53 protein-coding genes and 1 tRNA gene (2 of these 54 only partly in view) are annotated in these 55307 nt (G+C 67.9%); 30 read left to right on the top strand and 24 right to left on the bottom strand.

The features are described from left to right. Positions 1-532, bottom strand: partial view of a pyridoxal-phosphate dependent enzyme gene (locus AC5P65_RS00755; RefSeq protein WP_058979056.1) — the 5' portion only. The gene continues 431 nt to the left of window position 1, outside the view; 532 of the gene's 963 nt are visible here — the first part of the coding sequence; its start codon is at positions 530-532; the stop codon falls past the left edge of the window. Between the two features lie 159 nt (positions 533-691). Here AC5P65_RS00755 and AC5P65_RS00750 point away from each other — a divergent pair, with 159 nt between their 5' ends. The 9 genes from AC5P65_RS00750 to AC5P65_RS00710 all read left to right on the top strand — a co-directional run bounded on the left by AC5P65_RS00750 (position 692) and on the right by AC5P65_RS00710 (position 11181). Then, a complete protein-coding gene (locus AC5P65_RS00750) occupies positions 692-1171 on the top strand; it encodes a hypothetical protein (protein WP_019661648.1) in 480 nt (159 codons plus the stop codon). A 548-nt stretch (positions 1172-1719) separates the two neighbouring features. Further along, positions 1720-3609 carry a tRNA uridine-5-carboxymethylaminomethyl(34) synthesis enzyme MnmG gene (mnmG, locus tag AC5P65_RS00745; RefSeq protein ID WP_021203344.1) on the top strand — a complete coding sequence of 630 codons (1890 nt, stop codon included), beginning with the start codon at positions 1720-1722 and terminating at the stop codon, positions 3607-3609. Positions 3610-3777: 168 nt separating this feature from the next. After that, entirely contained in the window at positions 3778-4308 is a 531-nt protein-coding gene (locus tag AC5P65_RS00740; protein WP_019661650.1) for a gamma carbonic anhydrase family protein, read from the top strand. Positions 4309-4431: 123 nt separating this feature from the next. Further along, on the top strand, positions 4432-5121 hold the full coding sequence (locus AC5P65_RS00735) for an RDD family protein (protein ID WP_019661651.1): 690 nt from the start codon (positions 4432-4434) through the stop codon (positions 5119-5121). Further along, positions 5118-6110: a stage II sporulation protein M gene (locus tag AC5P65_RS00730; protein ID WP_021203337.1), complete on the top strand. Its 993-nt coding sequence runs from the start codon at positions 5118-5120 to the stop codon at positions 6108-6110. The genes AC5P65_RS00735 and AC5P65_RS00730 overlap by 4 nt, the downstream gene beginning before the upstream one ends. Next, a complete protein-coding gene (locus tag AC5P65_RS00725) occupies positions 6100-7722 on the top strand; it encodes a DUF4129 domain-containing protein (protein ID WP_031270172.1) in 1623 nt (540 codons plus the stop codon). Before AC5P65_RS00730 ends, AC5P65_RS00725 begins: the two co-directional genes overlap by 11 nt. After that, positions 7719-8903 (top strand): DUF4350 domain-containing protein, encoded by a 1185-nt coding sequence (locus AC5P65_RS00720; RefSeq protein ID WP_111103928.1) that lies wholly within the window; start codon positions 7719-7721, stop codon positions 8901-8903. The genes AC5P65_RS00725 and AC5P65_RS00720 overlap by 4 nt, the downstream gene beginning before the upstream one ends. Beyond that, positions 8900-9886, top strand: coding sequence for an AAA family ATPase (locus AC5P65_RS00715; RefSeq protein WP_014648782.1), 987 nt, complete (start codon positions 8900-8902; stop codon positions 9884-9886). The genes AC5P65_RS00720 and AC5P65_RS00715 overlap by 4 nt, the downstream gene beginning before the upstream one ends. Beyond that, complete coding sequence (locus AC5P65_RS00710; protein WP_111103932.1) at positions 9883-11181, top strand: DUF58 domain-containing protein; 1299 nt, start codon at positions 9883-9885, stop codon at positions 11179-11181. The genes AC5P65_RS00715 and AC5P65_RS00710 overlap by 4 nt, the downstream gene beginning before the upstream one ends. An 82-nt stretch (positions 11182-11263) precedes the next feature. Here the strand turns inward: AC5P65_RS00710 and AC5P65_RS00705 are convergent, their stop codons facing one another. From AC5P65_RS00705 to AC5P65_RS00695, 3 genes are read right to left on the bottom strand one after another with little or no spacing between them, the layout of a single operon-like run. Continuing rightward, positions 11264-11914 carry a hypothetical protein gene (locus AC5P65_RS00705; RefSeq protein ID WP_031270168.1) on the bottom strand — a complete coding sequence of 217 codons (651 nt, stop codon included), beginning with the start codon at positions 11912-11914 and terminating at the stop codon, positions 11264-11266. Continuing rightward, complete coding sequence (locus AC5P65_RS00700) at positions 11914-13092, bottom strand: glutathionylspermidine synthase family protein (RefSeq protein ID WP_021203332.1); 1179 nt, start codon at positions 13090-13092, stop codon at positions 11914-11916. Before AC5P65_RS00700 ends, AC5P65_RS00705 begins: the two co-directional genes overlap by 1 nt. A gap of 7 nt (positions 13093-13099) precedes the next feature. Then, positions 13100-13672: a DUF1190 domain-containing protein gene (locus tag AC5P65_RS00695; RefSeq protein ID WP_021203331.1), complete on the bottom strand. Its 573-nt coding sequence runs from the start codon at positions 13670-13672 to the stop codon at positions 13100-13102. 458 nt (positions 13673-14130) lie between these two features. Here AC5P65_RS00695 and ilvD point away from each other — a divergent pair, with 458 nt between their 5' ends. After that, positions 14131-15969, top strand: a complete 1839-nt coding sequence (ilvD, locus tag AC5P65_RS00690) for a dihydroxy-acid dehydratase (protein ID WP_111099153.1) — start codon at positions 14131-14133, stop codon at positions 15967-15969. A gap of 61 nt (positions 15970-16030) precedes the next feature. Continuing rightward, the gene (locus AC5P65_RS00685; RefSeq protein WP_021203329.1) at positions 16031-16639 is read left to right on the top strand and encodes a hypothetical protein; all 609 of its coding nucleotides are present in this window, start codon (positions 16031-16033) and stop codon (positions 16637-16639) included. Positions 16640-16678: 39 nt separating this feature from the next. On the opposite strand, the gene dinG is transcribed toward AC5P65_RS00685, so the two are convergent. The 3 genes from dinG to aroE form a co-directional block, all read right to left on the bottom strand. Next, positions 16679-18754 (bottom strand): ATP-dependent DNA helicase DinG, encoded by a 2076-nt coding sequence (dinG, locus tag AC5P65_RS00680; RefSeq protein WP_495215413.1) that lies wholly within the window; start codon positions 18752-18754, stop codon positions 16679-16681. Positions 18755-18936: 182 nt separating this feature from the next. Further along, complete coding sequence (locus tag AC5P65_RS00675; RefSeq protein WP_134730918.1) at positions 18937-19290, bottom strand: hypothetical protein; 354 nt, start codon at positions 19288-19290, stop codon at positions 18937-18939. Between the two features lie 3 nt (positions 19291-19293). Continuing rightward, the gene (gene aroE / locus AC5P65_RS00670; protein WP_111099155.1) at positions 19294-20139 is read right to left on the bottom strand and encodes a shikimate dehydrogenase; all 846 of its coding nucleotides are present in this window, start codon (positions 20137-20139) and stop codon (positions 19294-19296) included. 48 nt (positions 20140-20187) lie between these two features. Here aroE and AC5P65_RS00665 point away from each other — a divergent pair, with 48 nt between their 5' ends. After that, positions 20188-21060, top strand: coding sequence for a PD40 domain-containing protein (locus AC5P65_RS00665; RefSeq protein WP_180832717.1), 873 nt, complete (start codon positions 20188-20190; stop codon positions 21058-21060). 148 nt (positions 21061-21208) lie between these two features. Here the strand turns inward: AC5P65_RS00665 and AC5P65_RS00660 are convergent, their stop codons facing one another. From AC5P65_RS00660 to AC5P65_RS00645, 4 genes are all read right to left on the bottom strand, one after another. Beyond that, on the bottom strand, positions 21209-21478 hold the full coding sequence (locus AC5P65_RS00660; RefSeq protein WP_019661663.1) for a hypothetical protein: 270 nt from the start codon (positions 21476-21478) through the stop codon (positions 21209-21211). Between the two features lie 30 nt (positions 21479-21508). Continuing rightward, positions 21509-22498 (bottom strand): porphobilinogen synthase, encoded by a 990-nt coding sequence (gene hemB, locus AC5P65_RS00655; RefSeq protein ID WP_006400669.1) that lies wholly within the window; start codon positions 22496-22498, stop codon positions 21509-21511. A 19-nt stretch (positions 22499-22517) separates the two neighbouring features. Continuing rightward, positions 22518-23435: a bestrophin family protein gene (locus tag AC5P65_RS00650; RefSeq protein ID WP_019661664.1), complete on the bottom strand. Its 918-nt coding sequence runs from the start codon at positions 23433-23435 to the stop codon at positions 22518-22520. A gap of 122 nt (positions 23436-23557) precedes the next feature. Next, the gene (locus tag AC5P65_RS00645; RefSeq protein ID WP_006475755.1) at positions 23558-23806 is read right to left on the bottom strand and encodes a hypothetical protein; all 249 of its coding nucleotides are present in this window, start codon (positions 23804-23806) and stop codon (positions 23558-23560) included. A 184-nt stretch (positions 23807-23990) separates the two neighbouring features. Here AC5P65_RS00645 and AC5P65_RS00640 point away from each other — a divergent pair, with 184 nt between their 5' ends. Continuing rightward, the gene (locus AC5P65_RS00640) at positions 23991-24449 is read left to right on the top strand and encodes a hypothetical protein (protein WP_010482223.1); all 459 of its coding nucleotides are present in this window, start codon (positions 23991-23993) and stop codon (positions 24447-24449) included. Between the two features lie 84 nt (positions 24450-24533). Here the strand turns inward: AC5P65_RS00640 and AC5P65_RS00635 are convergent, their stop codons facing one another. The 4 genes from AC5P65_RS00635 to AC5P65_RS00620 form a co-directional block, all read right to left on the bottom strand. Beyond that, on the bottom strand, positions 24534-26336 hold the full coding sequence (locus tag AC5P65_RS00635; RefSeq protein ID WP_111099156.1) for a DUF885 domain-containing protein: 1803 nt from the start codon (positions 26334-26336) through the stop codon (positions 24534-24536). A gap of 236 nt (positions 26337-26572) precedes the next feature. Beyond that, the gene (locus AC5P65_RS00630; protein ID WP_019661666.1) at positions 26573-27088 is read right to left on the bottom strand and encodes a cytochrome c oxidase assembly factor Coa1 family protein; all 516 of its coding nucleotides are present in this window, start codon (positions 27086-27088) and stop codon (positions 26573-26575) included. A 25-nt stretch (positions 27089-27113) separates the two neighbouring features. After that, a complete protein-coding gene (locus tag AC5P65_RS00625; RefSeq protein ID WP_111099157.1) occupies positions 27114-29339 on the bottom strand; it encodes a S9 family peptidase in 2226 nt (741 codons plus the stop codon). Positions 29340-29525: 186 nt separating this feature from the next. After that, a complete protein-coding gene (locus AC5P65_RS00620) occupies positions 29526-30215 on the bottom strand; it encodes a glutathione binding-like protein (protein WP_019661668.1) in 690 nt (229 codons plus the stop codon). Between the two features lie 110 nt (positions 30216-30325). Between AC5P65_RS00620 and AC5P65_RS00615 the strand changes: the two genes are divergently transcribed. Both AC5P65_RS00615 and AC5P65_RS00610 read left to right on the top strand, forming a co-directional pair. After that, complete coding sequence (locus AC5P65_RS00615) at positions 30326-30967, top strand: TIGR00645 family protein (RefSeq protein WP_111099158.1); 642 nt, start codon at positions 30326-30328, stop codon at positions 30965-30967. Between the two features lie 201 nt (positions 30968-31168). After that, positions 31169-32170, top strand: a complete 1002-nt coding sequence (locus tag AC5P65_RS00610; protein ID WP_019661670.1) for an energy transducer TonB — start codon at positions 31169-31171, stop codon at positions 32168-32170. Between the two features lie 83 nt (positions 32171-32253). Here AC5P65_RS00610 and AC5P65_RS00605 read toward each other — a convergent pair whose 3' ends face one another. Further along, on the bottom strand, positions 32254-32508 hold the full coding sequence (locus AC5P65_RS00605) for a hypothetical protein (protein ID WP_021203321.1): 255 nt from the start codon (positions 32506-32508) through the stop codon (positions 32254-32256). A 78-nt stretch (positions 32509-32586) separates the two neighbouring features. Between AC5P65_RS00605 and AC5P65_RS00600 the strand changes: the two genes are divergently transcribed. Both AC5P65_RS00600 and AC5P65_RS00595 read left to right on the top strand, forming a co-directional pair. Then, positions 32587-33372 (top strand): helix-turn-helix domain-containing protein, encoded by a 786-nt coding sequence (locus AC5P65_RS00600; RefSeq protein ID WP_111099159.1) that lies wholly within the window; start codon positions 32587-32589, stop codon positions 33370-33372. Between the two features lie 67 nt (positions 33373-33439). Continuing rightward, the gene (locus AC5P65_RS00595) at positions 33440-33868 is read left to right on the top strand and encodes a DUF7832 domain-containing protein (protein WP_111099160.1); all 429 of its coding nucleotides are present in this window, start codon (positions 33440-33442) and stop codon (positions 33866-33868) included. Between the two features lie 72 nt (positions 33869-33940). On the opposite strand, the gene AC5P65_RS00590 is transcribed toward AC5P65_RS00595, so the two are convergent. Genes AC5P65_RS00590 through AC5P65_RS00580 form a run of 3 tightly spaced genes read right to left on the bottom strand, consistent with a single transcriptional unit; the run spans position 33941 to position 37391 of the window. Further along, the gene (locus AC5P65_RS00590; RefSeq protein ID WP_019661674.1) at positions 33941-35125 is read right to left on the bottom strand and encodes an ABC transporter permease; all 1185 of its coding nucleotides are present in this window, start codon (positions 35123-35125) and stop codon (positions 33941-33943) included. Beyond that, positions 35122-35868: an ABC transporter ATP-binding protein gene (locus AC5P65_RS00585; RefSeq protein ID WP_111099161.1), complete on the bottom strand. Its 747-nt coding sequence runs from the start codon at positions 35866-35868 to the stop codon at positions 35122-35124. The genes AC5P65_RS00590 and AC5P65_RS00585 overlap by 4 nt, the downstream gene beginning before the upstream one ends. Beyond that, entirely contained in the window at positions 35865-37391 is a 1527-nt protein-coding gene (locus AC5P65_RS00580) for an alpha/beta hydrolase (protein ID WP_111099162.1), read from the bottom strand. Before AC5P65_RS00580 ends, AC5P65_RS00585 begins: the two co-directional genes overlap by 4 nt. Positions 37392-37687: 296 nt before the next feature. Here AC5P65_RS00580 and AC5P65_RS00575 point away from each other — a divergent pair, with 296 nt between their 5' ends. The 3 genes from AC5P65_RS00575 (at position 37688) to AC5P65_RS00565 (ending at position 40930) form a co-directional block, all read left to right on the top strand. Then, a complete protein-coding gene (locus tag AC5P65_RS00575; RefSeq protein WP_111099163.1) occupies positions 37688-38215 on the top strand; it encodes a DUF1203 domain-containing protein in 528 nt (175 codons plus the stop codon). Between the two features lie 191 nt (positions 38216-38406). Next, positions 38407-39579 (top strand): lytic polysaccharide monooxygenase auxiliary activity family 9 protein, encoded by a 1173-nt coding sequence (locus tag AC5P65_RS00570; RefSeq protein ID WP_111099164.1) that lies wholly within the window; start codon positions 38407-38409, stop codon positions 39577-39579. A gap of 178 nt (positions 39580-39757) precedes the next feature. Then, the gene (locus AC5P65_RS00565) at positions 39758-40930 is read left to right on the top strand and encodes a lytic polysaccharide monooxygenase (RefSeq protein WP_111099165.1); all 1173 of its coding nucleotides are present in this window, start codon (positions 39758-39760) and stop codon (positions 40928-40930) included. Between the two features lie 113 nt (positions 40931-41043). Here AC5P65_RS00565 and AC5P65_RS00560 read toward each other — a convergent pair whose 3' ends face one another. Further along, positions 41044-41793, bottom strand: coding sequence for a ferredoxin--NADP reductase (locus AC5P65_RS00560; protein WP_019661680.1), 750 nt, complete (start codon positions 41791-41793; stop codon positions 41044-41046). Between the two features lie 84 nt (positions 41794-41877). Here AC5P65_RS00560 and AC5P65_RS00555 point away from each other — a divergent pair, with 84 nt between their 5' ends. From AC5P65_RS00555 to AC5P65_RS00540, 4 genes are all read left to right on the top strand, one after another. Beyond that, a complete protein-coding gene (locus tag AC5P65_RS00555) occupies positions 41878-42846 on the top strand; it encodes an ABC transporter ATP-binding protein (protein WP_019661681.1) in 969 nt (322 codons plus the stop codon). Next, positions 42843-43634: an ABC transporter permease gene (locus AC5P65_RS00550; protein WP_005411568.1), complete on the top strand. Its 792-nt coding sequence runs from the start codon at positions 42843-42845 to the stop codon at positions 43632-43634. The genes AC5P65_RS00555 and AC5P65_RS00550 overlap by 4 nt, the downstream gene beginning before the upstream one ends. A gap of 386 nt (positions 43635-44020) precedes the next feature. Then, a complete protein-coding gene (panE, locus tag AC5P65_RS00545) occupies positions 44021-44959 on the top strand; it encodes a 2-dehydropantoate 2-reductase (protein ID WP_021202554.1) in 939 nt (312 codons plus the stop codon). 29 nt (positions 44960-44988) lie between these two features. Beyond that, a complete protein-coding gene (locus AC5P65_RS00540) occupies positions 44989-45882 on the top strand; it encodes a Rossmann-fold NAD(P)-binding domain-containing protein (RefSeq protein ID WP_180832799.1) in 894 nt (297 codons plus the stop codon). Positions 45883-45960: 78 nt separating this feature from the next. On the opposite strand, the gene AC5P65_RS00535 is transcribed toward AC5P65_RS00540, so the two are convergent. Beyond that, positions 45961-46758 carry a TatD family hydrolase gene (locus AC5P65_RS00535; RefSeq protein ID WP_111098846.1) on the bottom strand — a complete coding sequence of 266 codons (798 nt, stop codon included), beginning with the start codon at positions 46756-46758 and terminating at the stop codon, positions 45961-45963. A 67-nt stretch (positions 46759-46825) separates the two neighbouring features. Between AC5P65_RS00535 and hrpB the strand changes: the two genes are divergently transcribed. Together hrpB and AC5P65_RS00525 are read left to right on the top strand one after the other, a co-directional pair. Then, complete coding sequence (gene hrpB / locus AC5P65_RS00530; RefSeq protein ID WP_111098810.1) at positions 46826-49330, top strand: ATP-dependent helicase HrpB; 2505 nt, start codon at positions 46826-46828, stop codon at positions 49328-49330. Between the two features lie 120 nt (positions 49331-49450). After that, on the top strand, positions 49451-49840 hold the full coding sequence (locus AC5P65_RS00525) for a hypothetical protein (RefSeq protein WP_019661686.1): 390 nt from the start codon (positions 49451-49453) through the stop codon (positions 49838-49840). Positions 49841-49930: 90 nt separating this feature from the next. Here the strand turns inward: AC5P65_RS00525 and AC5P65_RS00520 are convergent, their stop codons facing one another. The 3 genes from AC5P65_RS00520 to AC5P65_RS00510 form a co-directional block, all read right to left on the bottom strand. Then, entirely contained in the window at positions 49931-50470 is a 540-nt protein-coding gene (locus tag AC5P65_RS00520) for a pseudouridine synthase (RefSeq protein ID WP_026347220.1), read from the bottom strand. Positions 50471-50558: 88 nt separating this feature from the next. Continuing rightward, a complete protein-coding gene (locus AC5P65_RS00515) occupies positions 50559-50810 on the bottom strand; it encodes a hypothetical protein (protein WP_224329425.1) in 252 nt (83 codons plus the stop codon). 111 nt (positions 50811-50921) lie between these two features. After that, entirely contained in the window at positions 50922-51779 is an 858-nt protein-coding gene (locus AC5P65_RS00510) for a class I SAM-dependent methyltransferase (RefSeq protein ID WP_019661688.1), read from the bottom strand. 169 nt (positions 51780-51948) lie between these two features. On the opposite strand from AC5P65_RS00510, the gene AC5P65_RS00505 reads away from it, so the two are divergent. From AC5P65_RS00505 to AC5P65_RS00490, 4 genes are all read left to right on the top strand, one after another. After that, entirely contained in the window at positions 51949-52905 is a 957-nt protein-coding gene (locus AC5P65_RS00505; RefSeq protein WP_021203477.1) for an aldo/keto reductase, read from the top strand. Between the two features lie 649 nt (positions 52906-53554). Continuing rightward, a tRNA-Gln gene (locus tag AC5P65_RS00500) sits at positions 53555-53628 on the top strand. A gap of 356 nt (positions 53629-53984) precedes the next feature. Next, positions 53985-55103, top strand: coding sequence for a slipin family protein (locus AC5P65_RS00495; protein ID WP_111098811.1), 1119 nt, complete (start codon positions 53985-53987; stop codon positions 55101-55103). 56 nt (positions 55104-55159) lie between these two features. Next, a protein-coding gene (locus AC5P65_RS00490; RefSeq protein WP_019661691.1) for an RtcB family protein crosses the window boundary here: on the top strand, positions 55160-55307 show its 5' end (the start). Its footprint extends 1073 nt past the window's final position; the window shows 148 of its 1221 coding nt (coding positions 1-148); it begins with the start codon at positions 55160-55162; its stop codon lies beyond the right edge, outside the window.

Below are 55307 nucleotides of genomic sequence, written 5' to 3'. Positions count from 1 at the left end.
CCAGCACGTCGAACGGGCCGTCGCTGTGCAGCAGCTCCAGCGCGGCGGTGCCCTGCCCCGCCATCACCGCCGGGTCGGTGTATGGATGGACGAGAGTCGCGCCGGTATCGGCCTGCACTTTGGCGCAGGCGGCCTCACGATCGGCGGTGGTCGGCGGGCAGCGCCAGAGGGTGGCGCCATGGCGCGCGATGTTGGCCAGCTTGGCCGCCACCGCGCCTTCCGGCACCACCACGTGACAGGGAATGCCACGCGTGCGCGCGGCCAGCGCCAAGGCGGCGCCATGATTGCCGGAGGAGTGCGTGACCACGCCGGCACTGGCGCGATCGGCCTCCAGCGACCACACCGCGTTGCAGGCACCACGGAACTTGAATGCGCCGCCGCGCTGCAGGTGCTCGGCCTTGAACGCGAGCTGCGCGCCGGCCAGCGCATCAAGCATGCGCGAGCGCAGTACCGGGGTCACGCTGGCATGCGGGGCAATCCTCGCCGCAGCAAGCAGGACGTCATCGGCGCGGGGCAACAGTGAATCGCTCATGACGCAAGATTAACGTATGGCTTCGCGCTGGCGACCGGGGCGCAGGTCATGCCAGCATGCAGGCCTACGCCTCCATTCATCCTGGCCGGCGGAATTAAGGGCCGATTCAACGCTGGCGCCCGAAGCTGACTGCACACCCGTCCTCTGGGGGGACCCACCATGAAAATGCGCCTGATGCTTGCCGGTGGCCTGCTGCTGGCCCTGACCGGCTGCACCACCTACGACTATGTCGGCGGCGGCCGCAGCGGCAGCTACTACCACGGTGCGCCGTCGGTGGAGTACCGCTACCCGGCCGGCTATCCCTACAACTACGGCCCCTACTACGGTGGCTATGGCGGCTACTACGGCGGCTACGGCAATCCGTATTACTCGCGCCCGATCTACCGCCCGCCGCACAACCATCGCCCGCCGCCGCGCCCGGGCAATGGTGGCGAGCACCGTCCGCCGCCGCCGTCGCGACCGTCGTACAACGGTGGTTCGCCGTGGCGGAACATGGACTCGATGCGCCGCCCGCCGCAGTCGAACGCACAGCCGCCGGCGCCCCAGGCCCGTCCGGCACCGGCACCGAGTGCGCCGAGGATGAACGGTTCCCCCTGGCGCAACATGGATCGTGCGACGCAGCGCACAGTTGAGCGCTGAACCGTCTTGCATTTCACACGGTCCAAGCCTCACTCTACGCGGACAGTGACGGCCCACGTCACAAAGTGACAAAAACGACAGGGGCCGCCGCACAAAGCTCGACGTCGATATCCGACAGGAACATCTGGATCCCCCCTGTTCCGGCCCTGTCGGATGTCGGCACCTCTGAAGGCAGACGGCCCCGCAATGCGGGGCCGTTTGTTTTATCGGGTCACCAACCGGCGAGAGCCTGGGTTTCGGTAGATCCACGCCATGCGTGGATGGCGCCTTCCTGACAGCCGCAAAAAAACAGGGCCGGACAGTCCCCCGACTGCCGGCCCTCTGCTCCCCCATCGTGCGCCTGTACCGGCCCCTGTTCCAATTCCGGTCACGGGCGCCTGCGGCGCCAGCCACGATGGGTGCTATTGGGTTATCTGCAAAAATCCTGCCAACTTTAGGGCCGATTTCGCCGCCAACTGGCCGGCGCCGGCGTCCGGACCCCGAATGGCGCTAAAATCGCCACCCCGGCGCCGCCCCCGGCCGCGCCTGCCCCAAGCTGAACAGCCCCCATGAACCCGTCCTTCCATCGTTACGACGTCATCGTCATCGGCGGTGGCCACGCCGGCACTGAAGCCGCGCTGGCCGCGGCCCGCACCGGCGTGCGCACCCTGCTGCTGACCCACAACATCGAAACCGTGGGTGCGATGAGCTGCAACCCGGCCATCGGCGGCATCGGCAAGGGCCACCTGGTCAAGGAAATCGACGCGCTCGGCGGTGCGATGGCGCATGCCGCCGACCGCGCCGGCATCCAGTGGCGCACCCTCAACGCCTCCAAGGGCCCGGCCGTGCGCGCCACCCGCTGCCAGGCCGACCGCAACCTGTACCGCATGGCGATCCGCGCCATCGTCGAAGGCCAGGCCAACCTGACCGTGTTCCAGGCGGCCGTCGATGACCTGGTCATCGAAGGCGACGCCGTGCGCGGGGTCATCACCCAGACCGGCCTGCGCTTCGACGCCGAGGCCGTGGTGCTGACCGCCGGCACCTTCCTGGCCGGCAAGATCCATGTCGGCCCGACCCAGTACGCCGCCGGCCGCATGGGCGACCCGCCGGCCACCACGCTGGCCGCGCGCCTGCGCGAGCGCCCGTTCCAGGTGGACCGCCTGAAGACCGGCACGCCGCCGCGCATCGACGGCCGCTCGCTGGACTACAGCGTGATGGATGAGCAGCCCGGCGACTCGCCGCGCCCGGTGATGTCCTTCCTGGGTTCGGTGGACGAGCATCCGCAGCAGGTCAGCTGCTGGATCACCCACACCACCGAACAGACCCACCAGATCATCCGCGACGCACTGCACCGCTCACCGCTGTACAGCGGCCAGATCGAGGGCATCGGCCCGCGCTACTGCCCGTCCATCGAGGACAAGGTGGTGCGCTTTGCCGAGAAGGCCAGCCACCAGATCTTCGTCGAACCCGAAGGCCTGGGCATCGTCGAGATCTACCCCAACGGCATCTCCACCTCGCTGCCGTTCGACGTGCAGCTGGAGATGGTGCGCAGCATCCGCGGTTTCGGCAACGCGCATATCACCCGCCCGGGCTACGCGATCGAGTACGACTTCTTTGATCCACGCGGGTTGAAGGCTTCGCTGGAAACCAAGCTGGTCAACGGCCTGTTCTTCGCCGGCCAGATCAACGGCACCACCGGCTATGAAGAAGCCGCCGCGCAAGGCCTGTTGGCCGGCCTCAACGCTGCACGCCAGGTGCGCGGGCTGGACGGCTGGTGCCCGCGCCGCGACGAGGCGTACCTGGGCGTGCTGGTGGATGACCTGATCACTCACGGTACCAACGAGCCCTACCGCATGTTCACCAGCCGCGCCGAGTACCGCCTGCAGCTGCGCGAGGACAATGCCGACCAGCGCCTGACGCCGGCCGGCCGCGAGATGGGCTTGGTGGATGACCGCCGCTGGAACGCGTTCGAGACCAAACAGGCCGCTGTTGCTGCCGAACGCGCACGCCTGGGCGCGCTGTGGGCAACCCCGGCCAATGCGCTGGGCCGCGAAGTGCAGGACACGCTGGGTGTGGCGGTCAGCCGCGAGACCAGCGTGCTGGACCTGATCAAGCGCCCCGAGCTGGACTACGCGCAGCTTATGCAGGTGCCGTCGCTGGGCCCGGCGGTGGCCGACGCCAAGGTGGCCGAACAGGTGGAGATCGGCGTGAAGTACGCCGGCTACCTGGACCGCCAGCGCGAGGAGATCGAGCGCCAGCAGCGGCATGAAGCCACGCCAATCGCCGAAGCCTTCGATTACGCGGCGGTGCGCGGGCTGTCGGCCGAAGCGCTGCAGAAGCTGGAGCGCGTGCGCCCGCAGACCATCGGCCAGGCGCAGCGCATTCCGGGCATGACCCCCGCGGCAATCTCGCTGCTGCTGGTGCACCTGGAGCGTGCACGCCGCGGCCGCGTGGCGTAACGCGGGATCGGTGGATGCCATCCACCAATGCGGCGCGCGATCCGTTCTGGCAGGTGTCGACCTTGGTCGACACGGATGCATGAGGCATTCCGGCAGTTGCGGGTGGCGGGGTCGCCATTGGCCGAGCGCGTATCATCGTCGCGGACGCCCTGATTTCCGGAGACATCGATGAACCCGCTGCGCCCCTTCCGCGACAAGATGCCCGTCCTCGGCGAGCGCGTGTACATCGACCCGTCGTGCACGATCATCGGTGACGTGGAGCTGGGCGAGGACGTCTCGGTGTGGCCGGGCACGATCATCCGCGGTGACGTCAACTACGTGCGCATCGGCGCACGCACCAACGTGCAGGACGGCACCATCATCCACGTCAGCCACCACAGCCCCTACAACAAGGCCGGCTACCCGACCCTGATCGGCGAAGGCGTGACCGTCGGCCACGGCTGCATCATCCACGCCTGCACCATCGGTGATTACAGCCTGATCGGCATGGGTGCCTGCATCCTCGACGGCGCGCGGGTCGAGCGCCATGGCTTCGTCGGCGCCGGTGCCGTGGTCGGCCCGGGCAAGGTGGTCGGCGAAGGCGAGCTGTGGGTGGGCAACCCGGCCCGCCCGGCACGCACGCTGAGCGACAAGGAAATCGAGGCGCTGCATTACTCGGCCGACCACTACGTGCGGCTGAAGGACGAATACCTGGGCTGAGCGGCCAACGCCGCCATGCGGCTCTGCTAAAGTCTGGGCCCGACCAGGACCTGTCGAGACCCCCATGCCTGTGGCTGCCTGCCGGAGAGGACTCCGGCGCCCACAACGAAGGCCATCACGCTGATGGCCGCACCGATGCTCGATACCTACCGCGAGGTGGTAACGCCGGAGGGTGTGCCGCTGCAGTTGCCTGCAGCCGGCCCGGTACCGAGGGCGATGGCCTGGCTGGTCGATCTCGGCGTGCGCATCGCGGCACTGGTGCTGATGTCGATTCCGCTGGCACTGCTGGACCAGTTCGGTTCCGGCCTCTACCTGGTGCTGATGTTCCTGGTCTACTGGGCCTACCCGATCGTCTGCGAAGCAGTGTGGGGACGCACCCTGGGCAAGCGTGCGCTGGGGCTGCGCGTGCTGTCCCGCGATGGCGCGCCGGCAGGCTGGATGGCGGCGATCACCCGCAACCTGCTGCGCACGGTGGACATGCTGCCCTTCGGCTATGCGCTGGGCCTGATCAGCAGCCTGTTCGATCCGCATGGCCGCCGTCTGGGCGACCTGGTGGCAGGCACTGTGGTGGTGCATGCACCCGCGCTGTACCTGCCACCGCCGCCGACCATCGGCAGCGTGCTGGCCCCGCCGCAGCCCCTGCGACCAGAGGAACAGGCCGCGCTGATGGCATTCGCCGAGCGCGCGCCACGCTTGTCGGCGGCGCGCCAGCAGGAGCTGGCCGGTATTGCCGAGCCACTGACCGGCACCCACGGCCAGGTCGGCGTGTTGCGCCTGTATGCGATGGCCAACTGGCTGCTGGGGCGGCGATGAAACAGGAGCAGTTCGTCGCCCGCTACCAGCAGGAATGGCAGGATCTGGAGCAGTGGCTGCTGCTGCGTGCCGGCGCCTCACGCCGCACGCGCCGCAAGGCCAGCGGCCTGGCACTGGACGACACTACCTTCCCGCAGCGCTACCGGCGGCTGTGCCAGCAGCTGGCGCTGGCCCGCGAGCGCGGCTACAGCCCGCAGCTGGTGCAACGCCTGCAGCAGCTGATGCAGCAGGGCCACAGCGTGCTGTATCGCACGCCGCCAACGCGCTGGCGGCGTGCCCTGGAGTTCCTGGTGGCCGATTTTCCGCTGCTGGTGCGCAGCCAGGCGCGCAGCATGTGGGCGGCGCTGGCGATGTTCGCGCTGCCGGCGGTGGCCTGCTTCGTGCTGGTGCAGGTCTATCCGGACCTGATCCACATGCTGATGGACAACCGCCAGATCGCCGAGATGGAGCGCATGTACGATCCCGCCGCCGAGCGCCTGGGGCGTGACAGCGGCACCGACTGGATGATGTTCGGCCACTACATCATGAACAACATCAGCATCGCCCTGCGCGCCTTCGCCAGCGGGCTGCTGGCCGGGCTGGGCACGCTGCTGGTGCTGCTGTTCAACGGCGTGATCATCGGTTCAGTGGCAGGCCACCTGCAGCACATCGGCCATGGCGACCCGTTCTGGCGCTTCGTGGTCGGCCACGGCGCCTTCGAGCTGACTGCGATCGTGATCGCCGGCGGTGCCGGCCTGCAGCTGGGCATGAAGCTGCTGGCGCCGGGCCGGCGCAGCCGCCTGGATGCACTCGTCGACGGCGGCCGCATCGGCGCGCGGCTGTGCCTCGGCGTCGCCTTCATGCTGTTGGTGGCCGCCTTCATCGAAGCCTTCTGGTCATCGATCGCCGAAGTACCTGCATGGGGCAAGTTCAGCGTGGCCGGTGTGTTGTGGGCCGGCGTGCTGCTGTGGCTGTGGCGCGGCGGACGTGGAGCTGGCCATGCGCATTGACCACCTGGACGTGGCGCTGCGTGCCCGCAGTGGCTGGGAAGCGATGGAGCTGGGCACCGCGCTGTCCCGCCGTCACGCGCGCGCGCTGTGGGGCAGCTGGCTGCTGGCCAGTGCACCGCTGTTCGTGATCTTCAACGCGCTGGGCTGGTGGCTGGATGCCTTCGGCTGGGCCTGGCTGGCGATGTGGTGGTGCAAACCGCTGTTCGAACGTGCGCCGCTGTATGTGCTGTCGCGCGGCATCTTCGGTGAACCAGTCGGCACGCTGGCCGCGCTGCGTGCGCAACGTCACTGGGGCAACAGCGGCTTCTGGGGCTACCTGGGCTGGCGCCGCTTCAGCGTACTGCGCAGCCTGTGCCTGCCGGTGAACCTGCTGGAAGGCAACACACCGGACCAGCGCGGCCCACGCCGCCGTGCGGTGGCCGCCGGGGCTGCAGGCGCGGCACTGGTGCTGACCGTGAGCTGCATGGCCTTCGAAGTGGTACTGGTATCCGGCGCGATCGGTGCGGTGTTCATGTTCATGCCACTGGAGCTGATGTCCGAATCATGGCGCGCCGCATGGGACATGATCGGCCAGGACACACCCGCATGGGCACGGCTGGGCTTCAACCTGGCGTGCTGGCTGGCCTCGGTGCTGATCGGCCCGTTCTTCGTCGGTGCGGGCTTTGGCCTGTACTTGAACCGGCGCACGCAGATGGAAGCCTGGGATGTGGAGATCGCTCTGCGCCGCCTGCGCGAGCGGCTGCTGCCGGCGGCATCGACGCTGGCCCTGCTGCTGTGCCTGGCACTGCCGCTGGTCTCCGCACCGGTGCATGCGCAGGACACAGACGCCGAGCCCGAACGAGCCATGGGCAAGCCCAACGACCGTGGCATCGACGCCGAGGAAAGCGACGAAGCACCGACCATCGACCCGGCCAACACCCCGGCAGCGATCTTCGGCGGTACGCCGGTGGACACCGCCGGTTTCCGTCAGGCAGTGAACCGCGCCTATGAAGACCCGCTGCAGCGCCCGACCCGCCAGGTCACCCGCTGGAAGCCGATCGAACAGGCCGAGGAAGAGAAGAAGGAAGACAAGCAGCTGCAGCGTGGCACCAACAGCAACGGTGAACGCAAAGCGCGCAAGGACGGCATCGCCTGGCTGGCGCGGCTGGCCGAATGGGGCCTGTGGGGGCTGCTCGGCGTCCTGCTGCTGGTGCTGCTGCTGACCGCACGGCTGTGGCTGCCGTGGCTGCGGGGCAGTGGCCGACGCAAGGCCGAGGCCGCACCGCCGGTGGTGGAGGAACAGGTGGAGTTGCCGGTGGTGCTGCCGCCGGACGTGGCCACCCAGGCCGGCCTGCTCTGGGACCAGGGCCGGCCGCGGCAGGCGCTGGCCCTTCTGTACCGCGCCAGCGTGCGCACGGTGGGCGAGCGCAGCGGTATCGCGCTTCCACCCGGTGCCACCGAAGCGCAATGCCTGCGCGCGTCGCGGCGCATGCCCGAGGCCAGCGACCGTGACCTGTTCGCGCGCATCGTGCGCATGTGGCAGTACGCCGCCTACGGTGGCCGCCTGCCCAGCCGCGCCGATTTCGATGCGATGGCCGATGCCCTGCGCCAGCAGTACGGGTGGCAGGCATGAGTCCGCGCCTGTTCTGGTCGCTGCTGCTCGGTGCATTGGTGCTGCTCGGCGTACCGCTGGCGATCCTCTACCTGCGCACGCACGAGCGGGTAACCGAGACCATCCGGCTGCCGCCACGGGGCGAGGCGGCCTACAACCCGCTGTACGTGCTCGGCCAGGCCCTGCGCGCTGATGGCATCGCCGTGCACTCGCGGCCGCGGCTGGACCTGCAGCAGATGGCGCTGGGTCCGCACGACACGCTGGTGGTGCTGCAGGACAGCAGCGAACTGCCGGCGCCCGTTGCCAGCGCGCTGCTGGACTGGGTCGACCGTGGCGGCCACCTGCTTGTACGTACACCGCCGCCGGTCGAGGACGATGCCGGCAGCACGCAGGGCCCCCTGCTGGACCGGCTGGGCGTGGACAGCCTGTTCCAGCGCAGCGATTGCCAGCCGTTCCATGTCGACGACGATCCTGGCCACGTTGAATTCTGTGCTGGCCGCCGCTTCACCCTGGGTTTTGCCGCCAATGCGCAGGCCGAACGCCGCTGGGGCGGTGACCGTGACCTGGTGTTCGCGCGCCTGCGCCATGGCCAGGGCAAGGTGAGCGTGCTGGCGGACATGGAGTTCCTGCGCGGTGATGTCGACTCGCCTGCCGCGCGCCTGGCCGCGGCTGCCGGCGGTGCCAGCGATGGCCTGCACGACAAGGCTCACCGCGACCTGACCCGCTATCTGCTCGATCCGAACTACGGCAAGGGTGCGGTCTGGCTGATCTATGCCAGCCGTCCACCGTCGCTGTGGGCGCGCCTGTTCTACCAGGGCTGGCCGCTGTGGGCGCCGCTGCTGCTGGCCCTGCTGGGCTGGTTGTGGGCCCGCTCGCAACGCTTCGGCAGCCTGCTGCCGTCACCGGTACTGGAACGCCGTTCGCTGCTGGAACACGTGCACGCCAGTGGTGAATTGCTGCTGCGTTTCGGCCACGGTACGCGCCTGTACGAGGCCGTTCTCGCCCTGTTCCTGCACCGCCTGCGCCTGCGCGCACCGGTGGCTGCCGCACTGGATGGTGCGCCACGCGAACAGGCCATCGCCGAACTGCTGAAGTGGCCGCAAGGCCGTGTTGCCGCCGCACTGACGCCACCTCCGCCGCACGATTCCTCCGCCCTGCGCGAGCGTATCCGCTTGCTGCTCCAGATGAGATCCCTGCTATGACCGAAGTCCCCGAGCTGCCGGCGGCCGCCAACGCCCGCCTGATCGAACGCGTCGATGCCATCCGCACCGCCGTTGGACACGCCTTCATCGGCCAGGCCGATGTACTGGACCAGATCCTGGTGGCGCTGCTGGCCGGTGGCCACGTGCTGATCGAGGGCGTGCCCGGGCTGGGCAAGACCCTGCTGGTGCGTGCACTGGCACAGGCCCTGGAGCTGGACTACGGGCGCGTGCAGTTCACCCCCGACCTGATGCCCAGCGACGTCAGTGGCCACGCGGTGTACGACCCGAAGAGCGAGAGCTTCAAGATCCGCCGCGGCCCGGTGTTCACCAACCTGCTGCTGGCCGACGAGATCAACCGTGCACCGGCCAAGACCCAGTCGGCGCTGCTGGAAGTAATGCAGGAAGGCCAGGTGACCATTGAGGGCAAGGCCTTCACCCTGGCGCCGCCGTTCATGGCGCTGGCCACGCAGAACCCGCTGGAGCAGGAAGGCACCTACCCGCTGCCGGAAGCACAGCTGGACCGCTTCCTGCTGAAGGTGCTGATCGACTACCCCCAGCTGGAGGACGAGAAGCGCATGGTGACCGCGATCACCAGCGGCCGCGCTGCCAGCGATTTCGACCTGAGCCAGGTGCCGCGTGTGCTCGGTGCCGGCGAGCTGCTGGAACTGCAGCGTGCCACTGCGGCGATCACCGTCGATGACGAGGTGATCGACTACGCGGTGCGCATCGTCGCCGCCACCCGGCAGTGGCCGGGCATCGCCGTCGGCGCCGGTCCGCGCGGCAGCATCGCGCTGGTGCGTGCCTCGCGCGCACAGGCGGTGCTGGCCGGCCGCGACTTCGTCACGCCGGACGACGTGCGCGACATCGCCCGCCCGGCGCTGCGGCACCGCATCGCGCTGGCCCCGGAACTGCAGATTGAGGGCCAGGACGCCGACGACGTGCTGGGCGCGCTGCTGGCCAAGGTGGAAGCGCCGCGCCGATGAGGCCGGCCCCGCTGCTGCTGGCGCTGCTGCTGGCCTGGGCCGCCCTGGGCGGGCTGGTGCTGGGCGGATGGCTGCCGCGCTGGAGCTGGGCACTGGCGGCCGTGGCCATCGCGTTGCCCGCGCTGTGGGACCTGTGGCGGCAGTGGCGGCGTGCATCGCCGCAGGTGCAGCGCGAGCTGCCCGAAGCGCTGGCACTGGGCGTGCGCCGCGAGGCGGCGTTGCGTGTGCAGGCCGAGCAATCGATGACGGTGCAGGTGTTCGACCTGGTGCCCGGCGGCTGGCCGCTGGAAGCGCTGCCGCAGCGCGTGAGCCTGCAGGCCGGTACGGCGTCCACCCTGCACTACCACCTGCAGCCGCTGCAGCGTGGGCACTTCCGCTTCGAGGGGGTGCACCTGCGCATGCGCTCGCCGTGGCGCCTGTGGTGGCAGCAACGCACGCTGCCGCCGGCGCTGGAGGTGCGGGTCTATCCGAACTTCGTGCCGCTCACCCGCTTCGCATTGTTCAGTGCCGACCAGGCCTCGCGGCTGGTCGGTGCGCACGTCAAGCGCCGCCGTGGCGAAGGCACCGACTTCCACCAGATGCGCGAGTACCGCATCGGCGACAGCCTGCGCCAGCTGGACTGGAAGGCCACCGCACGTGCGCGCAAGCTGATCTCGCGCGAGTACCAGGACGAGAAGAACCAGCAGTTGCTGCTGATGCTCGACAGTGGCCGGCGCATGCTGGCCAGCGAAGGCGGGCTCTCGCACTTCGACCATGCCTTGAATGCCTCGCTGGTGGTGGCCTACCTGGCGCTGCGCCAGGGCGATGCCGCCGGCCTGTACGCTGCCGGGGGCGAACGCCGCTGGGTGGCACCACAGCGCGGCATGGGCACCGTCGAGCACCTGCTGCGCGCCAGCTACGACCTGCAGCCGCGCGCGGTGGCCACCGACTACCTGGCTGCGGCCACCGAAGTATCGCTGCGCCAGCGCCGGCGTGCGCTGGTGATGCTGGTCAGCAATGTGCGCGACGAGGACATCGAAGACCTGCTGGCCGCGGTGCGCCTGCTGCAGCAACGCCACCTGGTATGCGTGGCCAGCCTGCGCGAGCGCGAGCTGGACGGCGCGCTGGAGGGTGACGTGCAGACCCTGGAAGACGCCACCCAGGCCGGTGCCGCCGCGCTGTACCTGCAGCAGCGCGCGAAGGCGCACGAGGCACTGCGCAGCGAGAAGGTGATGGTGCTGGACGTGACCGCCGACGCCCTGCCCGGCGCGCTGGTGGAGCGCTACCTGGCGGTGAAGCGCGAAGGGTTGTTGTAGCCCTGCGCTTGACCGGAGCCGAGCATGGGCTCGGCTCTACACGTGTTGTTCCGTAGAGCCGAGCCCACGCTCGGCTGCCGTATCAGCGCTCACCCAACAACCGCCGCTGCAACCGCTCCACCGCACGCTGCAGCAGCACCCGGTTGCGGGCCAGCTTCATCCACTGCGGCAGGCGCGAGAACATGGATCGGTGATGGCCGCGGCTTTCGCGCAACGTCGCGCCCGCGTATTCGTGCAGTGCCTGCAGATGTTCAGCGTTATAGGCCCAGAGCAGGCCCGCGCGGGTCGGTTCGACCAGGCGCAGCGGCAATCCGAAGTGCGGATCGGCAGGCTCGGCGTCACGCAACGGACGCACCGCGACCGAAACATCGGTACTGCGATCACATTGCGCACATCGAGCAGCGAAGCACGCCGGTGCAGGCACTCCGGCGGGAGCCCGGCGACGCACATGCAGCCACTGATACCCACAGAATCCACAAGGTTGGCGGCCCAGCATGTAGACCGCACCGACCCAGTCACCACTATCCAACGCAGAACTGCAGCCGGTGCAGCGGAAACGCGCGGTCCATCGATAGGGTTTCCAGCTGGCGATAACCCAACCGGAGGTGTCGCAGCGATGGCAACGCACCGCGACGCGGTCCGCGAATGCCTGCAGGCTGCGCCCGTCATCGAAATGCCGACCCGGCACGGGCGTGGCACGCCCATGCCGGCCAGGCCAGCGCTGCACCGTCATCAGACGTAGATCCGCGTCGGTGCCTCATCTACGATCGCGTGCGGCACGAAGCGCGCACTGTCGCGGGTGATCGCGCTGTCGTCCTCGCGGATGCCGATGCCGCAGGCGTGGTCACCGATCACCCAGCTGCCGATCAGCGGGTAGCCGCCTTCGAAGCGGGTCAGCGGATGTGCGCGCTGGATGATCGCCGGGCCATCGTAGGGACCGTCGCTGCGCTGGGTGCTGCCATCGGCCAGATGCATCTCGATGTTGGCGCCCTCGCGCGAGAACAGCGGCTTGCGCACCCAGCCCGACGGCAGCGTGCTGCCGTCATCGAAGTGAGCCTCCAGCAGGTTCGGATGGCCCACGTTGCGCTGCCACAGCAGCGGCAGGATGCCCTTGTTGCTCAGCACCGCCTTCCAGGCCGGTTCCAGCAGCTGCACGCCGGAACCGGGCAGCGCGCGGCCAAACTCTTCAGCCATCAGGTCTTCCAACGGGTACAGCTTGAACAGCGTGCCGATCACCGAATCATCCAGCGCGGTGAAGCGGCCGTCCTCGGACAGGCCGATATCCTCGATGGCGATGGCCTGGCCATGCAGACCGGCCTGCGAGGCGCAGTCGCGCAGGTAATCGACAGTGCCACGGTCTTCTTCGGAGCTGCCCACCGCGCTGAAGAACAGCGGCGGCGGCAGCTGCGTGGCCAGTTCGCCGAAGCGCTCGACCAGCGCCTCATGGATCGCATTGAACTGGTCGGCATGCTGCGGCAGGCGGCCGGCGTTGCGCTGGTCTTCCAGCCACTGCCACTGGAAGAAGCTGGCCTCGAACAGCGAGGTCGGCGTGTCGTAATTCAGCTCGTACAGCTTGGCCGGGCCGGTGCCGTCGTAGGCCAGGTCCAGGCGGCCGTAGAGGTGCGGCTGGCGCTGGCGCCAGCTGTCGGCGATCCAGTCGCGGTAATGCGACGGAATCGCCAGCTGGTCCATCAGGCGCTCGCTGGCGATGACATCACCGACCAGGTCCAGCGCCATCTGGTGCAGCTCGGCGCTGGGGTCTTCGATGTCCTGTTCGATCTGGCGCAGGGTGAACGCGTAGTACGCGCGTTCATCCCAGTACGGCTGGCCATCGATGGTATGGAAACGGAAACCCGCTTCCTCCGCGCGTGCCCGCCACTGGGCACGCTCGGCAATCCGGATCCGCTGCATGGGTCGATCAGCCGCCGTAGCTGCCGCTGCTGCTGCGGCGCGCGCTGGTGTTGCCGAAGCCACCACGGCTGGCAGTGACCGCACGGTTCGGCTCGCTGGTGACCGGCGCCAGGCCGGCCTTGCCGGCACCGATGCCGCTGGCGGTGTTCAGGCCGCCGGTGCCGCCCGGTGCCGGGCGCGCCCAGCCAGCGTTCTTGTCCTGGTAAGCCGGTGACGACGCCGGCGCCTGCGGGGCGAGGCCGCCGCGGTTGCTCAGCATCTGCGACATGAAGAAGCCCATCATCATCGGGCCGATGAACGAGGTGCCGGCCGAGGTGTGCTGCTGCACGCACTGTTCCGGCTTGTAGTCCTTCTCGCAGGCTTCCTTGCTGGCGTACTTCGGTGCCGCATCGGCGGCCTGCTTCTGCGCTTCGGCAAAGGCATTGCGGCACGACGACGGATCACCGGTGGCCTCGGTGCAGGCCTCCACCGAGGTGTACAGGCCTTCCTGCACCTTCACCTCCGGCTCCTTCTGGCAGGCGGTGAACAGCAGCGGCGCGGCGCTCATCAGCAGCAGCGCGGTGGTGCGGGAACGTTTCATGGCCTCATGCCCTGTCGACGGATCAATGCCCCAATGATGCCAAATCCGGGCCAGCAACCGGAATCGGCAAAGTGGGAAAGATGAACGGCCTTTCATTTTCGTCGTTCCCCATCAGCCACGCATGACGTGGATCCATCGTGTCGACCAGGATCGACACCTACCAACAGCCACAGGAAACGTCGAAGGCGGGGTGGGTCCGGTGGCAGGGGTGTGAGCCGCATGGATGCGGCGACCAAGCCCCCATGGACGGGTTAACGGCGTCCCCTGCCACCGGACCCACCCCGCCATCCCACGGATAGGCCAGCTGTTGCTGTTGAGGTTGCCGGCCAGCGGCCGGCACTACCGCGGGTGCCGGGCGCAGTCCGGCCGGACCACCTCCGGTGGTTGCAGCAGCAACCGAAAAAATTGGCCATGATCGGCTGCCCCCCACGTCGTACGGCCCGCCCGTTCCGCCCGCCATGCCCGAATACCGTTCCCGCACTTCCACCGCCGGCCGCAACATGGCCGGCGCCCGCGCCCTGTGGCGTGCCACCGGCATGAAGGACGGCGACTTCCACAAGCCGATCATCGCCATCGCCAACTCCTTCACCCAGTTCGTGCCCGGCCACGTGCACCTGAAGGACCTCGGCCAGCTGGTCGCGCGCGAGATCGAACAGGTCGGCGGCGTCGCCAAGGAATTCAACACCATCGCCGTGGACGACGGCATCGCGATGGGCCACGACGGCATGCTGTATTCGCTGCCCAGCCGCGAGATCATCGCCGACGCCGTGGAGTACATGGTCAACGCGCATTGCGCCGACGCACTGGTGTGCATCAGCAACTGCGACAAGATCACCCCCGGCATGCTGATGGCCGCGCTGCGCCTGAACATCCCGGTGGTGTTCGTGTCCGGCGGGCCGATGGAAGCGGGCAAGACCAAGCTGTCCGAGCACAAGCTGGACCTGGTCGACGCGATGGTGGTGGCCGCCGATGACAGCGCCTCCGACGAGAAGGTGGCCGCGTTCGAGCGCAGCGCCTGTCCCACCTGCGGCTCCTGCTCGGGCATGTTCACCGCCAACTCGATGAACTGCCTGACCGAAGCACTGGGCCTGTCGCTGCCCGGCAACGGCACTACGCTGGCCACCCATGCCGACCGCGAGGCGCTGTTCCGCCGCGCCGGCCGCCTGATCGTCGAGCTCTGCCATCGCTGGTACGGCGGCGAAGACCCGAGCGCGCTGCCGCGCGGGATCGCCACCCAGGCCGCGTTCGCCAACGCGATGACCCTGGACATCGCCATGGGCGGCTCCACCAACACCATCCTGCACCTGCTGGCCGCAGCGCAGGAAGCGGAGGTCGACTTCGACCTGACCCACATCGACGCGCTGTCGCGACGCGTCCCGCAGCTGTGCAAGGTGGCGCCGAACACACCGAAGTACCACATCGAGGACGTGCACCGCGCCGGCGGCGTGTTCGGCATCCTCGGTGAGCTGGATCGCGCCGGCCTGCTCGATGCCACGGTGCCAACCGTGCACAGCGCCAGCCTGGCCGACGCGCTGGAACGCTGGGACGTGGTGCGCAGTGACAACGACACCCTGCACACCTTCTTCAAGGCCGGCCCAGCCGGCATTCCCACCCAGGAGGCCTTCAGCCAGGCCACGCGCTGGCCGACGCTGGACCTGGACCGCGCCGGGGGCTGCATCCGTTCGCTGCAACATGCGTATTCGCTGGAAGGCGGCCTCGCGGTGCTGCGCGGCAACCTGGCTGTCGATGGCTGCGTGGTGAAAACCGCCGGCGTGGACGAATCGATCCATGTGTTCGAAGGCCCCGCGCGCGTCTATGAAAGCCAGGACGCCGCCGTCGCCGGCATCCTCGCCGACGAGGTGCAGCCGGGCGAGGTGGTGGTGATCCGCTACGAAGGGCCGAAGGGCGGCCCGGGCATGCAGGAGATGCTGTACCCGACCAGCTACCTGAAATCGAAGGGGCTGGGCAAGCAGTGCGCGCTGCTCACCGACGGCCGCTTCTCCGGCGGCACCTCGGGCCTGTCGATCGGCCACGTCTCGCCGGAAGCCGCCAGCGGCGGCACGATCGGCCTGGTGGAAGACGGCGACCGCATCCGCATCGACATCCCCGCCCGCCGCATCGACCTGCTGCTGGATGAGGCCACGCTGGCCCAACGCCGCGCCGACGCCGATGCGAGCGGCTGGAAGCCACGCGCACCACGCCCACGCAAGGTCACCAGCGCGTTGAAGGCTTACGCCCTGCTCGCCACCAGCGCCGACAAGGGCGCCGTGCGCAACACCGCCCTGCTCGGCGCTTGACCGCCATACGGTCGTGATCCGTTATGGTGGCCAGGAGGTCACCAACACGGAGGTTGAGAGGATGTTGCTTTCCTTTGCGCTGGCCGCTGCCATGGCCACGTCAGCAGAACCGCCAGAAGCGCCCGATTGCCGCTACGACCGTGCAGCGATGCTGGCGATGGAACCGGCTGCGTTCGATCAGGACCTGGAAGGTGGCTGGCGCACGCTGGCCGACCGTGGCTGTACCCGCGAAGCTGCCGATCTGCTGTCCGCCTACGGCGCACTGCCCAAGGCAGCAGGCAATGCCATCATCACGTGGCACGAGGGCCAGCTTCGCGCGGAGCTGGGGCAGACCGCAAAGGCGATCATGCTGATGGAACGCAGCCACAAGCCGGTGAACGGAGGCGACCCGGGATACTGGAATGCCTATGTGGATGGCATGGTTGCGTTCCTGCGCCAGGACCGCAGCGCCCTTGAAAAGGCTCGTGCGAGGCTGCTCGCGATACCGACGCCCACCATCATGGCGGAGAACATCAAGGACGGTCGCTACCACTTCACCACCGAGGGCGGGCAACGGGTGCAGATGCCGTGGCCGCCGAACCTGGACGTGCTTGATGGACTGCTGCGCTGCTTCGGCAAACCCTACGCGGAGGCCTATGGGCCAGGGTGCCGGAACCCGGAAAGCAGGTGAGGTTCTCCGCCGGGCATGGCCCAGCGCTACCGGTGCGTCTCAGCCGATCACGCGCTTGAACGGTGGCAGCGCGTCGATGATGCGCTTGCCGTAGCGGCGGGTCAGCAGCCGCGAATCGAGGATGATCACGCGGCCGGTGTCGGTGGAGGTGCGGATCAGGCGGCCGGCGAACTGGGTCAGCGTGCGCAGCGCATGCGGAATGGCGATCAGGTTGAAGGCATTCAACCCGCGCCCTTCGAACCACTCGCTGAGGGTGGCGGTCTGCGGGTCGGTCGGCACGGCGAACGGCACCTGGGTGATCACTACCGTGGTGCAGGCTTCGCCGGGCAGGTCGAGGCCTTCACCGAACGAGTTCAGTCCGAACAGCACCGAACCCTCGCCTGCGGCCACGCGGCGCAGGTGCTCGTCGATCAGCCGGGTCTTGGACATCTCGCCCTGCACCAGCACCTGCTTGCGGCGCGCGGCCGACATCAGCCCGACCACCTTCTCCATCTTCCAGCGCGAGGTGAACAGCACCATCGAACCCTTGGCCCAGTCCAGCTCGGTGTCCAGGTAGCGCGCCACTTCGCGGGGATGGCCTTCGCGATCGTCGGGGGTGACCGGAAACTTCGGCACGATCAGCTCGGCCTGGTTGGGCAGGTCGAACGGCGACGACAGCGAGACCATCTCGGCCTCTTCCGGAATGCCGTTGTCGATCGCCAGCGACTGGAAATCGCCACCGCCGGTCAGCGTCGCCGAGGTCATCACCACCGAGTCCACTTCATCCCACAGCAGCTTGCGCAGCACGTGCGCGGCCGACACCGGCGAGCCGTGCAGCACCAGGTCGCCGTCGCGGGTGGCGGTGACCCAGCGCGCCATCGGCGGCGCGCCGTCCTTGTCCTCGCGGCGCCAGGCCTGCCACAGGTTGTACTGCTGCTCGATCATCTCCAGCGCCATGCCCAGGTTGCGCTGCAGGCGCTCGCGTGCGGCATCGTCCGGCTTGCCCTTGGCCACCTGCGCGGTGGCGGCATGCGCCCAGTTGTAGAGGCTGCGGGTATCGTCGGCCAGCGCCTCGATCGGCTCGCGCCAGGCCTCGGGCAGTCGCCCATTGGCCGCGCGCCACATCGGCTCTTCGTCTGCCGGCGCCGGCATCCACACGCGCTCGATATGATCGCGGAACGCGCGCAACTGCTTGGCCACGTTGCTGGCCACTTCGATCGCTTCGTTCGGCAGCAGGTTGCCGAGCCGGTCCTTGTCGACCGCGCGGTAGGCACCGGCGATCAGGATCTGCAGGCGGCCGGTACGCTTGGCCATTTCATCCAGCGCCAGGCTGGCCGCACCCTGGTCGATGGCCACGTTGCCGATGTGATGGCCTTCGTCCAGCACCAGCAGCATGTCCGACGGCGGCGCAATCAACGGCTGGCCGTTGTCGCTGTCACCGATCGACAACGCCGACAGCAGCAGCGCGTGGTTGGTGACCACGATCTGCGCATCGCGCACGGTATTGCGCGAGCGCAGCACCGCGCACTGCGCCGAATACGCACAACGGCGCCCGGCGCAGCCCGAAGCCGGCGTGGTGATGCGGCTGCGCAGGCCGGGGCTGATGGTCTCCGGCGCATTGTCGATATCGCCGTCCCAGCTGCCGCCGGTGAAGGCGTCGGTCAGGCGCTTGGCGATGTCCATCTCGATCGGCGCCAGCGGCCGGTCGAACAGCGGCGCGTCATCCTCGAACATGCCGCCCTGCGAGCCCTCGCCCTGCGCCTCGGCGGCATTGCGCGTGCACAGGTAGCGGGTACGGCCCTTGGCCAGCGCCACGGTCGCCTCCAGGCCGGTGGCCTTGAGGAAGTTGGGAATGTCGCGCTCGACCAGCTGCGACTGCAGCGCCACGGTGCCGGTGCTGATCACCAGCTTCTTCCTGGTGGCCAGCGCGATCGGTACACCTGCGGTGAGGTAGCCCAGGCTCTTGCCGACGCCGGTGGGCGCCTCGACCACACCGACGCCGCCACTTTTCGACAGCGCACGCGACACCACGCCGATCATCTGGCTCTGCGAGCGGCGGGTGGAGAAGCCGGGGGTATTGACCTGCAGCGTGGTGTACGCCTTGCGGATCGCGTCCTTCAAGGCGTCATCGAGCATGCGCGGAGCGGCGACGGTTTCGGTCACGCCGGGAACTACCGTAGCTGGATCAGGCCGGTCATTGTCGCATGGCCGGCCACGACCGCCGCCGCTGCCTGCCTGAACAAGCCAGCGACGACACCCGGCGGCCGGATGAACACGCCGGACGCTGCTGGGGACAGACCAGGGCCGTCACCGGGAGGTCACTGCACCACGTTGCCACGCAGCCGCAGCAGGCGCACCAGCGCCCACACCAGCAGCACCACGCCGATGGCCTCAACCATTGCCAGCGCGAAGTGCAGCACGCCGAGGATGGTGCCGATGCCCGACACGGCGCCGAAGTTGCCGCTGCTGACCAGCCACATCGGCAGGATGCCCGCTGCCAGGCCGCCAAGACTGGACAGCAGCAACAGCAGCAGGCCGGCCAGGGCGCCGGTGCGGGTGGCATCGCGCGGCGCGCCGACCACCCAGACCAGGCCGATGCACAGCGCGATCAGCACCGGCAGGCGCACGCCCACCATGCTCAGCACGGTCACCAGCAGGGTTGTGCCGTCCATCGATCAGTCCTCGCCGGCCAGCACGGCCGAGCCCTGGCGCAGCGACTGGTAGACCTCATCGGTCTGCGGGCGCACGCCATGCCACTGCAGGAAGCTCTCGGCGGCCTGTTCGACCAGCATGCCCAGCCCATCCACGGTATTGCGGCAGTTCGACGCGCGTGCCCAGGCCAGGAAGGCGATGGCAGCCTCGCCGTAGTTGAGGTCGACGGCGGTGGTCATCGAGTTGACCAGCGACAGCGGCAGCTTGAACTCGACGTCGCGGTCGCGGCCGGCCGAGGTGGCATTGAGGATCAGCTCGAAGTCACCCAGGTCACGCAGGTCTTCCCAGTAGCGGCTGATCGCGCGGCCCGGTTCGCCCATCGCGTCGATCAGTTCATCGGCGCGTTCCGGTGTGCGGTTGACCACCACCAGCTCGGTGATGCCGGCATCGAGCAGCGCCGGCGCGACGCTGCGCGCGGAACCGCCGGCGCCGATCAGCAGCACGCGGCGGCCACGCAGGTCCAGGCCATGGCGGTCGGTCAGGTCACGCACCAGGCCGATGCCATCGGTGGTATCGCCGTGCCAGCGGTCGCCCTTGCGCAGCAGCGTGTTGACCGAGCCGGCGCGCCGCGCGCGCGCGGTCAGGGTGGTGCACACCGAGAACGCGGCTTCCTTGTGCGGCGAGGTGACGTTGGCACCGACACCGCCTTCGGCGGCGAAGGCTTCCAGGCCGGCCAGGAACGCATCAGGGGCCAGGTCGATTGCACGGTAGTCGATGCTGATGCCTTCCTGGCGACCGAACGTCGCGTGGATCTGCGGCGACTTCGAGTGGGCAACGGGGTGTCCGAAGACGGCGTAACGGTCGGTCATGGAATCCTCAAGCTGGCTAGACTGATGCTCTTTCGTGCACGGACCCGGATGATGCGCATCACCCCGCCCCTGCTGGTGCTTGCCGCCAGTCTACTCTCTGCCCCCGTGGCGATGGCGTTGAACGAGTACGGCATCGAAGGCATGGGCGTGGTCTCCACCCGTGCCGACGAGGGCCGCGCCACGATCAGTCCCGATGGCCAGCGCATCGTCTTTGCCCGCCGCGGTGAGGCTGGCTGGGGCCTGTGGGAGGCGCGCGTGGTCGGCGGCCGCTGGCAGCAGGCGCAGGCCCTGCCGGTAGGCGTGGCCGGTGAGGTCCGTGATCCCTACTTCAGCCGTGACGGCCGCTGGCTGCTGTTCGCGGCCGGCCGCGAGGGCAGGCTGGCGCTGTACCGCGCCGCACTCTCCGCCGATGGCCAGCTGGGCAAGGCGCAGCCTTTGGCGGGCGACGGTGACCGCCGCGAAGAGCGCGGACCAGCCCTGAGCGTGGATGGCAAGCGGCTGTTGTTCGCCCGCCAGCAGGGGCGTGGTGCCGGCTGGGACCTGCTCGTGGCGACGCTGGACGCGCAGGGCGTGCGTGGCCCGGCAACCGCACTGACCACCTTGAACAGCGGCGACGACGAGACCGACGGCGACTGGCTGGGCAACGACGGCGCGGTGGTGTTCAGCCGCGGCAGCGGCACGACCGCACAGGTGTGGAGCAGCGGCTGCGCGTGGAGTGGCGCGGCCCTGCAGCCGTTGGGACTGTCGTTCAACCAGACCGGCGGCTGGACCGGCGCGCCTGTGATCGACAACGCCAAGCCGGGCGAGATGCTGGTGGCCAGCAGCGCGGCGAAGGCGCCGCGCGCCGGTGGCGTGGACGTGTACCGCTTGGCGGTGCCGAAGGTGGCGGCGGTGGCCGGGTGCGTGCCAGGCGTGCGGTAACGGCAGACGCCAACCAAGGTTGGCGACTACCAGGGCGATGGAGGTGCCAGGTGCGTGCGATAGATCCACGCGATGCGTAGATGATCGCGGGGTAGGTGCCGACCTTGGTCGGCACGCCAAGGTGCCAACCAAGGTTGGCACCCACCCGTCAGCGAGACAACACCTTGGCGCGCTGCTGCTCGTACTCCAGCTCACTCAGCTGGCCGTTGTCCTTGCGCTGGTTCAACGCGGCCAGCTCGGCCTGCACGCTGTCCGGCAGCGCCTGCTCACGGGCCACGTGGCGGGCAGCGGAGAGCTGTTCCGGCGGGCGCTTGCCGGCCCGCCAGGCGGCGATGAAGACACCGACGATGATGGCGCCGAACACCAGTGTTCCGGTGCCCCAGATCAGCCATTGCATCCATCCCAGTTCGGGTGCCATCGCAGTCCTCCGTCTATCGTGTCGCTATTGTCAGCGCTCGCGCAGCCATCGCGCCACCTGCGGCGCGAAATAGGTCAGTACGCCGTCGGCACCGGCCCGCTTGAAGCCCAGCAGCGACTCCAGCACGCAGGCGCGTTCGTCCAGCCAGCCGTTGGCGAAGGCGGCCTTCATCATCGCGTACTCGCCACTCACCTGATAGGCGAAGGTCGGCACACCGAATGTCTCCTTCACCCGGCGCACCAGGTCCAGGTACGGCATGCCCGGCTTGACCATCACCATGTCGGCGCCCTCTTCCAGGTCCAGCGCGATCTCGCGCAGGGCCTCGTCGCCGTTGGCCGGGTCCATCTGGTAGGTTTTCTTGTCGGCCTTGCCGAGGCTGGCCGCGCTACCCACCGCATCACGGAACGGGCCGTAGAACGCCGAGGCGTACTTGGCCGAGTAGGCCATGATGCGCACGTTGATGTGGTTGTCGGCATCCAGCGCACGGCGGATCGCGCCGATGCGGCCGTCCATCATGTCCGACGGCGAGACGATGTCGACCCCGGCTTCGGCGTGCGACACCGACTGCTTGACCAGCGCTTCCACGGTGATGTCGTTCAGCACGTAGCCCTTGTCATCGATGATGCCGTCCTGGCCGTGGGTGGTGTACGGGTCCAGCGCCACGTCGGTCATCACGCCCAGCTCCGGGAAGCGCGACTTCAGCGCGCGGATCGCACGCTGCGCCAGGCCGTCCTCGGCCCAGGCGGCCGATGCGTCCAGCGACTTCAGCGACGGGTCGATCACCGGGAACAGGTCGATCACCGGAATGCCCAGCTCCAGCGCCTCTTCGGCAACCTTCAGCAGTTCTTCGATCGACAGCCGCTCCACGCCCGGCATCGACGGCACTGCGGTGCGGCCGGCCAGTTCGTGCACGAACACCGGGTAGATCAGGTCGTCGGTGGTCAGCGTGTTCTCGCGCATCAGGCGGCGCGAGAACTCGTCGTGGCGCATGCGGCGCGGGCGGTACAGCGGGTGGGACATGGCAGGCTCCGAGGAGTGGCTATTGCAACAGGTAGCCCTGCGGCAGCAGGGGTTCGGGCAACGGGCGTTCGCCGAGCGCATCGAGCTGGTCGATCTCGATCGTGCGCACCAGCGCGTCCAGCGGCAGATCGTTCGGCTCAAGGCCGAAGGGGTCTTCCATTTCTTCGCCCAGCTGGTCCAGGCCGAAGAAGGCATAAGCCAGCACCGCCGACAGCACCGGCGTGCCCCAGCCCAGCGAACTGGCCAGGCCGAACGGCAGCAGCACGCAGAACATCCACGCGCAGCGGTGCAGCAGCAGGGTGTAGGCGAACGGCAGCGGCGTGGTGAGGATGCGCTCGCAGCCGGCCTGGATCGACGACATCGCGTGCAGGCGCTCTTCCAGCTGGGTGTAGAGGATCGGATCGAGCTCACCGCTGCGCAGCGCCTGGGCCAGTTCGGCGGCGATCATCGCCAGCAGCGCGTCGGGCACGTTCTCGCGCTGGCCCAGCTGTTCGCGCTGGCGCTTGTCCAGCCACGGCAGGGCCATCAGCGCCACGATGCGCCCACGCAGGCGCCCGGCCAGGGCGTGGGCGAACGCGGTGGTGACGTAGGCGATGCGGCGACGGCGGCCGGTGTCATCGGCCAGCAGCAGGTTCACCTGGCGGGCCAGCGAACGCGATTCGTAGACCAGCTGGCCCCACAGCTTGCGGCCTTCCCACCAGCGCTCGTAGCAGGCGCTGTTGCGGAAGCTGAGGAAGATCGACAGCACCAAGCCGAGCAGCGTGAACGGCGTGACCGACACGCGTTCGATGCCGGTCGGCGGCGCCAGTTCCACCACCGCAGCCACGGCGATGGACAGGATCAGGATGGCCAGCACCTTGGGCGCGATCGCTTTGACGATCGAACCGCGCAGGATGTACAGCAGTTGCCAGCCGTGGGGGCGGGGTCGGATGATCATGGGGCAGCCGCGCCGGGCGCGGATTCACAGGCACGCGGGGGGCTCGCGCAGCCATTCATTGTACGCCCCCGCCCGGCCATCGGCCGTGCGCCTGCGACGCCCTGTCGCACCCGGGCGCGGGCTCAGATCACGCCACCACCCAGGCCGAGGCGGAGGATGCCCACCACCACCACGATGCCGTTCAGGACCAGGCCGGCCCAGGCCCGGCCACGCTTGCTCGGGTGGGTGAACAGGATGCCCAGCGCGGCGATGACCGCGCCCACCGCAGCGAACGGGATAAGGAACCAGTTGCCCCAGCCGAGCAGTGGAATCAGCGCCAGGATCATCCACAACAGCGCCAGTACGCCCCACAACAGACTGATCACGCCCATGCCACTCTCCCGCAGTTGGTTCCTGCCCCAACCATAGACGTTCCCGCTGCCGTCGCCTACTGCCGTTGGCGGGGCTGTCACCCCCGGCGTGCTAGCGTGCTGCCGTGCGTGCCCTGGCCCGGGTGTTGGCGCCGATTCAGAGTGGCCCGCCGATGATCGCAACCAGTCCTACAGGGGTCGTGCCATGAACATCCGTTGGGCCGCGTTGGCGGCCATCCTGCTGGTCGCCGCCGGCTGTGCCAGCACCTCCAAGGTGATGCTGGGCCGCGCCCGCGCACCCATCGATCCGGCACTGGTGCAGATCTATTCGACGCCTCCGGCCGGTTCCCAGGAAATCGCCCAGCTGGAATCGGCGTCCGCCGTCGGCTTCGGCACACAGGGCCAGACCGATGCCGCCGTGGCACGCCTGAAGCGTGAGGCCGCCGCGCTGGGCGCCAATGGCGTGGTGCTGATGGGCGTGGGCAGCAGTGGCTCGCCGGTGGGCATGTCGGTGGGCGCCGGCACGTTCGGCTCGCATGTGGGTGGCGGCGTCGGCATCGGTATTCCGACCACGCAGAAGCGCGCCGCCGGCGTCGCGATCTGGGTGCCGAATCCGGCACCGCCGGCGCGATTGCCGACACAGGTGATTACCCCGCAGCGGTGAGGCGGCAGCGTCACCGCGGGTAGCGCCGGGCCATGCCCGGCGTCTCTCCCGCTGCGCTCGCCGGGCATGGCCCGGCGCTACCGATTATTTCTGCCGGTACTTCGGCACGAACACCTTGTTCACCGCATCAGCCAGCTGGTCCGGCGGCAGCAGGCCCTGGTCGAGCAGGAAGTTGTTGAACGCAAGGCGGTCGAACTTCGCACCCAGTGCCAGCTCGGTCTGCATGCGCAGTTCCAGGATGCGGGTGTAGCCGTAGAAGTAGCTGCCGGCCTGGCCCGGCATGCGCACCATGTAGCGATCCAGTTCCTGGGTGGCCATTGCCTTGGACAGGCCGACCTGCTCCATCAGCACGCGCTCGCCGTTGGCGCGGTCGGTCAGGCCCAGGTTGAGCATCGGGTCCAGCATCGCGCGCGCGGCGCGCAGCAGGCGGAACTGCAGGGCGATCATCTGACCGTCCAGCGGTTCGTAGGGCACCATCTCGGCCTCGGCATACAGTGCCCAGCCTTCCACGTTCACCGAATTGAACGCGAACATGGTGCGTGCCAGCGACACGCCACGCTCGACCATCGCGGTGAACTGGAGCTCGTGGCCGGGGCGGCCTTCATGCGCGCTCAGCGTCCATGCTGCCGCACCGAAGTTGAAGTCGTCGTACTGCGCGCCCGGGCCCGCTGCCGGGTTGCCCAGCGGCAGCACGAAGGTGCCCTGCTGCCCGGTGTTGTTGACCAGCGGCGCCGGCAGGAAATGCGGCGCGGGACTGGCCGCGCTCTCGGCGGCCGAACCCAGGCGCATCTGCATGGCGCGCTGGGGCACGTCGACGATGGCATGCTCGCGGATCAGCGGATCGATCGCGTCGATCACCTTGCGGTAGTGGCCTTCCAGATGGTCGTCGGCGATCTTGTCGGCCTTCAGCGCGCGGATCACCGCCACCGGGTCGCTCGGGTCGGCCACCTTCAGGCCCTTGTCCTTCACCACCAGCGGCGCCAGCTGCTGCATCGCCGAGCGGGTTTCCATGAACTCCAGCTGCGCGCGCTGCATCAGCAGCTTCGGGTCGATGTCGATGCCGACCTGCTTGAGCTGGTAGGCGTACAGCGGCGCTGGCAGGCGCGCATCGGTGCGTGCCTTCGGCAGCACGTCCTTGCGGGTCCAGGCGGCGTAGTCCTTCATCTGCCCGGCCAGGGCCTTCATTGCTTCATCGGTGCCGGCGATCTGGTACTTCTTCAGCAGCGACTCGATGCCGGTGATGTAGGTCTCGACGTTGTCCAGCGACTGCTGCACTTCGATCTTGGTCGGCTGCAGCAGGCTGGTGTCCTTCAGGCGCTCTTCGTAGCGCTGGCGGGCCAGCGTGGTGAAGGCGGTGCCGCCCGGCTGCAGGCCGGCATAGGCCTTGAGGCGGTCGATCGCCTTGGCCCGGCGCTCGGCCGGCACCTGGTCGGACAGCAGCAGGTTGAGGCCGCTGAACACGGTCTGCGGCGCATCACTCCACGGCAGCAGGTATTTCTCGTTGAGCTCGCTGCCTTCGATGTTCTGGCTGGCGGCGTGGATCATGATCTCCAGGTCCTGGCGGACGTTGGAATCCTTTTCGGTGGCCAGCTTTGCCTTGAGTTCATCGCGGGCTTTGGCCATGGCGGCGCGATAGCGCTTGCCGTTGTCCGGGCCAAGGTCTGCGACCTTGTCGTCGTAGCCGGGAACGCCGAAGAAGCCGGTTTCCTCCGGCTGGAACGGGCCTTGTGCATCAAGCAGGATCTGCGCCAGTGCATTGCTGCGGGCAACCCAGGCCGGGCTGGCCGGAGTAGTGGCCTTGGCAGCTGGCGCGGCCAGCGCTGGCGGTGCGGACAGCAACGGGGCGGCGGTCAGGGCCAGGGCAACTGCCAATGCAATCGGCTTCATGGTGCACTCCAGGACAGGGTTGCCCGCACCCTACGCGCTCACGGCGATGGCGACAATCGGCGGGAAGTCATGGCGGCTGGTTGTGCAGCCGGGGCTCCGCGGAAGCCTGCCGGCGTAGAGTCGACTGTCAGTCGACTATCGCGCGCAGCGCGGGGGTTTCGCTATCCGACCGAAGAGCAGTCGACTGACAGTCGACTCTACCCGGTCGACGTCCCGCAGTCGCCTGCCCGGGGAGGTCACAACGCGGCGGTCAGCGGGCATTCGCCGCGATCACGGCAAGCCTGCAGCTCGCACTCCTGCGCAGCCTCATCATCATCCAGCGCCGTCAGGTCGAAGGTCTGCTTGTCTTCGGCCAGCACGTACATCACCGGGTAGTCCCAGACATCGTCACGACGGATGCCCTGCACGAACAACCGCCCGCGTGCCTGCGGCCCTTCCAGCGCAACGGTCAGGCCAACGTCGCGCTGGCCGTTGATGGCGGTCTGCATGCTGCCCAGCGGCATCGATTCGATATGCAGCGGCTCGCCGAAGGCTTCCACCAGTTCGATGCTGCAGCCCGCGCGGCGCAACGCTTCGCGCATCGGTGGACTTTCGCGTGCCGCCTCGCTCCAGCGCAACAGGCTCCAGGTCACCACGCCACCGGCGCCACCCAGCACCAGCACCACCGTCAGCGGCATCGCCCAGCGCCAGTGGCGGCGCCACCATCCGGTGGACGTCTGGCGATGGGCGGGAATCGGCGGTGGCAGGGTCATCGGCGGGCTCCTTCCCGGTTGCGGATCAGGGTTTCAGGCAGCGTCCCAGGAAGGCTTCGGCCACGCGGTAGCGATGCAGGGCATCGGCGCCCGACAGGCCATGCTTGGCACCCGGGTAGGTCATCAGCTCGAACGGCTGTGCACGCTTCTGCAGCGCGCTCATCAGGCTGGTCGAGTTGGTGAACAGCACGTTGTCGTCGGCCATGCCGTGGATCAGCAGCAGCGGCGAGCGCAGGCCGTCGATATGGGTCAGCACGCGCGCTTCGCGATAACCGGCTTCATTGCGTGCCGGCAGATCCATGTAGCGTTCGGTGTAGTGGCTGTCGTACAGGCCCCAGTCGGTCACCGGCGCACCGGCCACTCCGCAGGCGTACTGGTTCGAGGCCTTGGCCAGCAGCATCAGGGTCATGTAACCGCCGTTGGACCAGCCCTGCACGCCAATGCGCGCCGGGTCCACCCACGGCTGCTGCTTGAGCCAGGCCACGCCGCGCAGCTGGTCGGTCACTTCCACCGTGCCCTGCTTCCCGTACAGCGCACCACCGAAGTCGCGGCCGCGACGCGGGGTGCCGCGGTTGTCCAGCGAGAACACCACGTAGCCCTGCTGGGCCAGGTACTGGTTGAACAGGTGATCACCGCGGCCGGGCCAGCTGTCGGTGACGGTCTGGCTGGCCGGGCCGCCATAGACATACACCGCCACCGGGTAGCGCCTGGACGGATCAAACCCGGCCGGCTTGATCAGGCTGTAGTTCAGTGGGGTCTTGCCATCGGCGGCGGTCAGCGTGCCGAACTCGACCGGGCGCTGCGCGTCGCGGTAGCGCGCATACGGGTGCCTGGGATCGGCCAGGTCGTTCTCCACCAGCGTAGCGATCTTCTCGCCATTGGCGCGGAACAGCTCGATCTGCGGCGGCGTGGTGCTGTTGGACCAGCTGTCGACATAGACGCTGGCATTGCGGGCGAACGTGGCGCTGTGCATGCCCGGTGCCTTGGACAGGCGCTGGGGCTCGCCGCCCTGCAGCGATACCGCGTAGATCTGGCTTTCGCGCGAGGTTTCGATGCCGGCGCGGAAGTAGGCCTTGCCGGCCTTCTCATCAACCGCCAGCAGTTCGTCCACCGGCCAGTTGCCGTGGGTCAGCGCGGTGGTCTTGCCCTTGCTGTCGATGCGGTACAGGTGCTGGAAGCCGGTACGCTCGGACGACCACAGCACGCTGCCGTCTTCCAGGAAGCGCAGGCTGTTATGCAGCGGCACCCAGGTCGGGCTGGTCTCGTGGGCGAGCACGCGCTGGCGGTTGGAGTCGAGCGCCACTTCCACCAGGTCCAGCTGCTTCTGGTCACGCGACTGGCGCTGGAAACTCAGGTGCTGCGGATCGCGCCAATCGACGCGGGCCAGGTAGATATCCTGTTCCCTGCCGAGGTCGACCCAGCGCGGCTGCGCATCGGCGGCCGGTGCGATCACGCCCAGCTGCACGCGCACGTTGGCGTCGCCGGCGGCCGGGTAACGCTGCTCGATCACGTCGGTGCGGTCGGCATAGACCTCGTAGCGCTTCTGTACCGGCACCGGCGATTCATCGATGCGGGCAAAGGCAATGGCCGAATCATCCGGCGCCCACCAGTAGCCGGTGTGGCGATCCATCTCCTCATCGGCGACGAACTCGGCCACGCCGTTGCCGATGGTGGTGCTGCCGTCGTGGGTCAGCTGCAGCTGCTTGCCATTGGCCAGGTCGATCACCCACAGGTTGCGGCCGCGGATGAAGCTGACGAAACCGCCCTTGGGCGACAGCTTGGCGTCGGTGGCGAAACCTTCACCGTGGGTCAGCTGGCGCACGGCCGCCTGGCCCTGCTGCTTGAGGTCGTACAGGTAGAGTTCGCCGCCCAGCGGGAACAGCAGGCGCTGCGCGTCCGGCGACCACTGGTAATCAACGATGCCGGTCATCGCGGCGATGCGCTGGCGCTCGCGGCGTGCCTTTTCCTCGTCGCTGAGGGTCTCGGTGCCGGGCAGCACCACCTTGGAATCAACCAGCAGCCGGGTCTGGCCGCTACCGATGTCGTAGGTCCACAGGTCCAGCTGGTTGCGGTCGCTGTCCTTGCCGCGCAGGAAGCTGACCTGCGATCCGTCCGGTGCCACCTTGGGCTTCATCAAGGTCGGGCCGGACAGCGGCAGCGGACCGGTGATGGCTTCCAGGGTCAGCTTTTCAGCGTGGGCAGCGGTTGTGGTGGCAAGCATGAGGGCGAGCGAAGCGAACAGGTGGCGCATGGAGGATCCCGGCAAACGGCAGGTCCGCCCCCGCGATGGACGCGGAGCGGTCGTCCCCCATCCTAACCAAGCCCGTGCGGGAAGGCAGCATGACCTTCTGCCCATAGCAGTGCGGACGAGTGCCGACCAAGGGTCGGCACCCACCACCCGTAGATCCACGTCACGCGTGAATGACGCCGTCCTGGTTCAACGCTGGCCGAACAGGTGCTTGCGCTCTTCGTCGCTGAGCGGCTTGCCGGCGTTGGGGTTCACCTGCTGGCGCAGGGCATAGGCGCGCTGGGTGGCCGGGCGTGCGGCAATCGCTTCATGCCAGCGCTTGAGGTTCGGGAACGCGGCGAAGTCCACCGGCAGCGTGTCGTAGGCGCCGACCCACGGGTAGCTGGCCATGTCGGCGATGGTGTACTCATCGCCGGCCAGGAAGGCGTGCTGGGCCAGGCGCTTGTCCATCACCCCGTGCAGGCGGCGCACCTCGTTGTCGTAGCGCTCGATGGCATAGGGAATCTTCTCCGGCGCGTACACGTTGAAGTGGCCCATCTGGCCACTCATCGGGCCCAGGCCCGCCATCTGCCAGAACAGCCATTCCAGGGTGGTCACGCGGCCACGCGCGTCGCTGGGCAGGAAGCGGCCGGTCTTCTCGGCCAGGTACAGCAGGATCGCGCCGGACTCGAACACACTCTGGGGAGCACCGCCATCGGCCGGGGCATGGTCGACGATGGCCGGCATCTTGTTGTTCGGCGAGATGGCCAGGAATTCCGGCTTGAACTGGTCGCCCGAACCGATGTTGACCGGGTGGATGCGGTACTCCAGGCCGGCTTCCTCCAACAGCAGGGTCACTTTGTGGCCGTTCGGGGTGGGCCAGTAATACAGGTCGATCATGGCGGCGGCTCGGGGTGCGGAAAGGAACCTGAAGTCTAGTGCGTGAGTTGGGTTGGCACCGTCATGGCGGGCCGGTAACCTCGCGGCTCCCCCGAAACGCACTGTCCTGCATGAGCCACAGTCCTCATCCCTTGTCCCCGTTGTCCTCGCTGATCTTCGCCTCGCGCTGGCTGCAGCTGCCGCTGTACCTGGGCCTGATCCTTGCCCAGTGCGTCTACGTGTTCCTGTTCGGCAAGGAACTGTGGCACCTGCTGTCCCACTCGGTGTCGATGGGCGAACAGCAGATCATGCTGATCGTGCTGGGCCTGATCGACGTGGTGATGATCTCCAACCTGCTGGTGATGGTGATCGTCGGCGGCTATGAAACCTTCGTCTCGCGCCTGCGCCTGGAAGGCCACCCGGACCAGCCGGAATGGCTGAGCCACGTCAACGCCAGCGTGCTGAAGGTGAAGCTGGCGATGGCGATCATCGGCATCTCCTCGATCCACCTGCTGAAGACCTTCATCGCCACCAGCGCGTTGAAGGGACTGCCGCTGTGCAAACCGGAACAATGGGCAGCGGCAGTGTCTTCGGCGTCGACCAGTTTCTACAACGCTGGCGTCGATACCTGCACGACCATGACCCAGGAAGGTGTGCTGTGGCAGACCATCATCCACTGCGTGTTCATCCTGTCGGCGATCGGCATCGCCTGGACCGACAAGCTGATGTCCAACGGCCACAGCAAGTCGCACGACAAGGCACACGACCACTGAGGTCGCCGCCGGCCACGACATGATCACTGCGGCCCCACCCGGCCACCACCCCTTGTGCGGGGCGGTGGCCGGGATGCTAGATTGCATCCTCGCCGTTGCCGGCGGTGGCGTCGGGAAACGCCACCCTGCCGCGCCTGGACCACGGGTCCCGGCCATGCATATCAATGATTTACGTCACGTCGTCTTCTAGAGGGGAGCAGGATGTCGCACGTCTCAACGATCACCGCCGCGCGCCGGTGGCTGCCGGTTGCTTTGGCACTGGCGCTGGCCGCCTGCTCGGGCAAGGAAGAATCCGCAGCACCGGCTCCGGCCGCCGCCCCCACCGCCGCTGCACCGGCCGCACCGGTGGTCGCCGCCAAGGTGCAGTCGATGGGCACCGAGCAGCTGCGTGAGTCGGCCAGCCAGGCCCTGCGCGAGAACCGCATGTACGCGCCGGCCGGCGACAATGCCATCGAGTACTACCTCGCCCTGCGCGACAAGACCCCGGACGACGCCTCGGTGAAGAGCGCGCTGACCGACCTGCTGCCCTACACCCTGATCGCCGCCGAGCAGCACCTGGGCCGCGAGGACTACACCGAAGCACAGCGCCTGGTGGCACTGATCGAGAAGGTGGATGCCTCCGCGCCCGCCCTGCCGCGCCTGAAGGACGGTCTGTCCAAGGGCGTGGAAAACGCGGCCAAGCGCACCGAGACCGAAGCGGAGAAGGCAAAGAAGGACGCCGAGGAGCGCAGCAAGCAGCAGATCGAACAGCAGCGCCTGGCCGAACAACGCGCCAAGGAAGCCGACGCGGCCAAGCAGATCGCTGCCCAGCAGGACGCCGCACGCCGCGACAACGAACGCCAGGAAGCCGAGCGCCAGGCCGCCGCACGCCGCGAAGCCGAACAGAAGCAGCAGCAGGCCGCGGCCCAGCAGGCCAGCGCGGCGCGCCAGGCCGCGGCTGCCGCCGCGCCCACCCTGCGCCCGATCAGTACGCCGGCGCCGCGCTATCCGGCCGAGGCACTGCGTTCGGGAACGTCGGGCGAAGTGCTGGTGGAGATCACGGTCGGTACCGACGGCTCGGTGGTCAACGCCCGCGTGCTGCGCGCAACCTCCGGCCGCACCTTCGACCGCGAAGCCCTGAACGCAGTCAAGCGCTGGCGCTTCGAGCCGGTCAGCGCGCCGGTCACCACCCGCCGCACCCTGGTGTTCGCGCCAGGCGGCTGACCGCAGAAAAGGGGACGGAGGGGATTAAGTCGTTTCCGCCCCAAAATGACCACACGGCCCGGCATCTCCGGGCCGTTTCCGCTTCAGGAGAGGCTGTCAATCAGGCCTTGCAGTGCCGGATCGCGCGCGGCCAGCACCTGGAACAGGCCCAGCGCATGCAGGCCCGGCAGCAGCCCACGCAGATCTGCTTCGGCGGTGGCGCGGGTGGCGTCATCGCTGGCGGGGTCCTGCCAGTCACGGACGCTGGCGAGGAAGGCGCCCACGCTGCCCTTGCGCACGGTGAGGCCGTTTACCTGCACGTCGTTCTGATGGTCGGGAAGAATGTCCTGGGGCTGCATCGGGGCGGCTCGTGTTGGAATGGGCGCCCAGTGTGGCGCGCGCGGATCGGCGCTTCTGCCGTATAACTGCCAATGGATATGGCAGATCAGACACCGACCGGCTTGATTGATCCGGCATTGGCGGACGCCGACGACGGCCCCATCGTGCTGGCCGGCCAGCTGCGCGTGCCCGGAAGGCGGCGCACCGCGCGCCACCAGCACGTGCGCGGCCAGTTGCTGGGTGCCCACCACGGCCTGCTGCGGATCGAGGCCGGCGACCTGCACTGGCTGCTGCCGGCGGGGCATGTTGCCTGGATACCGCCCTTGCTGCCCCACGCCCTGGTAGGGGCAGACGCATTCGATGGCTGGAGCCTGTACGTCCGCGCCGATGCCGGCCTGGATCTGCCGCCGCTGCCCCGCATTTTCCAACCCGACGTGCTGTTGCAGGCGGCGGTGACGCGGGCACTGCGCTGGCCGCATCAGGCACTGGACGCTGCGCAGGCACGCCTGGCCGGCGTCATCGCCGATGAGATCCGTGCCAGCATTCCCTTGCCACTTGCCCTGCCACAACCGCAGGATCGACGGTTGCGGCGGATCGCGGCGGCGCTGGCACGGTCGCCGGACGACCTTCGCAGCGTCGAAGCGTGGGCAGCCACCAGCGGACTGTCCAGCCGCAGTCTCGCCCGCCGTTGGCAGGCCGAAACTGGCATGACCTTGAGCCAGTGGCGGCAGCGCCTGCGCGTGCTGCTGTCACTGCCACGCCTGCTGGCAGGCGAGCCGGTGATCAGCGTTGCGCTGTCGATGGGCTACGACACGCCCAGTTCGTTCATCGCCGTGTTCAAGCGCGAGATGGGTGTGACGCCTGCGCGGTATAGAAGAGGCTGACGCATTCGGCACTTCCGCCGCCTTTCCGCACCTCCTAAGCTCGCTGTCGATCTCAAGGAAAGAACAGATGAAGTACGACGACGCCAGCTGGCATTCCGGCGGTGATTTCCCCGCGGATCTTCCTGCAGAGGCTGGGGCTACTCACATCGGCATGTACCTGGCGTGGCTGCTGCTACAGGGAATGGCAAGCGCGGAACTCGCAGAAGACGCAGAAGAAGACCTGCAGGCGCTGCGGGAACGCATAACGACGCCGGGCCTGTTCCTGCTTCATTGCAGCGACGGAAAATTCGTCGATGACCTGATCAGTGATGAAGCCAACTCGTTCACTGCTGTGTACTACGACCTCGAGAATGGCCAGTATCTCGAAGACTATGAGGCACGGCTGGGGGCCGACGTCATTTCGCTGTACCACGTCGCCGATACCTGGGAAAACTTCGATCGACTGGCACCGGTGATCGCCCAGCGCTTCGCCGCTTGGCAGGCAACACAATCCTGAAAACAACGAGGCCCGGAATGACCGGGCCTCGTTTCATATCCGCCGGGCATGGCCCGGCGCTACCCGTGGGGGTCAGCCGGAGATGGCCAGGCGCTCGTTGTGGTAGCGGCGCACGGCGGCGAACCACAGCATAGCGGCCAGGCCGAGGCTGGCACCGAGGTAGATCGCCCAGACCGTCGGGGTGATGGTCTCGTGGCGGATCACCTTCAGCAGCATCTGGTTCTGCGACAGGAACGGCACGGCGTACTGCCACATCTCGCTCTTCAGCGGATAGGCCACCAGGGCGTAGCCAGGCAGCATCGGCAGCAGCATCAACCAGGTCATGTGGCTCTGCGCTTCCTTCATGCTCTTGGCCGCAGCCGACAGGAAGGTCAGCAGCGAGGTGCCGATCAGCAGCATCGGCAACATCACCAGCAGCATCTGCAGCATCGAGCCGACGTTCATGTTGAACTGGCGGCCGATGTTGCCGGGGGCGATCTGCGCGCTCACCTTGAACGCGACCAGGGTCAGCAGCAGCGACACGAAACCGACCACGCAGGCGGCGGCGATCTTGCCGCTGACGATCGCACTGCGCGAGCCCGGCGTGGCCAGCAAGGGTTCCAGTGACTGCCGCTCGCGCTCGCCGGCCGTGGCGTCCATCACCAGGTAGGCGCCACCGATGAACGAGGTCAGCGTCAGCAGTACCGGCAGCAGCATCGACAGGATCATGCCGCGCTTGGCCTCGGCACTGGCCAGGTCCTGGCGCGCCACGTCCAGCGGGCGTGCCACCTGTGCGTCGATGCCGCGTGCCATCAGGCGCAAGGCACCGACCTGGCCGTTGTAGGTGGCCAGCGCCGCCTCCAGGCGTGCACTGGGTACTTCGGCCGCGCGACGCGTGCTGTCCTTGATCACCTCCACCAGCGCCGGCTTGCCCTCGGCCCAGTCCTTGCCGAACTCATCGCTGATGCGCAGCGCCACATCGATGTCCTGGGTGCGGATGGCCTCGGCCAGGTCCTTCGGTGCCGGTGCGGTGTTCAGCCCCTGCGCGGCGAGGAAGCGCACCAGGTTCGGCGCGTTGTCCGCACCGATGGTCGGAATCTGCAGCGGTTGTTCGATCTGGGTGCGCACCCGGCTCTCGGCCAGCTTGCCCATGCCCAGCAGCAGCACCGGGTACAGCAGTGGCCCGAACAGCAGGGTCAGAAGCAGCGTGCGGCGGTCACGCGACAGGTCACGCAGCTCCTTGCGCATCACCGTCATCAGGGTCGACATCATGCTCATGCGTGCAGGCCCTCTTCGCTGCCGATCAGTTTCACGAACGCATCTTCCAGGTTGGATTCGCCGGCCTGCGCACGCAGTTCGTCGGCGCTGCCGGCGGCCATCACCGTGCCCTTGGCGATGATCACGATGTGATCGCACAGCGCGGCCACCTCCTGCATGATGTGGCTGGACAGGATCACGCAGCGCCCCTCTTCGCGCAGGCCCAGCAGGAAGCGGCGCAGCGCGCGCGTGGTCATCACGTCCAGGCCGTTGGTCGGTTCATCGAGAATGACGTTGCGAGGGTCGTGCACCAGCGCGCGGGCAATCGCGGTCTTGGTGCGCTGGCCCTGCGAGAAGCCATCGGTCTGGCGGTCGAGGATGTCACTCATGTCCAGCGCATGCGAGAGCACCTCGATGCGTTCGCGGATGCGCTCGGCCGACAGGCCATGCAGTTCGCCGAAGTAGGCGATGTTCTCGCGCGCAGTCAGGCGCTTGTAGACGCCACGCGCATCAGGCAGCACGCCGAGGTGGCGACGCACCTCCACCGGATTGCGCGCCGCATCGATGCCGTCGACAGTGATGCTGCCCTGATCGGGCGTCATCAGCGTGTACAGCATGCGCATGGTGGTGGTCTTGCCGGCACCATTGGGCCCCAGCAGGCCGGTGATGCGGCCATCCTCGGCGCGGAAGCCGACGTTGGACACTGCCTGGATACGGCCGGTGCGGGTGTCGAAGGCCTTGTGCAGGTTGTCGGCGACGATCATGGTTCCCATCCGTTGAACGAGGTGAACGCCGGCACGTAGCTCAGCGTATCCAGGCAGCCGGCGTCCAGCGCCTTGGCATCGGTCGTGTCGATGAACTGGCCGAGCAGGCGCGGCATGCAGCCAGCGGTCAACGTGCCATGGCCCTGGCCACGGGCGACCAGCGCGCGGCCATTGGGCAGGCCCTTGAGGACCTGTTCGGCGTAGCGCGGCGGGGTCACCGGGTCCAGCTCGCCGGACAGCAGCAGTGCCGGCACGTCGCTGCGCAGCGGCACGGCATCGGTTGCCGGCGCCGGACGGTGCGGCCACACCGGGCAGGCCGCGAAGAACGCACTGGCCACCTCGTTGCCAAACAGCCGCTCGGGATCCTCGGCCGGCGCGTGGTAGCGCGGCGCATCTTCGCTACAGATCACCGACCAATGCATCCCGCGGTTGATCTGGAAATCCATGCTGCGGTTCGCACCGCGTGCCAGCGAGGCGAGCGGCGCGTAGCGGCCGTGCGCGGCTTCATCAAGAACCAGCGGCAGCAATGAGGCGAACTGGGGTACGTAGGAAAACGCAAAAGCCAGGCCCACCACGCTGTCCGGTGTCAGCACATCCTTCCGGGTCCCGTAGGTGCCGGGGTCGCGATACTCGACCGGAACCGGTGCACGGCGCAGGGTCTCGACCACGCTGCGCAGCTGCGCACGGGTATCGGTCGGGAAGCGCTTGCTGCAGGTAACGTCCTTGCGGCACTGCGCCGACTGCAGGGCGATCGCGTCCTCGAATGTCCTGGCGAAATCGCCGCCCACCACCAGCTCATTCGGCACCACGCCATCGATGACGATGCTGCGGGTGTGCTGTGGATAGGTGCCCGCATAGCGCTGGGCCACGCGGGTACCGTAGGAGCCGCCAACCAGGTTGAGCTGGTCCACACCGAGCGCCGCACGCACCGCATCCAGATCGGCGATCGCCTCGGTGGTGGTGTAGAAGCGCGCATCGGCACGCCTCTGCAGCGATGCGGCACAGCGCTGGGCGTAGTCGCGCAGCGATGCCTCGGAAGGCGCGGCATCCTCGTCCATCGGCAGCTCCTTCCCGTCCGCGCCCAGGCAGCTGAGCGGGTTGGAACCGCCGGTGCCGCGCTGGTCGATCAGGAACACGTCGCGCTGTTTGCGCACCTGGCGCAGTGCAGTATCGACGATGACCGCCACCTCGCTGGCCGCCTGGCCGGGGCCGCCGGCCAGGAAGAACACCGGATCCGGCTGGCTGGCGCCGCTGCTGCCCGATTCCAGCCAGGCGATACGCAGGCCGATCCGGCGACCGTCAGGCTGGGCCCGGTCCTCCGGCACCTGCAGGGTGGCGCACTGCGCCTCCACGTTGGCGCTGGCACCTACCGTGGACAGCGTGCAGGGCTGGAAATCGATCGTGCCGAAGAGGCGGCCGGGTGCGTCAGTGGCGCCCTCGGCGCCGGGTGACGGCGGCTGGCTGCAACCGGCAAGCATCAGGCTGGCCAACGCTGCGGCCAACGCGAGGTGGAGTCTTTGCATCGTGCTCGTTTCCCCTGGAAGACGTTCCTGGCAACCACGACGGGCTGCCGCGGAAGATGTGACTCAACTTACACGGGCAGCGCGCCGACGGCGATGGGCAATGACGAATCCGCCGCCAACGGCGCGCAGACCGGACGGTCCTGCCCCTCGGCCTTGGTCGGCACAGGGCGGCACCGGCGGCGGCCCGCAGCACCCCACGGGCCAGTGCCCCGGCCTGACGGCGATGCGGGGTCTGAAAACGGCGAGCACGGCCGCCGGCGCACGCGCAGAATCCGCCGCAAACCCAGGAGACACCCATGCACACGTGGTACCTCGGTGGCATCGACCATCGCCCCTTCCTGCACCTGTTCGAGATGAGCGACTGCGCGCTCGCTGCGCTCGGCATCCAGCGTCGCTGGGCCGGCGCGAGCGGCGGACATCCCTGCCGGATCAGCCTGAGCGATCCCGCGCCTGGCAGCGAGCTGCTCCTGCTGTCCCACGCCCACCTGCCGCTGCATTCGCCGTACCGCGCCGCCGGCCCGATCTTCGTGCAGCGCGGCGTGACCCGTTGCGTCCTGCCGCCGGGCGAGGTGCCCCCGTATGTGCAGCGCCGGATGATCTCGATGCGTGCCTATGACCACGCCGCGCTGATGTGCGGTGCCCAGGTCTGTGCGGGCACCGAGGTGGGCAGCCATCTGGATGCGCTGTTTGCCGACCCGTCGGTGGCGTTCGTCCAGCTGCACAACGCCGCGCATGGCTGTTTCTCGTGCCAGGCAGATCGGGTGGGTACCGGGACTGCGTCGCGTGATCTCCATGACGTGATCGATGCCACGCCGGTCACGTGACGTCCAGCGCATCCGTTCAGCCCTGCGTGAAGCCTGCGGGAAGGGCTTCACATGCGCAGTCACGGATCGGCACTGCGATGGTTCCGCCGCCTGCAGTGCGACTCGATACTCGCCCTGGTGCCGCCGAAAGTCCGCCGCCCAGCGCAGCGCCTGCGGTCACCGTTCCCTTTCGACGACCACAAGGATGCGCCATGTCATTCCGATCCACACCGCTGTTGCTGGCCACCTCGTTCGCCGCTGCGGGCCTGTGCCTGGCCGGCAACGCGTTCGCCCACGGCACGATGACCACGCCGGTCAGCCGCGTCTATGCCTGCTTCCAGGGCAATCCCGAGAATCCGACCAACCCGGCCTGTGCCGCTGCAAAAGCGATTGGCGGTTCACAGGCGTTCTACGACTGGAACGGCATCAACCAGGCCAACGCCAACGGCAACCATCAGGCCGTGGTGCCCGACGGCAAGCTGTGCAGCGGCAACAACCCGACCTTCCGCGGCCTGGACGTGAACCGCAGCGACTGGCAGACCACGCCGATCCACGCCGATGCCAATGGCAGGTTCACCTTCGTGTTCAAGGCAACCGCGCCGCACGCCACGCGCGACTGGCGCTTCTTCGTCACCCGCGAGGGCTGGCAACCGGGCAGCCCGTTGCGCTGGGCCGACCTGCAGGAGTTCTGCACGCTGGGCAATACACCGCTCTCTGCCGATGGCACCTACAAGCTGCAGTGCACGCTGCCGCAGCGCAGCGGCCAGCATGTGATCTACAACACCTGGCAGCGCTCGGATTCGACCGAGGCGTTCTACACCTGCATGGACGTGCGCTTTGAAGGCGGCGGCGGTGGTACGACGCCGGCACCGCAATGGCAGGATGCCGGCCCGGTCACCGCCCGCGGTGAATTGCCGGTCGGTACGACGCTGGCACTGCGCGTGTTCAATGCCAGCGGCAACGATGTCGAACGTGTGGAAGCGACGCTGGCCAGCGGCCAGACCTCGGCCGCGCAATGGCCCTTGGCGCTGGCCCGCAAGGTCAATGCCAGTGCCCAGCATGCGCGCGTGGGCGTGCTGGCCAATGGTGCAATCACGCCGACGGCCTCGGCCACCGCCAACCGCGTGTACCTGAAGGATGGCAACCGCTTCCAGCTCGACACGAAGGTGCCGGACCCGGGCACGCCGTCGCCGGGCGGTGATTTCGACCATGTGTACCCGGCCGGTATCGGCGGCTATGTGCCGGGCCAGACCGTGGTGAAGGGCACCGACGGCAAGCTGTACGCCTGCCGTCCGTTCCCGGAGGGTGCATGGTGCAACGTCAATGCCGAGGCCTACCGGCCGGGCGTGGGCGCGGCCTGGCGCGATGCGTGGATCGCGTACTGAGGCAGTGATGCGGGAGGCGGTGCACAATGCACCGCCTTTCGCCCGGATGACGGCACAGTAAGCACCGTGTTGCAGATCGAACATAGCCGCCATCGATTTCAAACTTGTCCGATGTTGCCGGCGCATCTGCATGTGAAGACTCCTTGAGGTTTCCCACACCTCGCAAAGGAGTCTCTGCATGCACCTGTCCCATCGGGCAGTCTTCGCACTGTCCGTCGTCACCGGCCTGGCCTTGTCCGGCAGCGCCTTCGCCCACGGCACCATGACCAAGCCGCTCAGCCGCGTGAAGCAGTGCCACGAGGGCAATCCGGAAAACCCGACCAACCCGGCCTGTGCCGCAGCCAAGGCCATTGGCGGCGCGCAGCCGTTCTACGACTGGAGCGCGATTGCCCACGGCAATGCCAATGGCAACCATCGCGAACTGGTGCGCGATGGCGAACTGTGCAGTGCCAGCATTCCCAAGTACCGCGGCCTTGACCTGAACCGTACCGACTGGCCGACCACACCAATCCGCGCCGACGCGCGTGGCCGCTACACCTTTGAGTTCTATGCCCCGGCCCCGCATGCCACCCGCGAGTGGAAGTTCTATGTCACCCGTGATGGCTGGCAGCCGGGCAGCCCGCTGCGCTGGGCCGACCTGCAGGAATTCTGCACACTGGGCAACGTGCCGGTGGACGGCAAGACCTACAAGCTGGACTGCCCGCTGCCCAAGCGCAGTGGCCAGCACATCATCTACAACACCTGGCAGCGTTCGGATTCGGGTGAAGCGTTCTACACCTGCATGGATGTCCGCTTCGAAGGCGGCAACGGCGTGATTCCGCCGCCGCAGTGGCAGGATGCCGGCCCGGTCACCGCCCGCGGTGCGCTGGAGGCAGGCACCACGCTGACCCTGCGCGTGTTCAATGCCAACGGCAACGATCTGGAGCGCCCGGAAGTGACCCTGGCCGCCGGCCAGACCGCTCCGGCGCAGTGGCCGATGGCGCTGGCCAGCAAGGTCAATGGCAGCGCCCAGCACGCCCGCGTCGGCGTGATGAAGAACGGCGTGATCACGCCGGTGGCGTCCGCCACCGAGAACCGTGTCTACCTGAAGCCGGGTCATCGCTTTGAACTGGAAACCCAGATTCCGGGTCCGGGCCCGGTCGATCCGGTCGATCCGCCGGGTGGCGATTTCGACTTCGTGTATCCGGCAGGCCTCGGCAGCTACAAGCCGGGCGAGACCGTGGTGAAGGGCACCGACGGCAAGCTGTACGCCTGCCGCCCGTTCCCGGAAGGTGCGTGGTGCAACATCAACGCCGATGCCTATCGCCCAGGCACCGGCTTTGCCTGGCGTGATGCCTGGATCGCGTACTGAGGCATGGCACCGGGGGCGGCGTGATGCCGCCTCCGATTTGCGGGATTGCCGGCCAGCGGCCGGCATTACCAGGGTTCGTGGGGTTGCCGGCCAGCGGCCGGCACTACCCTGGCTTACTTGCTGCTGACGTACTTCTCGCGGCGGATCTGCGGGTTGCCCAGGCCGGCGGCCTTCAGCAGCTCGGCGCAGGCATCGACCATGTCCGGGTTGCCGCACAGGTAGGCGATGTCGGTGGCCGGGTCCGGCGTGAAACCGGCCAGCGCCTGCTGCACGTAGCCGTGCTGTACATCCGGGTGCGGTTCGGCCGGCAATTCGCGCGACAGGCACGGAACATAGCGGAAGTTCGCGTGCTTTTCGGCGAAGCTGTAGAAATCTTCGCTGTACAGCAGCTCGCCCGGGCTGCGCGCGCCCTGCAGCAGCACGATCTGCACATCGCGTTCGGCCATGGCCTTTTCCAGCAGCGGCAGCATGGAACGGTACGGGGTAACGCCGGTACCGGTGGCGATCAGCAGGTAACGGGCGTTGTGGTCACCGGGATTCAGGCAGAACCGGCCATAGGGGCCGGACGCACTGATCTGGCCGCCCGGCTCCAGTGCCTCGAACAGGGCCGTGGCAGCACCACCGGGCACGAAACTGACCGCGATATCCACCGCCTCGCCCGGGCCCAGCGCATGGTCGTGGATGGTCGCCAGCGAGTAGCTGCGCTTGGTTTCGGTGCCGTCGGCGTAGCTGAAATGGACCTGGATGAACTGGCCGGGCTGGAAATCCAGTGGCTGTCCATCATCACGCACGAACTGGTAGTGGCCGACGGTCGGGGCCAGCATGCGGCAGCCGACCAGCTTGAGGGGGAATTGAACAGGCACGACTTTTCGGGACAGTGTGTAGCCGGGGCAAGCCCTCGGGGTCTTCTATAATAGCCCCTCCCCGCCCCTCTCCAGCGCCAGCCCATGGGCGCGAAGGCTTCGAGCTTGGCATCCCAGAACGATACGGCGCCCGCCCTGCGCGTGCGCGACCTGCGCAAGACCTACGACAACGGCACCCAGGCCCTGAAGGGCGTTTCCCTGGAAGTGGCCCCGGGCGACTTCTTCGCCCTGCTCGGCCCCAACGGGGCCGGCAAGTCGACCCTGATCGGCATCATCAGCTCCCTGGTCAACCTCAGCGAGGGCCAGGTGGAGGTGTTCGGCAGCGACCTGGTGCGCAACCGCAGCGCGACCATGCGCCTGATCGGGCTGGTGCCTCAGGAAATCAACTTCAACCTGTTCGAGAAGCCCTTCGACATCCTGGTGAACTACGCCGGCTTCTATGGCGTGCCGCGCGAGGAAGCCGAGCAGCGCGCCGAAGAGGAACTGAAGCGCGCGCACCTGTGGGAAAAGGCACAGGTGATGAGCCGCACGCTGTCCGGCGGCATGAAGCGCCGGCTGATGATCGCCCGCGCGATGATGACCCGCCCGCGCCTGCTGATCCTGGACGAACCGACCGCCGGCGTGGACATCGAGATCCGCCGCGACATGTGGCGCGTGCTGAAGGAGATCAACGGTGCCGGCACCACGATCATCCTCACCACGCACTACCTGGAAGAGGCCGAGTACCTGTGCCGCCACCTGGCGATCATCAACCATGGCCAGATCGTCGAACAGGGGCCGATGCGCACCCTGCTGGCCAAGCTGGACGTGGAAGGCTTCCTGCTGGACATCGACGGTGACCTGCCGGCGCAGCTGCCGGTGATCGAGGGCGCGACGCTGACCGCCCCGGACCCGCACACGCTGGACATCGACATGCCACGCGCGATGGACCTCAACCGCGTGTTCGCTACGCTGAACGCGTCCGGCATCCGCGTGCGTTCGATGCGTACCAAGAGCAACCGCCTGGAGGAGCTGTTCGTGCGCCTCACCGGCAACATGGAGAAGCCTGCATGAGCACCACCGAGCTGACCGACGGCCAGCGCAACCGCATCGCGCTGATGACCATCGTGCGCCGCGAAGTCGCCCGCATCATGCGCATCTGGGGCCAGACCCTGGTGCCGCCGGCGATCACCATGACCCTGTACTTCCTCATCTTCGGCAACCTGATCGGGTCGCGCGTGGGTGACATGGGCGGCTACACCTACATGCAGTTCATCGTGCCGGGCCTGGTGATGATGAGCGTGATCCAGAACAGCTACGGCAACATCAGCTCCTCGTTTTTCGGCGCCAAATTCGGCCGCCACGTCGAAGAGCTGCTGGTCAGCCCGATGCCGAACTGGGTGATCCTGTGGGGCTATGTGGCTGGCGCGGTGCTGCGCGGCCTGATGGTGGGCGTGATCGTGCTGATCATCGCGATGTTCTTCACCCCGGTGCGCATCCCGCACCCGCTGGTGATGCTGACCACGGTGATCCTGGGCGCGACGATCTTCTCGCTGGCCGGTTTCATCAACGCGGTGTATGCGAAGAAGTTCGATGACGTGGCGATCGTGCCGACCTTCATCCTGACCCCGCTGACCTATCTGGGTGGCGTGTTCTATTCGGTGAAGCTGCTGCCGGGCTGGGCCGAGGCGGCCACGCACGCCAACCCGATCTTCTACATGGTCAACGCGTTCCGCTATGGCCTGTTGGGCAGCAGCGATGTACCGCTGCCGGTGGCCTACGGTCTGATGATCGGTTTCGTGGTGGTGCTGACGGCGCTGGCGCTGTGGCTGCTGCGCCGTGGCGTGGGCATGCGCAGCTGAGTTTTGCCTGCAGGGCCTGCGGCCCTGCACCCGCTGAATCAACGTCAACGTCAACTTCAACGGCAAAAGCTGACTATCCGGGGGATGGCGGGGTGGGTCCGGTTGCGGGGGACGCCGTGAATCCGTCCATGGAGGCTCGGTCGCGCCATCCATGGCGCTCACGCCCCCGCAACCGGACCCACCCCGCCTTCGACAAATTCCTGCGATCTGCCGGGGAGCCGTTCTGCGCTGCTGTTGGTAGGTGTCGACCTTGGTCGACACGATGGATCCAAGCCATGCGTGGATGAAGCGATCTCTGTAGAGCCAAGCCGATGCTCGGCTCTTTTTTGCCCGCAATCTCCGGCACAATCGCAGATCTGATTCCCCCAGAAAGCGGTGAACGTGCAATGCGCATCCTGATCCTCGGCGCCGGCGGTACCGGCGGTTACTTCGGTGGTCGCCTGGCCCAGGCCGGCGTGGACGTGACCTTCCTCGTGCGCCCCGCGCGCGCCGCCCAGCTGGACCGCGACGGCCTGGTGATCCGCAGCCCGCTCGGCGATGCCAGCTTCCCCGTGCAGCATGTCACCGCTGATGCACTGCCCGCATTGGCCGCGCAGAAGCCGTTCGATCTGGTCATCCTCAGCTGCAAGGCCTACGACCTCGACAGCTCGATCGACGCCATTGCTCCAGCCGTGGGTGCGAACACCGCCGTGCTGCCGATCCTCAACGGCCTGCACCACTACAACGCGCTGGACCTGCGCTTCGGCCGCGACGCCGTGCTCGGCGGCCTGTGCTTCATCAGCGCCACCAAGGCCCCCGACGGTGCGGTGCTGCACCTGGGCAAGCCGGCCAAGCTCACCTTCGGCGAGCGCGATGGCGGCGCGGCGTCCGCACGCGTGCGTGCCTTCGCCGCTGTCTGCGCGCAGGCCCATCTTGATCACCTGGCGAGCGAACACATCGGCCAGGAACAGTGGATCAAGTACACCTTCCTGACCGCGCTGGCCGCCGCGACCTGCCTGCTGCGTGCGGATATCGGCACCATCGTCGCCACCGATGATGGCGAGGCGATCGTACGTGGCCTGTACGACGAGTGCCTGGCCGTGGCCGAAGCTGCCGGTGAGCCGATTCCCGATGCCGCGCAGGACACCGCGCGCGGCACCCTCACCCAGGCCGGCTCTGCATTGAAGGCATCGATGCTGCGGGACCTGGAGGCTGGCCAGCAGGTCGAGGCCGAGCAGATCGTCGGCGACATGCTGGCGCGTGCACGCAAGGCCGACCAGGAAGCCCTGCTGCTGCAGGTCGCCTACAGCAGCCTGCAGGCCTACCAGGCACTGCGCGGCGCGTGAGCCTCCCGTTGCAGGCCAGCGCGCTGCCTATGCGGGTGCTGATCCTCGGTATGGGCTGGAGCGGATGCGTGCTGGCCCCGCATCTGCAGGCGCGGGGCGTGCACGTCGTCGGCACGGTGCGTAACCCCTCGTCGGCGCCCGACGATGGCCTGCTGCGGCATCAGCTGCACGCTGACTCCCCACCGTCGCCCGCCCTGCTCGATGAGGTCGCGCAGGCCGAGGCCGTGCTGTGCAGCGTGCCGCCAGATGCCGCGGGCGACCCGGCACTGCGCCTGCTGCTGCCGGCTCTGCGGGCCAGCCCGGCACTGCGATGGCTGGGCTATCTGTCGTCCACGTCGGTGTATGCCGATCGGGCCGGCGGCTGGGTTGACGAGCGCAGCGCAGCCGATGCCACCGAAGCAGCCGGCGTGCAGCGCCTGCGTGCCGAAGCGCAATGGCGTGCGCTTGCAGAGGTACGTGGCATCGCTTCGGCGGTGTTCCGCCTGCCCGGCCTGTACGGGCCGGGGCGCAATGCGTTGCTGCAGCTGTCACAGGGCCGTGCCCGCCATGTGATTCGGCCGGGCCTGGCGTTCAACCGCCTGCACGTAGAGGATCTTGCGGCAGTGATCGTCGCGGCGATGCAGCGACCGGTTGCGCAGGGGATATACCTGCCCAGCGATGACGAGCCGGCACCACCGCAGGATGTGCTGGCCTTCGCCGCGAAGCTGGGCGGGTTTGCGATGCCACCTGCCGTGGCGTGGGACGACCCTGCACTCAGCCCGACGCTACGGCGCTTCTACGAGAGCAACAAGCGCATCGACAGCCGTGGCACGCGTGAAGCGCTGGGGTGGGCACCGCGGTTTCCAACGTATCGGGAAGGGCTGCAGGCGCTGGCCGCTTCGCTCGCCGGGCATGGCCCGGCGCTACCGGACAGCGCTTTGTAGAGCCGAGCCCATGCTCGGCTGCTCTTTGCGTCTTTCGCGCTGCGCGCGATAAGCCGAGCATGGGCTCGGCTCTACGGATCAACCGGCGTTGGGCAGGCGGAAGAACGCACGCGTCGCCGCAGTCGCATTGGCCGCCGTCACTGCAACGTCCTCGCCACGGTCACGTGCCAGTTCTTCCACGATATGCGAGAGGAACATCGGTTCGTTGCGGCGGTCCTTCGGCATCGGCTTCAGCGTGCGCGGCAGCAGGTACGGTGCGTCGGTCTCGATCATCAGGCGGTTGGCCGGGATGTTCTTCACCAGTTCGCGCAGGTGCGCGCCACGGCGCTCGTCACACAGCCAGCCGGTGATGCCGATGTACCAGTCCTGATCCAGGTAGTCGAACAGTTCGTCGCGTTCGCCGGTGAAGCAATGCACCACCGCCGGGCCGATACGGCCTTCGAAGTTCTTCATCTGTGCCATGAAATCGGTATGCGCATCGCGCTGGTGCAGGAACAGCGGCTTTCCATTCTCAGCGGCCAGCTGCAGCTGTCGCTCGAAGGCACGGTGCTGCGCCGGGCGCGGCGAGAAGTCACGGAAGTAGTCCAGCCCGCACTCACCCACGGCCACAACTTCCGGGTGGGCATGCAGCGTGCGCATCTCGGCATCACATTCCTCGGTGTATTCCACCGCATGATGCGGGTGCACGCCGGCCGTCGCGTACAGGAAGCCCGGGTGCTGCTGGGCCAGCTGCACGGCCAGCGGCGAGTGCTCGCGGCTGGCGCCGGTGATGACCATCTGCACCACGCCGGCCTGGCGCGCGCGGTCCAGCACGGCGTCACGGTCGCGGTCGAAGGAATCGTGGGTCAGGTTGGCGCCGATATCGATCAGGTGCATGGTCATCGCGGGGGAAAAGTGCCCGCGCATTGTACCTGCGCCCGCCGTGGCCCCTTATCCTTTGCACATGAACGCCCCGCTCTTCCCGATTTCCCCGCTGCTGCCGCAGATCCAGCAGCACCTGGCCGCGCAGCCACGGCTGGTGCTGGAAGCCCCGCCCGGCGCGGGCAAGACCACCCAGGTGCCGCTGGCGCTGCTCGATGCACCGTGGTTGCAGGGGCGGAAGATCATCCTGCTGGAGCCACGCCGGGTTGCCGCACGCAGCGCTGCAATGTTCATGGCGCGGCAGCTGCGCGAGGAGGTCGGTGGCACGGTCGGCTACCGCATCCGCTTCGAGAACAAGGTCTCGGCGCGCACGCGCATTGAAGTCGTCACCGAAGGCATCCTGACCCGCATGCTGCAGGAGGACCCGATGCTGGAAGAGGTCGGTGCGATCCTGTTCGACGAATTCCACGAGCGCCATCTCAGCGGTGACCTCGGCCTGGCGCTGGCGCTGGACGTGCAGGCGCAGCTGCGCGATGACCTGCGCCTGGTAGTGATGTCGGCCACGCTGGATGGCGAGCGCCTGGCACGCTTCCTCGATGCGCCGCGGCTGAGCAGCGAGGGCCGCAGCTACCCGGTGACGGTCAGCCATTTCCCGGCGCGCCGCGATGAGACGCTGGAACTGCAGGTGCGCCGCGCGGTGCAGCAGGCCCTGGCCGATCACCCCGGTGACCTGCTGGTGTTCCTGCCCGGCCAGCGCGAGATCGCGCGCGTCCAGGCCGGCCTGCAGGAGTCACTCGATGGCAACGTCGAGGTGCTGGCGTTGCATGGCGAGCTGCCGGTGGAACAACAGGCGCGCGTGCTGCAGATGGCCAGCGATGGCCGCCGTCGCGTGGTGCTGGCGACCAACCTGGCCGAGTCGTCGGTGACCCTGCCCGGCGTGCGCGTGGTGATCGACAGCGGCCAGGCGCGCGAACCGCGCTACGACCCCAACAGCGGCTTCACCCGGCTGGACGTGGTGTCCATCGCCCAGGCGTCGGCCGACCAGCGCGCCGGTCGCGCCGGTCGCGTGGCCGAAGGCGTGGCCTGGCGGCTATGGCCGCAGTCGCAGCGATTGGAGCCGCAGCGCCGTGCCGAGATCGACCAGGTGGAACTGGCCGGACTGGCGCTGGAACTGGCCGCGTGGGGCAGCAGCGACCTGCGCTTCCTCGACCCGCCACCGGCCGGCCCGATGGGTGCGGCGCGCGAACTGCTGCAACGCCTGGGTGCACTGTCGGACTCGGGCGCGATCACCGCACTCGGGCGCCGTGTACTGGCGCTGGGTACGCACCCGCGGATGGCGGCGATGCTGCTGGCAGCGCCCGATGCCCGCGCGCAGGCGCTGGCCACCGATCTGGCCGCCCTGCTGGAAGCGCGCGACCCGCTGCGCCAGGGCGGTGACGCGCTGGCGAGCCGCTGGCGCGCACTGGCTGCGTTCCGCAATGGCCGCATACCGGGCGATGCCAACCGCAGCGGGCTGGCCGCCATCGATGCCGCCGCCAGGCAGTGGCGTCGCCGCCTGCGCTGCGAAGCCACGCCGCCGGCCAGCATCGAGGCCCATGAGCTGGGCGACCTGCTCGCGCACGCCTTCCCAGACCGGATTGGCGTCCAGCATCCCAGCGATCCATTGCGCTACCTCCTGGCCAATGGCCGCAGCGCGCGCCTGCACGAGCTGAGCGACCTGCGCGGCGAGCCGTGGCTGGTGGCCAGCGAACTGCGCTTCGAAGCGCGCGATGCGTTGTTGCTGCGTGCCGCACCGGTGGATGAAGGCCAGCTGCGCAAGGCATGGCCGGAGCGCTTCGTCACCGAAGACGTGGTGCGCTGGGACAGCGAGCGACGCGCCCTGGTGACGCTGCGCGAGACCCGTTTCGACCGGATCGTGCTGGACAGCCGCTCGGCCGGCCGGGTCGATCCGCAGCACGCCGCGCAGGCGCTGACCGATGCGGTGGCCGAGCTCGGCCTGCAGGCGCTGCCGTGGACCGAGGGCCTGCGCCAGTGGCAGGCACGGGTGGAATCGCTGCGGCGCTGGATGCCCGAGCTCGGCCTGCCCGACTGCAGCGACGACGCCCTGCTGGCCAATCGCGCGCAGTGGCTGCAGCCCGCGTTCGCCGGCAAGACGCGACTGGATGCGCTGGACGAATCCAGCTTCGGCGAAGCGCTGAAATCGCCACTGGAGTGGCCACAACGGCAGCTGGTCGAGCGTCATGCACCGACCCGCATCACCGTGCCCTCCGGGTTGGAGCGGCCGATCACCTACGCACTGGACAGCGAGAGCGGCGAACCGCTGCCGCCGGTGCTGGCGGTGAAGCTGCAGGAACTGTTCGGCCTGGCCGACACGCCGCGCATCGCCGATGGCCGCGTGCCGCTGACCCTGCACCTGCTCTCCCCCGGCGGCCGCCCGCTGCAGGTCACCCAGGATCTGCGCAACTTCTGGGAAAGCACCTACGCCGAAGTGAAAAGGGAGATGAAGGGCCGTTACCCGCGCCATCCGTGGCCGGATGACCCGTGGACGGCCACGGCCACGCATCGGGCCAAGCCGCGCGGGACGTAGCCGGACCCTGAGTGATCCTGAATGGCTGCGGTAAAGTCACACCGCGTGCCACCTCGACTGACATACCGTTTACGGGCAACACGCGACACTGGACTTCGACCCGAGGCAAAGGACCCCCGCATGAGCAAGCTGACCGTAATCACCGACCGCGCTCTGGAGCGCGCCCTGGACCTGGCCCACAGCGCCGGCGACGGCCTGAAGAGTGCCGGTGGCAGCCTGCGCCACCTTGGGCCGCAGGCCAGTGACTGGATCAAGACCGGCGCGGCGCTGGGCGCCGTCAAGACCGGTGGCAAGGTGGCCACCAAGTTCGCCCGGCGCAACCCGGCGGTGACCATTGCCGCCGCTGCGGTGGGTGTCGGCCTGCTCGGCTATGCGCTGTACCGCAAGCAGCAGAAGAAGAAGGCCGCCAACGGCCACGTGGTGAATGGCCAGGCGCAGCGCATCAATGCGCGTGACCGCCGCAACGACACCGTGGTGGACGAGCACAGCGATATCGGCAGCGACGCCTGAGTCTGCCGGGGTCGGCTTCCTTCCGCAGGAACTGAGCCCATCAGCCCGCTATGAGGGCCGGATACCGTAGGGTATCCGGCCCTTCCTGTTTCAGCCGATCTGCCGCCACTGCCCCGGCTGCAGGTCGTCCAGGCGGTAGGGTCCCATCGACACGCGGACCAGCCGCAGCGTCGGCAGGTTCACCGCCGCGGTCATCCGCCGCACCTGGCGGTTGCGGCCCTCGCGGATCGTGATCGCCAGCCAACTGTCGGGCACGGTCTTGCGGAAGCGCACCGGCGGATCGCGTGTCCACAGCGACGGCGCCGGATCGAGGCGCTCGATCTTCGCCGGCAAGGTCGGTCCGTCATTCAGCTCCACCCCATCGCGCAGCCGTTGCAGCTGCTCATCGCTGGGCGTGCCTTCCACCTGCACCCAGTAGGTCTTGTCGGCCTTATGCCTGGGGTCGGTCAGCTTGTGCGCCAGCGTACCGTTATCCGTCAGCAGCAGCAGGCCTTCGCTGTCATGGTCCAGGCGACCGGCGGCATACACGCGCGGCGGCAGGCCGAACCCGGCCAGCGTCGGCCGCGGCGGTACGCTGCGGTCGGTGAACTGGCAGAGCACGTTGAAGGGCTTGTTGAAGGCGATCAGCATTGCGGGCACGGCGGGCGGCAGATGGCGCATTGTCCCACGCCGCGCTGCTCGCTCGCCGGGCACCGCTTTGGCCGAGGCTGCGGCGGGATCAGCCGAAGACCTTCCACTCCAGCAGGAACGAACCCAACACCAGTGCGATGCCGCACGCCGCGATGACATTGGCCCGGCGCCGCAGGCGGACCGGTGGCGGATTCATGGCACGCGCACGTTCCTCCAGCAGCGCACCGGCAAACAGCACGGCAAACCCCACGGTCGCCACCAGGTCGTAGGCATGGCCACCGTAGAACACGAAGTCAATCAGCCGCGCCAACACCAGCACTGCAACAGCGATATAGAACACCTTCTTCAACTGTCCACTCCATTGGCAGCAGGGCCGGGCCAGGCCCGGCGGATACACGTTACGTCCATTGTGACGCCGCAGCGCTCACCGGGCGCAGCCCGGCGCCGCCCGCTACGGCTTGATGAAGCGCAGGGTCATGCGGTCGCTTTCACCGATCGCCTGGTACTTCGCATCATCGGCCTTGTCGTGCTGGTTGGTCGGCGGCAGCGTCCACACGCCGTTCGGGTGGTCCTTGGTGTCGCGCGGGTTGGCGTTGACCTCGCTGCGTGCATCCAGCTTGAAACCAGCCGCCTCGGCCATCGCGATCACCTGCTGCTGGCCGACATAGCCGGTGTCATCATCGTCGGCTACGTCGGCCTTGGCACGATGCTCGACCACGCCCAGCACGCCGCCCGGCTTGAGCACGTTGAAGAAGCCCTGGAACATGCCCTGCGCCTGGCCGGCCTTGCGCCAGTTGTGCACGTTGCGGAAGGTCAGCACCACATCGGCTGAATTGGCCGGGCCGAACACCGGCTTGGCCGGATCGTAGGCGACCACGGCAGTCTTGCCGAACTGTGCCGGCGCACCGGCGTACTTCTTCTCCAGGCTGTCGCGGCTGCGCTGCTGGTAGTCACGGCCGCGGCCTTCGGGCACCGCCATCGGATCGACCACCGCAGCAACGTAGTGGCCCTTGTCGTGCAACAGCGGCGCCAGGATCTCCGAGTACCAGCCGTTGCCGGGGGTGATCTCGATGACGGTCTTTTCCGGTGCCACCTTGAAGAACGACAGCGTCTGCGCCGGATGACGGAAGCCATCGCGCTTGACGTTGTTGGCATCACGGGTCGACGCCTTCACCGCCGCATCGATGGCCGGTGAGACCTGGATCTTCGCCGGCGCCACCGTGGACGGTGCGGCGAACGCGGGAACGGCGGCAAGCAGGGCCGAAGCAAGCAGCAGGCGGCAACCACGCAGGGACGAAGCAGGCATCATCGGAGCGACTCCAGCGGAAGATGCGGCGAGACTAGCAGCCGCGGCGTCCCAGGTGTTCACAAAACGTTAGCGGCGTGCGCGGCGCGGAACACTGTTTTGTGGTCACCGCCGCAGCACGGTCACACTACGCGTTCTATTCTGCAGCACTTCCCCCAAGGAGTCCGTGCCCATGACGGCAACCCGCGAACTGGGCCGTTCCGGCCTGCATGTACGTCCGCTCGCCTTCGGTGGCAACGTGTTCGGCTGGAGCGCCGATGAAAAGGCCAGCTTCGCCCTGCTCGATGCCTTCGTCGATGCCGGCTTCAACCTGGTCGACACCGCCGATGTGTACTCGGCCTGGGTGCCCGGCAATGCCGGCGGCGAATCGGAGACGCTGATCGGCAAGTGGTTTGCCCGCAGCGGAAAGCGCGACAAGGTGGTGCTGGCAACCAAGGTGGCCAAGTGGGCCGAACGCCCCGGCCTGACCCCGGACAACATCAATGCCGCGGTCGAGGATTCGCTGCGCCGCCTGCAGACCGACGTGATCGACCTGTACCAGGCCCACGAGGATGACGAGTCGACGCCGCTGGAAGCGACCCTGGCCGCGTTCGGCCGGTTGATCGAAGCCGGCAAGGTGCGTGCGATCGGCGCCTCCAACTACAGCGCTACGCGCCTGGCCGATGCGCTGAAGGTGTCCACCGACTACAAACTGCCGCGTTACGAAACCCTGCAGCCGGAGTACAACCTGTATGACCGCGCCGGCTACGAAAAGGAACTGGAACCGCTGGTGCAGCGCGAACAGATCGGCGTGATCGGCTACTACGCGCTGGCCAGTGGCTTCCTCAGCGGCAAGTACCGCACGCCGGCCGATGCAGCCAAGAGCCCGGCACGTGGCGAAACGGTGGTGAAGCGCTATCTGAATCCGCGCGGCCTGCGCATCCTGCAGGCGCTGGATGACGTGGCCAGCAAGCACGGCGCCAGCGCTGCGCAGATCGCACTGGCCTGGCAGATCGCACGGCCGTCAATCACCGCACCGATCGTCAGCGCCACCAGCGTCGAACAACTGCACGATCTGCTGGCAGCAGCCAACGTATCGCTGAGCGTGCAGGATGTCGCGCAGCTGGATGCCGCCAGCGCGGAAGCCTGAGGGCCGGTAGTGCCGGCCGCTGGCCGGCATTGCACGCATACCGAAGAAAATAATTGAACAAATTGGTTGCGCGCGACTAAATCGTGGTTTATCGTGCGCACCTCGTTTCAACAACCACTGGAAACTTCGCTTGAACGCGCATTCCGTCGCCACCGCCAAACTGCTGCCATGCCTGCGCATGGACGTGCTGGCGCGCGCGTTCGGCAAGGAAGACCAGCTTACAACGGCCTGATATCCGCCCTGCGGAGATCGGCCACCCCGATCTCCGAGGCCTGACGACGCCCTCGGAACGCAAGTCCCGGGGGCGTTTTCGTTTGCGTCGGCACAAGGACCCGCGATGCCAGAACTGCACCCCGCGCGGCAACCCGCCGCTCACTGACCCAGGCTTTTCCCGCCCCGCCGGAGGATTTTCTCCGCGTGCATGGCAACGCCTGGACATTATCTGCATCGCACCCAAACATTATCGCTCGCCGATAATGTCGGTGGCCTGCACCCTCGATTCTCCAACGGTCCCGTTTCCACCACGGGCTGGTGCGCGCGGCGTTGCCGTGGCGTATGCCGGAGGTCGCGGACATGCCATCGCCTGGATCGCCTGCTGGAGGCAGGCGCCGGTTCGCCGGTACGCGGTTCGATTCCGCGCGGTCCCCAACTGGATAGCTCAGCTTGGTCAGAGCAACGGATCCTGATTCCGTCTGTCGTGGGTTCGATTCCCACTCCAAACCACATGACCTGTCACGTCATGACTTGAAGCAACACCCGGGGCGCAAGCCCCAGCGGCCATCGTCGCCATCCACGGACATCGCCTTCGGGCGGGGCGTGGAAGGCAACGGACCGCACGCCGGGCCTCGGTCCGCCGCCACTGCCAGCCACGTTCCGCCCCGGTGCTGCCTGCCGGGAACGACGATGGCAGCACTGCCGGCGCACCGAAAGCTCCGCGCGCGGACCGTCCGCCGATGGCCGCCCTCTTCCGCTGCCTGCACGTGGTGTGCAGGCGGCCGCGCCACGACCTGATCGACCCGGGTCATGGCGATTCATCCGCAACGGGTCGAACCACCAGAGCCTTACAAGGAGAGACTCCCATGTTCTGGACCATCAAGGTCGTGATCGGCGACGGCGAGCGCGGCCTGGTGTATCGCAACCGTCGTTTCCAGCAGATCCTGCTGCCGGGTGTGCACCGCCTGTCGCTGTTCGGCGGCCGCCCGCAGGTGGACCTCCACAACGCATCGAAGGGCGCGGCCTACACCGGCAGCGACCAGGACAGCCTGATCGAAGCGCTGGGCGCGACGCTGGACACGCACTTCGTGCTGGCCAACGTCGGCGCCGGCGAGGTCGGCCTGTTGCTGCGCAACGGCCGCATCGATGAAGTGCTGCCGCCGGGCAGCCGCCGTCTGTACTGGCGCGGTTCGGTCGACACCCAGGTACGCGTCATGGCGCTGGGTGACGATCCGCGCATTCCGGCGGACGTGCAGCATCGCCTGGGCCAGTTGGGCGTGCTGCCGCGTGTGGCGGTGATCAGCACCGTGCCGAGCGAGTCGGTCGGCCTGCTGTTCATCGATGGCACGCTGCGGCAGACGCTGGACGCCGGCCTGCACGCGTTCTGGAACTTCAACGGCAACGTGTCGGTGGAGCGCGTGGAGCTGCGTGCGCGTTCGCTGGACGTGTCCGGCCAGGAGCTGCTCAGCCGCGACAAGGTGACCCTGCGGGTGAACCTGGCCGCGACCGTGCAGGTGGTCGACCCGGTGCGTGCACACCGCACGCTCAGCAATGCCGATGAGTTCATCTATCGGCAGCTGCAGTTCGGCCTGCGCCAGGCGATTGCCGTGCGCAGCCTGGATGAGCTGCTGGGTGACAAGGCGGCGCTGGACGGCGAGATCGCCTCACATGTGCAGGCGGCAATCGAGGGCCACGGCGTGCGGTTGCTCAGCGTCGGCATCAAGGACGTGATCCTGCCGGGCGAGATGAAGGAGATCCTCAACGGCGTGGTGCTGGCCGAGAAGCAGGCCCAGGCCAGCGTGATCCGTCGCCGCGAGGAGGCCAACGCCACGCGATCACAGCTCAACACCGCAAAGCTGATCGAGGACAACCCGGTGCTGATGCGCTTGAAGGAGCTGGAGGCACTGGAGACCGAGAAGATCGACACGCTCACCGTGTTCGGCGGCCTGGATGGCGTGCTGAAGCAGCTGGTGACGATCAGGTAGGGGGTAGCGGCGGCGCAGGGACGCGCCGCCGGCCCATCAAGGACATACACGAAGACATGGACACTCAACACAACTATCAATGGCTGCACGTCGAGGGCACCACGCCGATCAAGGGCTGGGTCAACGGTGTGCCGCTGGAAGCGCAGGCGCATGAGCAGCTGCGCAACATCGCCGCGATCCCGTTCGTCGGGCCGTGGGTGGCCG

It is taken from the genome of Stenotrophomonas sp. YJH_SMC_48-3 (assembly GCF_059369375.1).
The sequence above is the reverse complement of the archived record's forward strand: the minus strand, read 5'-3'. Positions and strand labels throughout refer to the sequence as shown.

Excerpts from the sequence above, each read along its gene's own strand:
- AC5P65_RS00750 (WP_019661648.1), top strand. The coding sequence starts at position 692 with ATGAAAATGCGCCTGATGCTTGCCGGTGGCCTGCTGCTGGCCCTGACC.
- mnmG (WP_021203344.1), top strand. The coding sequence starts at position 1,720 with ATGAACCCGTCCTTCCATCGTTACGACGTCATCGTCATCGGCGGTGGC.
- AC5P65_RS00740 (WP_019661650.1), top strand. The coding sequence starts at position 3,778 with ATGAACCCGCTGCGCCCCTTCCGCGACAAGATGCCCGTCCTCGGCGAG.
- AC5P65_RS00735 (WP_019661651.1), top strand. The coding sequence starts at position 4,432 with ATGGCCGCACCGATGCTCGATACCTACCGCGAGGTGGTAACGCCGGAG.
- AC5P65_RS00730 (WP_021203337.1), top strand. The coding sequence starts at position 5,118 with ATGAAACAGGAGCAGTTCGTCGCCCGCTACCAGCAGGAATGGCAGGAT.
- AC5P65_RS00725 (WP_031270172.1), top strand. The coding sequence starts at position 6,100 with ATGCGCATTGACCACCTGGACGTGGCGCTGCGTGCCCGCAGTGGCTGG.
- AC5P65_RS00720 (WP_111103928.1), top strand. The coding sequence starts at position 7,719 with ATGAGTCCGCGCCTGTTCTGGTCGCTGCTGCTCGGTGCATTGGTGCTG.
- AC5P65_RS00715 (WP_014648782.1), top strand. The coding sequence starts at position 8,900 with ATGACCGAAGTCCCCGAGCTGCCGGCGGCCGCCAACGCCCGCCTGATC.
- AC5P65_RS00710 (WP_111103932.1), top strand. The coding sequence starts at position 9,883 with ATGAGGCCGGCCCCGCTGCTGCTGGCGCTGCTGCTGGCCTGGGCCGCC.
- AC5P65_RS00705 (WP_031270168.1), bottom strand. The coding sequence starts at position 11,914 with ATGACGGTGCAGCGCTGGCCTGGCCGGCATGGGCGTGCCACGCCCGTG.
- AC5P65_RS00700 (WP_021203332.1), bottom strand. The coding sequence starts at position 13,092 with ATGCAGCGGATCCGGATTGCCGAGCGTGCCCAGTGGCGGGCACGCGCG.
- AC5P65_RS00695 (WP_021203331.1), bottom strand. The coding sequence starts at position 13,672 with ATGAAACGTTCCCGCACCACCGCGCTGCTGCTGATGAGCGCCGCGCCG.
- ilvD (WP_111099153.1), top strand. The coding sequence starts at position 14,131 with ATGCCCGAATACCGTTCCCGCACTTCCACCGCCGGCCGCAACATGGCC.
- AC5P65_RS00685 (WP_021203329.1), top strand. The coding sequence starts at position 16,031 with ATGTTGCTTTCCTTTGCGCTGGCCGCTGCCATGGCCACGTCAGCAGAA.
- dinG (WP_495215413.1), bottom strand. The coding sequence starts at position 18,754 with ATGCTCGATGACGCCTTGAAGGACGCGATCCGCAAGGCGTACACCACG.
- AC5P65_RS00675 (WP_134730918.1), bottom strand. The coding sequence starts at position 19,290 with ATGGACGGCACAACCCTGCTGGTGACCGTGCTGAGCATGGTGGGCGTG.
- aroE (WP_111099155.1), bottom strand. The coding sequence starts at position 20,139 with ATGACCGACCGTTACGCCGTCTTCGGACACCCCGTTGCCCACTCGAAG.
- AC5P65_RS00665 (WP_180832717.1), top strand. The coding sequence starts at position 20,188 with ATGATGCGCATCACCCCGCCCCTGCTGGTGCTTGCCGCCAGTCTACTC.
- AC5P65_RS00660 (WP_019661663.1), bottom strand. The coding sequence starts at position 21,478 with ATGGCACCCGAACTGGGATGGATGCAATGGCTGATCTGGGGCACCGGA.
- hemB (WP_006400669.1), bottom strand. The coding sequence starts at position 22,498 with ATGTCCCACCCGCTGTACCGCCCGCGCCGCATGCGCCACGACGAGTTC.
- AC5P65_RS00650 (WP_019661664.1), bottom strand. The coding sequence starts at position 23,435 with ATGATCATCCGACCCCGCCCCCACGGCTGGCAACTGCTGTACATCCTG.
- AC5P65_RS00645 (WP_006475755.1), bottom strand. The coding sequence starts at position 23,806 with ATGGGCGTGATCAGTCTGTTGTGGGGCGTACTGGCGCTGTTGTGGATG.
- AC5P65_RS00640 (WP_010482223.1), top strand. The coding sequence starts at position 23,991 with ATGAACATCCGTTGGGCCGCGTTGGCGGCCATCCTGCTGGTCGCCGCC.
- AC5P65_RS00635 (WP_111099156.1), bottom strand. The coding sequence starts at position 26,336 with ATGAAGCCGATTGCATTGGCAGTTGCCCTGGCCCTGACCGCCGCCCCG.
- AC5P65_RS00630 (WP_019661666.1), bottom strand. The coding sequence starts at position 27,088 with ATGACCCTGCCACCGCCGATTCCCGCCCATCGCCAGACGTCCACCGGA.
- AC5P65_RS00625 (WP_111099157.1), bottom strand. The coding sequence starts at position 29,339 with ATGCGCCACCTGTTCGCTTCGCTCGCCCTCATGCTTGCCACCACAACC.
- AC5P65_RS00620 (WP_019661668.1), bottom strand. The coding sequence starts at position 30,215 with ATGATCGACCTGTATTACTGGCCCACCCCGAACGGCCACAAAGTGACC.
- AC5P65_RS00615 (WP_111099158.1), top strand. The coding sequence starts at position 30,326 with ATGAGCCACAGTCCTCATCCCTTGTCCCCGTTGTCCTCGCTGATCTTC.
- AC5P65_RS00610 (WP_019661670.1), top strand. The coding sequence starts at position 31,169 with ATGTCGCACGTCTCAACGATCACCGCCGCGCGCCGGTGGCTGCCGGTT.
- AC5P65_RS00605 (WP_021203321.1), bottom strand. The coding sequence starts at position 32,508 with ATGCAGCCCCAGGACATTCTTCCCGACCATCAGAACGACGTGCAGGTA.
- AC5P65_RS00600 (WP_111099159.1), top strand. The coding sequence starts at position 32,587 with ATGGCAGATCAGACACCGACCGGCTTGATTGATCCGGCATTGGCGGAC.
- AC5P65_RS00595 (WP_111099160.1), top strand. The coding sequence starts at position 33,440 with ATGAAGTACGACGACGCCAGCTGGCATTCCGGCGGTGATTTCCCCGCG.
- AC5P65_RS00590 (WP_019661674.1), bottom strand. The coding sequence starts at position 35,125 with ATGAGCATGATGTCGACCCTGATGACGGTGATGCGCAAGGAGCTGCGT.
- AC5P65_RS00585 (WP_111099161.1), bottom strand. The coding sequence starts at position 35,868 with ATGATCGTCGCCGACAACCTGCACAAGGCCTTCGACACCCGCACCGGC.
- AC5P65_RS00580 (WP_111099162.1), bottom strand. The coding sequence starts at position 37,391 with ATGCAAAGACTCCACCTCGCGTTGGCCGCAGCGTTGGCCAGCCTGATG.
- AC5P65_RS00575 (WP_111099163.1), top strand. The coding sequence starts at position 37,688 with ATGCACACGTGGTACCTCGGTGGCATCGACCATCGCCCCTTCCTGCAC.
- AC5P65_RS00570 (WP_111099164.1), top strand. The coding sequence starts at position 38,407 with ATGTCATTCCGATCCACACCGCTGTTGCTGGCCACCTCGTTCGCCGCT.
- AC5P65_RS00565 (WP_111099165.1), top strand. The coding sequence starts at position 39,758 with ATGCACCTGTCCCATCGGGCAGTCTTCGCACTGTCCGTCGTCACCGGC.
- AC5P65_RS00555 (WP_019661681.1), top strand. The coding sequence starts at position 41,878 with ATGGGCGCGAAGGCTTCGAGCTTGGCATCCCAGAACGATACGGCGCCC.
- AC5P65_RS00550 (WP_005411568.1), top strand. The coding sequence starts at position 42,843 with ATGAGCACCACCGAGCTGACCGACGGCCAGCGCAACCGCATCGCGCTG.
- panE (WP_021202554.1), top strand. The coding sequence starts at position 44,021 with ATGCGCATCCTGATCCTCGGCGCCGGCGGTACCGGCGGTTACTTCGGT.
- AC5P65_RS00540 (WP_180832799.1), top strand. The coding sequence starts at position 44,989 with ATGCGGGTGCTGATCCTCGGTATGGGCTGGAGCGGATGCGTGCTGGCC.
- AC5P65_RS00535 (WP_111098846.1), bottom strand. The coding sequence starts at position 46,758 with ATGCACCTGATCGATATCGGCGCCAACCTGACCCACGATTCCTTCGAC.
- hrpB (WP_111098810.1), top strand. The coding sequence starts at position 46,826 with ATGAACGCCCCGCTCTTCCCGATTTCCCCGCTGCTGCCGCAGATCCAG.
- AC5P65_RS00525 (WP_019661686.1), top strand. The coding sequence starts at position 49,451 with ATGAGCAAGCTGACCGTAATCACCGACCGCGCTCTGGAGCGCGCCCTG.
- AC5P65_RS00520 (WP_026347220.1), bottom strand. The coding sequence starts at position 50,470 with ATGCTGATCGCCTTCAACAAGCCCTTCAACGTGCTCTGCCAGTTCACC.
- AC5P65_RS00510 (WP_019661688.1), bottom strand. The coding sequence starts at position 51,779 with ATGATGCCTGCTTCGTCCCTGCGTGGTTGCCGCCTGCTGCTTGCTTCG.
- AC5P65_RS00505 (WP_021203477.1), top strand. The coding sequence starts at position 51,949 with ATGACGGCAACCCGCGAACTGGGCCGTTCCGGCCTGCATGTACGTCCG.
- AC5P65_RS00495 (WP_111098811.1), top strand. The coding sequence starts at position 53,985 with ATGTTCTGGACCATCAAGGTCGTGATCGGCGACGGCGAGCGCGGCCTG.